The organism is Cellulomonas persica (assembly GCF_007989825.1).
In the GTDB taxonomy this organism is placed as follows: domain Bacteria; phylum Actinomycetota; class Actinomycetes; order Actinomycetales; family Cellulomonadaceae; genus Cellulomonas; species Cellulomonas persica.
In genome coordinates this window covers 115,344-171,958 of sequence record NZ_BJUA01000010.1, presented here as the reverse complement: position 1 = coordinate 171,958, position 56,615 = coordinate 115,344, and the positions used below count along the sequence as shown (strand labels likewise).

Here is a 56,615-nt window from a genome sequence, read left to right as displayed (position 1 = left end):
CACCTCGCCGCCGTCGTCGGCAGCGATGAACCCGAACCCGCGCTCGGTGTCGAACCACTTGACCTTGCCGGTAGGCACGGCGGACCCCTGTCGTGAGTAGTGCTACGTCGGAGCAAGGCTACCGGCCCGCGCACGACCTTTCCGTCCTCGGCGCCGAGCGTCCTGTCTGCTGGAGCTCGTCCCGCCCTCGGCGGCGGGGTCAGCCCTCGGCGATGCGGTCCAGCGCGAGCGCGGCCAGCAGCGAGGCGCTCGTCGCGAGGGCCGAGTCGTCGAACCGCGCGTGCGGCGAGTGGTTGTACGCGGCGGTCGCGGGGTCGGCACCCGGCGTCAGGGCGCTGACGAACACGAACGCACCCGGCACCTCCTGCAGCACGTACGAGAAGTCCTCGCCGCCCGCGAGCGGCGCCGGCATCTCGAACCACGCGTCGCCGCCGAGCAGCTCACGCGTCAGGCGCGCGGTGCGCTCGAGCTCGTGCGGGTCGTTGACCGTGACCGGGTAGCCGCGCTGGTAGTCGACGTCCGCGGTCAGGCCGTGCGCGGCCGCGACGTGCTCGCACACCTCGCGCAGCCGCTCGGGAGCGGCGAGCCACGTGGCCTCGAAGAACGTGCGGACGGTGATCTCGAGCGTCGCGGTCGCGGGGATGACGTTGTTCGCCGTGCCGGCGTGCATCGAGCCGACGGTCACGACGACCGGGTCGAACACGTCGAACCGCCGCGTGACCATGGCCTGCAGCGCGAGGACGATCTCCGCGGCGACGGGCACGGGGTCGAGCGCGCGGTGGGGCGCCGAGCCGTGCCCGCCCGCGCCGCGCACGGTGACGGTCACGGAGTCGGGTGCGGCCATGAGCGTCCCGGGCCGTCCGCCGACCACACCGCCCGGCAGCAGCCCCGACGAGACGTGCACGCCGTACGCGCCGACCACGCGCTGACCCGCGGCGTCGAGCACGCCGTCGCGGATCATCAGCTCGGCGCCGCCGTCGCCCTCCTCACCGGGCTGGAACATGAAGACCACCGACCCGGCGATCTCGTCGCGACGCGCGGCGAGCAGGCGGGCCGCACCGACGAGGCCTGCGACGTGCATGTCGTGCCCGCACGCGTGCATGAGCCCGTCGTGCTCGGAGCTGAACGGCTCGCCGGTCTGCTCGGTCACGGGCAGGGCGTCCATGTCGCCGCGCAGCAGCACCGCAGGTCCGGGGCGCGCGCCGTGGAGCACCGCGACGACCGAGCTCAGCCCGTCGCCGACCGTGACCTCGAGGCCGAGCCCGTCCAAGGCGTCGAGTACGAGCGCCTGCGTCTTGGGCAGGTCGAGCGCGAGCTCGGGCACCTTGTGCAGCTCGTGCCGCAGCGCCGCCAGCTCCGGCAGCATCGCCTGCGCGTCCTCGTACAGCCCGGTCAGCTCGCTCACGTCGTCCTCCTCGCGCGTCCGTCGGGCTGACGTTATCCCTCTTCGCCCGATGCCTCGTGGCCGCAGGTCCCGCAGGTCCCGCAGGCCCCGCAGCTGCCGCAGCCACCACCGTCCCTCGCGGGCTCCGGTGGCCGACCGCCCCGGCGCGCGCGAGCGGGTGCCACGTATCGTGGTGCGGATGTCCACGTTCACCGGGTTCCTGCGGTCGTCGTCCGACGAGCGTCTCGGCGCGCTGCTCGCGCGCCGCCCGGACCTCGCCTCGCCGTCGCCGGGCAACGTCACGTCGCTCGCGGTGCGCGCGACGGGCCGGGCGAGCCTCGAGCGCGCGCTCGCGTCCGTGGACGCCGTGGTGCTGCAGGTCCTCGAGGCCGCGGTCGTGCTCGACGGGGCGACGAGCACGCGGCTGCAGGACGCGGTCGCGGGCGGCCCGCACGACGAGGTCGCGCGCGCGGTCGACGACGCGCTCGCCCTCGCGCTGCTCTACCCCGACACCGACGCGTCGGACGACCACGCCGCCGGGACCGCCGCGTCGGCGGCGGGCGGGGCCCGGCTGCGGGTGGCGCCCGGGCTGGGCGACCTGCTCGACGCGCATCCCGCGGGTCTGGCCGTCGAGGTCGCCGGCCCGCCCGAGCCGGTCACGCTCCCGTCCGACGACGAGCCGCTGGCCGCCCCCGCCCGCGCGGTGCTCGACGCCCTCATGTGGGGGCCGCCCGTGGGCCTGGCCCCCGCGCCGGGCTCGACCGCCGGCGACGCGGTCGCCCTGCTCGTGGCGCGCGGGCTGCTCGTGCGCGGCAGCGGCCGGCACGTCCTGCTGCCCGCCTCGGTCGCGCTCGCGCTGCGGGGCGGCCGCACGCACCGCGAGGTCGCGGCGCCGCCGGACCTCACGGGCTCCCCGCTGCGCGCACCGGCGACGGTCGCCGCGGAGTCGGCGAGCGCGGGCGAGCGGTGTGCGCGGCTCGTCGCTCGGCTCCTGCGCGCGTGGGAGCACGAGCCGCCGGGCGTGCTGCGGGCCGGCGGGCTCGCGGTGCGCGAGCTGCGGCGCACCGCGCAGCTCCTCGAGGTCGACGAGGGGGAGGCGGCGTTCGTCGTCGAGCTCGCGTTCGCGGCGGGGCTGCTGGCACAGGACGACGACGAGCCCGCGACGTTCGTCCCGACGGTCGAGCTCGACTCGTGGCGGGGGCTCGACCTGCCCACGCGGTGGGTCGCGCTCGCGTCCGCGTGGCTGGCGACCACGCGCACGCCGTGGCTCGTGGGGTCGCGTGACGAGCGCGGCTCGTTGATCGCGGCGCTCGACCCCGAGCTGTCCCGGCCGTGGGCGCCGCGGCTGCGCGCCGCGGTGCTGGGGGTGCTCGCACGGGTCCCGGGTCGCGCGCCGAGCGCGCACGAGGTCGTCGGGGCGCTGGGCTGGGCGACGCCGCGCTCGGTGCCGCCGCTGACCGCGGTGGAGTCGGTGCTGACGGAGGCCGCACGCGTCGGCGTGCTGGGCGCGGGTGCGCTCAGCGAGGCGGGCCGAGCGCTGCTCCCCCGCGCGCCCGGGCCTGCCACCGGCGCCGCGACCGGAACCGAGCGGACGATCGCCGCGCACGACCCCGACGCCGCCGCCGAGGCGTTCGCGCAGGGCCTGTCCCCCGAGGTCGGCGACCTGCTGCTGCAGGGCGACCTCACGGGCATCGTGCCCGGCCGCCCGTCGCCCGAGCTCGAGGCGCTGATCGACCGCGCCGCGACGGTCGAGTCCCGCGGCGGCGCGATCACCGTGCGGTTCACGCCCGACTCGGTGCGCCGCGCGCTCGACGAGGGACTGACCGCCGACGACCTGCTCGACACGCTCGCGTCGTTCGGGCGCGGCCCGGTGCCGCAGGGCCTGGAGTACCTGGTGCGGGACGCCGCGCGCCGGCACGGGCGGCTGCGCGCCGGCGCCGCCTCGTCGTACCTGCGCGCCGACGACCCCGCCCTGCTCGCCGGCCTCGCGGAGGACCCGCGCCTGGCCGAGCTCGGCCTGCTCCAGCTCGCTCCGACCGTGCTGGCCGCGCAGGCCTCCACGCACGAGGTGGTCGAGGCGTTGCGCGCGCACGGCCTCGCGCCCGTGGCCGAGACCCCCGACGGGCAGGTGCTGCACCTCGAGCGCACGGTCCGGCGTGCGCGCCGCCGCGGGTCGCGTCGCGCGTTCGCCCCCGTGGCCTCGCGCCAGGTCGACACGGCCGCGCTGGTCCGTCGGCTGCGCGCGTCCGACGAACCGGGCGACGCGCGTCGCCCGGCCTCCCGCAGCGGGACGTCCGACGAGCAGGTCACGTCGGACGCGCAGGTCACGTCCGACGCGCACACGCGCGCGGCCGCGGGCGACGACGCGACCCTCGTCGGGCCGACGAGCAGTGCGGCCGACGCCACCGGCACGGCGACGACCGGCTCGTCGGCGCGTTCGTGGGCCGGTTCCGGAACAGCCGACCCCGTCGACGCGTTGGCACTCCTGCGCGAGGCCGCCGCCGAGCGCGCGAACGTGTGGGTCGAGCTCGTCGGACCCACCGGGCGTCCCGAACGCCGCCTCCTGCGCCCGCTGCGCGTCGAGGGCGGCCGGCTGCGGGCCGCCGACCCCGTCCGCGAGTCGGAGCTGACCGTCGCCGTCCACCGGATCGGCGCGGTGGAGCGCGCCGACGAGCCGGTCGACCAGGCCGCGGACCAGGACCAGGAGGACATGTGACCGGACCGCTCATCGTGCAGAGCGACAAGACGCTGCTGCTCGAGATCGACCACGACCAGGCGGACGCGTGCCGTCGCGCGATCGCCCCGTTCGCCGAGCTCGAGCGCGCGCCGGAGCACGTGCACACGTACCGCCTGACGCCGCTCGGGCTGTGGAACGCGCGCGCCGCGGGGCACGACGCCGAGCAGGTCGTCGACGTGCTGCTCGAGTACAGCCGCTACCCGGTGCCGCACGCGCTGCTGGTGGACGTCGCCGAGACGATGGCGCGCTACGGGCGGCTGCAGCTCGTCCAGGACCCGGTGCACGGGCTCGTCCTGCACGCGCTCGACCCGGCGGTGCTCGCCGAGGTCATGAAGTCCAAGCGCACCGCGGGTCTGCTGGGGACGCGGCTGGACGCGACCGACGTCGTCGTCCACCCGTCCGAGCGCGGCCACCTCAAGCAGGTGCTGCTCAAGCTCGGCTGGCCCGCCGAGGACCTCGCGGGCTACGTCGACGGTGAGGCGCACCCGATCACGCTCGAGGAGGACGGCTGGGCCATGCGGCCCTACCAGCAGCAGGCCGTCGAGGGGTTCTGGCACGGCGGGTCGGGCGTCGTCGTGCTGCCCTGTGGTGCGGGCAAGACGATCGTCGGCGCGGGTGCGATGGCGAAGTCCTCGACGACGACGCTGATCCTCGTCACCAACACCGTCTCGGCCCGGCAGTGGCGTGACGAGCTCGTGCGCCGCACGTCGCTGACCGAGGACGAGATCGGCGAGTACTCCGGTGCCCGCAAGGAGATCCGGCCGGTCACGATCGCGACGTACCAGGTGCTCACCACCAAGCGGAAGGGCGTGTACACGCACCTCGAGCTGCTCGACGCACGCGACTGGGGCCTGGTCCTGTACGACGAGGTGCACCTGCTGCCTGCGCCGATCTTCCGCATGACCGCGGACCTGCAGGCGCGCCGTCGCCTGGGCCTGACCGCGACGCTCGTGCGCGAGGACGGGCGCGAGGACGAGGTCTTCTCGCTGATCGGGCCCAAGCGGTTCGACGCGCCGTGGAAGGACATCGAGGCGCAGGGCTACATCGCGCCCGCCGAGTGCATCGAGGTGCGCCTGACCCTGCCCGACTCCGACCGCATGGCGTACGCGACCGCCGAGCCGGAGGAGAAGTACCGGCTCGCGGCGACCGCGTCGGGCAAGAACCGCGTCGTCGAGCGGCTCGTCGCTCAGCACGAGGGCGAGCCGACGCTCGTGATCGGCCAGTACCTCGACCAGCTCCACGAGCTCGCCGAGCACATCGGCGCGGACCTCATCACGGGCGAGACGACCGTGCGCGAGCGGCAGCGCCTGTTCGACGCGTTCCGCTCGGGGGAGATCACCAAGCTCGTCGTGTCGAAGGTCGCGAACTTCTCGATCGACCTGCCCGAGGCGTCCGTGGCCATCCAGGTCTCGGGCTCGTTCGGGTCACGGCAGGAGGAGGCGCAGCGGCTCGGCCGCATCATGCGCCCCAAGGCGAGCGGGCGGACGGCGCACTTCTACACGGTGGTCGCACGCGACACCGTCGACCAGGACTTCGCCGCCCACCGCCAGCGCTTCCTGGCCGAGCAGGGCTATGCGTACACCATCAAGGACGCCGAGGACCTCGGCGTCGCCTGACCCCGGTGCTCGAGCAGGGGCGGGTCAGGTGGGGCGCAGCGCGTACCAGCGGGCGCCGAAGCGGCGCGTGAGGTGGCGGCCGTCGATCTCCGCGAGCTCGTCGAGGCGGTGCAGGACCGCCCAGCCCGCCCGACGCGCGGACGCGTCGTCGTCGGCCTGGAACCGGACCGTCACGCGCGCGCGGCCGCGGACGACCTCGACGTCGGACGCCTCGACGGTGACGAGCGTGCGCGCGAACGCGACGGTGTCGGGCAGCAGGTCGGGCGCGGACGTGCCGGGCCGCAGCAGCCCGACGTTCGCGCGGACCCGGTAGGACGGCACGCGGCGCTCAGGCCGAGACGCTCGCGCTCTCGCGCACGACGTCGAGGAACGCGCCGGCCAGCACCGCGCCGGTCGCGACGAGCTCGGCCTCCCGCGCGGCGTAGTCGGCCAGGACCGCCTCGACGTCGACCGTGCCGTCCCAGACCGCCCAGTCGCGCAGCGTCGTCGTCGAGGCCTCCGGGTGGAACTGCAGGCCCCACGCCGAGCCCACACGGAACGCCTGGTACGGGTACTGGTTCGACGACGCGAGCCACACGGCACCCGGGGGCAGGTCGACGACCGCGTCGGAGTGCAGGGTCGGCTGCGCGCTGACCTTGCGGTCGCCCGCACCGGGCAGGCCGGCGACGAGCGGTCCGACGAGCGCGTCGGACGCGGCCTCGGGCCGCCACCACAGGTCGACGATCCCCGCTTCGGGCCCCGGGGGCGCGGCGACCTGCACACGCCCGCCGGTCGCGACGGCCAGGAGCTGGGCGCCCAGGCAGACGCCGAGCGTCGGGACGCCGGCGGACGACGCCTGCGCGAGCAGCGAGCGCAGCGCGGGCAGCCAGCCGGCCGCCTCGTCGTCGTAGGCGCTCATGTGCCCACCCAGCACGACGAGCCCGTCGCCGACCTCGCGCAGCTCGGGGACGGCCTCGCCGAGGTCGGCGCGCACGACCGTCAGCTCGACGTCGCTCCACCAGCCGGCGAACCGGTCCAGGGGGACGTCGGCCGAGCTCTGTACCACGGTCACTCGAGTCACGTCCGCCGACGGTACCGGCTGCCGGACGATCGTCCGAAACCCGCTGCTCACGCGGCCGTGACCGCGGCCCTGCGCCGCGTCCGCGGCCCGGTGAGCCGCGGGATCGGGCCCGACCGCCCCCACGCGCGTGAACGTCCAGGCGGTTCCCAGGCATCGCCCAGGGTTGCGCGGCAGGATCGGGACATGAGCACGCACGCGACCGACGCCGAGGCACGTCTGCTCGTCGTGGACGACGAGCCGAACATCCGCGAGCTGCTGGCCACGAGCCTGCGGTTCGCCGGCTTCGAGGTGCACGCGGCGGCGGACGGCGGCTCGGCGCTGCGCATGGCGCGCGACCTCGAGCCGGACCTGCTGGTGCTCGACGTGATGCTCCCCGACATGGACGGGTTCACCGTCACGCGACGCCTGCGCGAGAAGGGCCAGCACATGCCCGTGCTGTTCCTCACCGCGCGCGACGACACGTCGGACAAGGTGCAGGGGCTGACGGTCGGCGGCGACGACTACGTCACCAAGCCGTTCAGCCTCGAGGAGGTCGTCGCGCGGATCCGGGCGATCCTGCGTCGCACGGGCTCGGTCGACGACGACGGCGGCAACGTGCTGCGGTACGCGGACCTCGAGCTCGACGACGACTCGCACGAGGTGCGCCGCGCGGGCCAGGAGATCGACCTGTCCCCCACCGAGTTCAAGCTGCTGCGCTACCTCATGCTCAACGCGGGCCGGGTCCTGTCGAAGACCCAGATCCTCGACCACGTCTGGCAGTACGACTGGGGCGGCGACGCGAACATCGTCGAGTCCTACATCTCGTACCTGCGGCGCAAGGTCGACTCGTTGACCGGCCCGGACGGCGAGAAGCTGCCGCCGCTCATCCACACCAAGCGCGGGGTCGGCTACCTCCTGCGCACGATGTCGTGAGCCCTTCCGACCCGGGTCCGGTCCCGCCGCCGCCGGTCCGACGCCCGTCGGGCCCGCCCGGCAAGCCGGACGAGACCGCGCAGCCGGGCCCGGTCGGCACACGCGCGTCGGACGGCACGGGCCTGTCGGACGGCACCGTCCCGTCGGACGGCACGGGCCCGTCGGACGGCGCCGCCCCGTCGGACGGCACGGTCCCGTCGGGAGGTGCGGGCCTGTCGGGAGGTGTCGCGCGCTGGTGGGGCGGGGTGCCGCTCGTCGGCCGGCTCGTGGGCATCTCGACGGTGCTGCTGCTCGTCGGCCTGGTGCTCGCGGGCGCGACCGCGACCGCGCTCGTGCAGCGCACGCTCGTCGCGCAGGTCGACGACAAGCTCGCGACCGAAGGCGTCCAGCTCGTCACGACGTACCGCTCCCAGGACGACGTCTGGCAGCAGCAGGGCCCGCCGACGGACTACTACGGCGCGGTGGTCCAGCGCGGCGAGGTGCTCACGCTGTTCTCGCCGCGCGCGCAGCTGCTCGCCGAGCGCGGCACCCCCGCCCTGCCGAACCTCACGTACGACGAGGCGCAGGCGCGTGACGGCGAGCCGTTCACCGTCTCGTCCGACCGCGACTCGGCGTGGCGCGTCGTCGCGCTGCCCGCGACGAACCGCTTCACGAGCGAGCAGGTCGCCCTGATGGTCGCCCTGCCGCTGGCGGACGTCGCGGACACCGTCGAGCTCATGACGCTCGTGCTCGTGACGTCGGGCGCGGTGATCCTGCTCGCGGGTGCGTTCGTCAGCCGCTGGGCGGTGCGGCGCTCGCTGCGCCCGCTCACGCACATCGAGCAGACCGCGGCGGCGTTCGCGGCGGGCGACTTCTCGCAGCGCGTGCCGCCCGCACCGGTCTCGACCGAGGTCGGGCGGCTCGGCGCGGCGCTCAACGGCATGCTCGCGCAGATCGAGAAGGCGTTCGCGGCGCGCACGGCCTCCGAGGCTCGCATGCGCCGGTTCGTCGCCGACGCGTCCCACGAGCTGCGCACCCCGCTCGCCGCGATCCGCGGGTACGGCGAGCTGTACCGGATGGGCGCGCTGACGACGAAGGACCAGGTCGACGACACGTTCGGGCGCATCGAGAGCTCGGCGACGCGCATGGGCAGCCTCGTCGAGGACCTGCTGTCGCTCGCGCGGCTCGACGAGCAGCGCCCGATGCGGCGCTCGCCGGTGGATCTCACGGTCGTCGCGGCGGACGCCGTGAGCGACCTGCACGCGCTCGACCCGTCACGCCCCGCGCGGATCGTCCCGCTCGTCCCGGGTACGGTCACGGGTCCGACGATGGTCGACGGCGACGAGGCGCGGCTGCGGCAGGTCGTCGCGAACCTCGTCGGGAACGTCGTGCAGCACACCCCGGCGGGCACACCCGTCGAGATCGCGGTCGGCGTCGCGCGGCAGGAGCCCGAGGCCGACGAGCCCACCACGCCCGGTGCGCCGCCGGCCGGGCGTCGCGTGGGCGTCGTCGAGGTGCGCGACCACGGCTCGGGCATCGACCCCGAGCACGCCGCGCGCGTGTTCGAGCGGTTCTACCGCGTGGACGCCTCGCGTGGGCGGACGTCGGGCGGCGCCGGGCTGGGCATGGCGATCGTCGCCGCGATCGTCACCGCGCACGACGGCCGCGTCGACCTCGCGCAGACCCCGGGCGGCGGGACGACGGTCCGCGTCGAGATCCCCGCCGCGGCCCCGGCCGTCCCACCCGCTGGGTGACGACGAACGCCGGGACGCCGGGCCGGCGGCGCGGGGCTATGCTGACCCGTCCTAGTCGTCGTCATGAGGGTGGTCATGGGCGTCCTCGAAGCGCCTGCCTGGCTGGTGCCCGCATTCGTCCGCAATGTCGTCGGGGCGGGAGCCACGGCGACCCCGCAGGAGATCCGCGCCGTCGCCGAGCGTCTGCTCGAGCGGTGGCTGTCGCCGGGCCGTCATTTCCACAACGTCAAGCACCTCGTCGAGGTGCTCGTGCGCGTCGACGAGCTCGACGCGGAGAGCCACGAGCCGGACCTGGTGCGGCTCGCCGCCTGGTACCACGGCGCGGTGTTCGACTCCGCGGAGCGCAAGGCGTACGCCGCGAAGGGCGGCGAGGACGAGGCCGCGAGCGCGCGCCTCGCGTACGACGAGCTCGTCGGGCTGGGCGTGCCCGAGCACAACGCGATGCGCGTGCACGACCTGGTCACCGCGCTCGTGCGCCACGCGCCGAACCCGAAGGACCCGGACTGCGCAGTCCTGTGCGACGCGGACCTCGCGATGCTCGCGAGCGAACCGCAGCGCTACAAGGCGTACCTGCACGACGTGCGCGCCGAGTACTCGCACGTCCCCGCGGCGGACTACGCCCGGTCGCGGGCACGCATCCTGCGCAAGCTCCTGGCCCGTCCCTCGCTGTTCTCGTCGCCGATGGGCGCGGGCTGGGAGGAGCCGGCACGGCAGAACGTCGAGGCCGAGCTGCAGCGCCTCGAGAAGGAGATCGCGAAGTACGACGCGGAGGCCGCGGCGAGCGCGCTCGTCGCCCCGGACCCCGTGGACACCCCGTCCGACGCCCGGTCCGACGAGGCCGGCGGCGGCGCGCAGAGCAGGCCCGCGAGCTCGTGATCCTCGTCGACCCTCCGCTGTGGCCGCGCCACGAGCGGCTGTGGTCGCACCTCGTGAGCGACTCCTCGCTCGACGAGCTCCACGCGTTCGCGGCCCGTGCGGGCATCCCGCCGCGCGCGTTCGACCTGGACCACTACGACGTGCCCGACGAGCGGTACGACGAGCTCGTCGCGCTGGGCGCCGTCCCGGTGGGCACGCGCGAGCTGGTGCGTCGGCTGCGCGCGAGCGGTCTGCGCGTCCGCGCACGCGACCGTCACTGACGCGGGGCGCCGGCCCGTGCGCCGGCCGCCCGCCCGTCCCGGCGCTCCTGCTCGTCGTGCCCGTCTGCGGGGCCGGGTCTAGCGTGGCCGCATGGCCAGGATCGAGAACTCCCGGCTGACGGTCGTCGGTGCCGGGAGCGTCGGCGTGAGCGTCGCGTACGCCGCGCTCATCCGCGGCTCGGCCCGCACGGTCGCGCTGTACGACATCGACCGCCCGAAGGTCGAGGCCGAGGTGCTCGACCTCGCGCACGGCACGTGGTTCACGGGCGGCAGCGTGGTCGGCGGCGCGGACCCCGACGTCATCGACGGCTCGCACCTCGTCGTCATCACCGCGGGCGCCAAGCAGAAGCCCGGGCAGACCCGGCTCGACCTCGCGGGGACCAACGTGCGCCTGCTCGAGCGACTGCTGCCGATCCTGCTCGAGCACGCACCCGACGCGGTCATCTGCATCGTGACCAACCCGTGCGACGTGCTCACGGTCGCCGCGCAGCAGATCACCGGTCTGCCCTCGTCGCGCGTCTTCTCGTCGGGCACCGTGCTCGACACGTCCCGCCTGCGCCGTCTCGTCGCCGATCGTGCGCTCGTCTCCGCGTCCAGCGTGCACGCCGACATCGTGGGCGAGCACGGGGACACCGGGTTCGCGCTGTGGTCGCAGGCACGCATCGGGACGACGCCCGTGCTCGACTGGGTCTCCCCCGACGGTCACCGGTTCACGCCCGACGAGCTCGACGCGATCACGCAGGACGTGCGCGACGCGGCCTACCGGATCATCGACGGCAAGGGTGCGACGAACCTCGCGATCGGGCTCGCGTGCGCGCGGATCGTCGAGGCGATCCTCGGCGACCAGCACGCCGTCCTCCCGGTCAGCACGGTGCACGACGGCCTGCACCGGCTGCACGGCGTCGCGCTGTCGGTGCCGAGCGTCGTCGGTGCGGGCGGGGTGCAGTACGTGCCGGAGGTGTCGACCACCCCCGTCGAGGAGGACCAGCTGCAGCACTCGGCCCAGACCCTCCTGGCCACCCAGCACGCCCTGGGCTTCTAGCTCACCGGACCGCCCCGGGGGACGGTCGAGGCGCGGCGCAGGCCGAGCGCGACGAGGACCGCGACCGCGACGACGCCCGCGAGGCCCGCCACACCGCCGGGGACACCGGTGACCGCGCCGTAGTCGGCGAGCGGGGTCTCGACGAGCGCGGCACCGAACGAGTCGACGAAGCCGACGCGCTGCGCCGCCCATTCCAGGCCGTCCGGCGTCCCGACCGCCAGCGCGGACAGGCCCCCGGCGGTGACGACGGACGCGACGCCCAGCGCGAGCACACCGCGGCGCACGGCCGTGCGCGCACGCGGGCGGGCGTCGAGGGCGACGAGCCCCGGGGCGAGCCCGGCGACGGCTGCGACCACCACGCCCGTGACCAGCGCCTCGCCGAGTCCGATCGCGGCGTGGACGCCGAGCATCGCGGCGGTCACGGCGCCGATCCCGACGTCGGCCGTGCCGCCCACGGCGTACAGGCCGACGAACGCGAGCGCCGCGGCCGGGACCGACGCGAGCGCCCCGCCCGCCGCGGCGAGAGCGACACGCCCGACGTCCGGCACGCGCGCGGCGAGCCGCGCGACGAGGCGCTGCACTGACCAGCCGACGAGCGTCCCGACGCCCGCCATGAGCAGCGCGTTCACGCCGAGCGCGGTGATGCCGCCGTCGGCGAACAGCACGGCCTGCACGACGAGCACGGCGGTCACCGCGAGCGCCCCGAGCCACGGCCCGACGAGCGCCGCCGCGAGCGCCGCGCCGATGAGATGCCCGCTCGTGCCGGGCGCGACCGGGTAGTTCACCATCTGCGCCGCGAACACGAACCCCGACGCGACGGCGGTCAGCGCGACCTGCTCGCGCGTGGCGTCGGCGCGGACGCGGCGGACGGCGTGGGTGAGCACGGCACCCGCGACCATGGCGGTCGCGATGCTCGTGCCGGGGTCGATCACGTGGTCGGGGACATGCATGGCGTGCTCCTGTCGTCGTCGCCGGTCGTGCCGGTGGGCTGGTCGGGGTCACAGGGGTGGTCGTCGGGTTCGGGAGTCGCGGGGCGGGCGCGCAGCACGGGGCGCCAGGTGTCGACGAGCGCGCCCGCGTCCGCGACGTGGGCGGCGGTGCCGACCGCGCGGGCCAGCGCGCCCGGGCCGTGCAGGTCGAGCACGACGACGCCGCGCGGCTCGTCGGCGGCAGGAGGGCGGGCCCCTGCGAGCAGGACCGAGTCCACGACGCGCGCATCGCCCAGCACGCCGGGGACGGCGTGCCCGCCCGTGAGGTCGAGCTCCTCGACGAGCAGGTCACGACCGGAGACGACCGCCCGGGTCGCGGACCGCAGCAGCCCGCCGCGCTGACCGTCGCGCCCGAGCACGAGCGTCTCGCGCAGCAGCGCCGCACCCTCGTCGTGCACGTGCAGGCTCGTCGTGCGTGTGACGTCCGCGCCGTCCGAGACGACGAACGGCAGCGCGTCCCACAGGAGCGACGCACCACGCCCGACGCGCACGTCCGCGCTCCACGACGAGGCCAGACCGCGCCCGTGGTACGCCACGGTGCCCGACGTCTCGACGAGCTCGACCGCCACGCCGTCGCCCACGCGCACCTCGACGCGCACGTGGTCGCCGCCGAGCAGCAGCGCGCCGGTCGCGACGAGCGCGATGCGCACCCGGTCGCCGGACTGCTCGAGCACGCGCGGCGCCAGGTGCCCGGCGCGCAGCACGCACCGCACCCGGCGACCGGCCCGCGCGACCTCGACGACCGTCCTCACCCCGCCACCACCGCACGCCTGCGCCGGTTCGTCGCTCCGGCAGCGCTTCGTCGTCGCGAAGCGACGACCCGACGCACGGCCGACGAACCGCCTCGCACGGCCGACGAAGCGGCGAGGCGGGCGGCCTCGGCGGGGGGCGCGCTGCGGGCAGCAGGCGCGGGAGCGGTGGGGCGGGTGGGCATGGTCAGGCGTGGCTGTGGAGGATGCCGCCGGCGGGGTGGTCCTCGTCGGCGTGGAAGTGGGGGGCCATGGGGCCGGGGTCCTGCGGCACGTGCGCGCCGGCGCGGTGGGCGGCGAGCATCACGCGCACCCAGTCCTTGAGCGCCTCGACCGACGCCGCGTCGTGCCGGGACAGCGCGAGCACGGGGCGGCCGTCGCGGGCGGTGGTCGCGTCGGCCACCATCTGCGGCACGTCGACGCCCACGTACGGGGCGAGGTCCGTCTTGTTGACGACGAGCAGGTCGGCGCGCCCGATCCCCGGCCCGCCCTTGCGCGCCACGTCGCCTCCCCCGGCGACGTCGAGCACGAAGATCTGCGCGTCGACCAGCGCCGGGGAGAACGTCGCCGTGAGGTTGTCGCCGCCGGACTCGACCAGGACGACGTCGAGCGGCGCGAAGTCCTCCTCGAGGTCCTCGACCGCCAGAAGGTTGGCGGTCACGTCGTCGCGGATCGCGGTGTGCGGGCACGCGCCGGTCTCCACCGCGCGGATGCGCTCGGGGTCGAGCACGCCCGCGGAGCGCAGGAAGCGCGCGTCCTCGTCGGTGTAGATGTCGTTGGTGATGACGCCGAGCGCGAGCTCGCCGGACAGCTCGCGGCACACGAGCGCGATGAGCGAGCTCTTCCCCGTCCCGACCGGTCCCGCGACACCGAGGCGCAGCGACCGCGTCGGCGCGGCGATGTGGCCGCGCGCCTGCGCAACCGCGTCGTCGTGCGCATGCGCGTGGGCGTGCGCGTGGTCGTGGGCGTGGTCGTGCGGCTGCCCCGGAGCGGGGGCGGGCTGGTGGTCGTGCGTGTGGTCAGGCACTGAAGAGCCTCTCTGTGCGGCGGACGTGCTGCTGCGCCCACTCCTCGAGGAGCGGCGCACCGGATGCGGGGATGTCGTCGGGGTCGGTCAGGTGCGCGACGCGCGCGGCCATGGCCTCGACGGTCGGCGCGGCGGCGACGACCCAGCCGGTCGCGTCGGCCGGGTCCACCGGCGCGAGCTTGAGCGTCGCGGAGGCGATGGTCTGCACGTCGTCGTACCCGACGAGCTGGGCGACCTGCCGCGCGTCGAGCCCGACGCACGCCCCGACGACACCCAGGACGAGCGGACGCGGCGGCTGCCCGCGGTCGCTGCGGCCCACCGGGCCGGCCGGGCGCTCGGCGGACGGGCGCGTGCGTTCGGCGACGACGGCTGCGTCGAGCGCGACCACCGCGGGGTGCGCGCCCCACAGCCGGTGCGCGAGCCGCAGGTAGCCGCGGCCGAGCCGCTGCGAGGTCTCGCGCAGCGCGGGCGCCGGGGTGCGCGCGGCCCACGCCTGCCAGACGGCCCGCAGCCCGGCCACGCGCTCGTCGGGATCCCCCAGCACCACGTGCCGCGCGACGACCGCGACGGCCGCCTCGGTCCGGGTGACGGTCGCGAGCCGCCCACCGATGTACCCGGGCACGTCCGCGACGGCCAGCCCCGCGAGCAGCGCTGGCTCGAGCCCCGCGGACTGCGTGTGCCCGCCCGTGGGCAGGCGCGCGTCCGCGAGCAGCGCGAACAGCACGCTCGTCGGCGGGTGCACGGCGGTCACGGCGGGTCCTCTCAGAACATCGTGTAGAGCTGCGCGAGCGGCAGCCGGTCGGCGGGTGCGGGTTCGATGCGTTCGCCGTCGACGTCGATCGCGAACGACTCGGGGTCGATGTCGATGCGGGGTCGCGCGTCGTTGAGGCGCATGTCGGCCTTGCCGATGCCGCGCGTGTCCGCGACGGGCAGGAGCGTGCGCCGCAGCCCGAGCCGCGCGGCGAGCCCGTCCTCGAGCGCGGCCGGGGCGACGAACGTGACCGACAGCTCGGGCGCGATCGCGTCCCCGAACGCGGGGCGCATGAGCACGGGCTGCGGCGACGGGATGGAGGCGTTCGGGTCGCCGAGCGCACCCCAGACGATCGCGCCGCCCTTGAGGACCACCGAAGGCCGGATGCCGAAGAACTTCGGCTCCCACAGCACCAGGTCCGCGAGCTTGCCGGGCTCGACTGACCCCACGTGCGCGTCGATGCCGTGCGCGATCGCGGGGTTGATCGTGTACTTCGCGACGTACCGGCGTGCGCGCAGGTTGTCCGCGGGCTCGTCCGAGCCGAGCGCTCCTCGTCGGGCCTTCATGACGTGCGCGACCTGCCAGGTCCGCGTGACCACCTCGCCGATGCGGCCCATCGCCTGCGCGTCCGACGACGTGATCGACATGGCCCCCAGGTCGTGCAGCACGTCCTCGGCGGCGATCGTCGTCGCCCGGATCCGCGACTCCGCGAACGCGAGGTCCTCCGGCACGTGCGGGTTGAGGTGGTGGCAGACCATGAGCATGTCGAGGTGCTCGGCCACGGTGTTGACGGTGTGCGGGAGCGTCGGGTTGGTCGAGCCCGGGATGACGTTCGCGTGCGACGCGACCGTGAGGATGTCCGGCGCGTGCCCGCCGCCCGCACCCTCGGCGTGGAACGCGTGGATGCCCCGCCCGCCGATCGCCGCGAGCGTCGACTCGACGAACCCCGCCTCGTTGAGCGAGTCCGAGTGCAGCGCGACCTGCAGCCCCCACCGGTCCGCGGCCCGCAGCGCCGCATCGATCGCGGCGGGCGTCGACCCCCAGTCCTCGTGCACCTTGTAGCCCGCTGCACCCGCGAGCGCCTGCTCGTCGAGCCCCTCGTCGGACACGGTGTTGCCCTTGGCGAGCAGCAGCACGTTGACGGGCAGCGGGTCGAGCGCGCGGTGGATCGTGCCCAGGTGCCACGCGCCCGGGGTGACCGTGGTCGCCTTGGAGCCCTCGGACGGGCCCGTGCCACCGCCGACGATCGTCGTCAGGCCGGTCGCGAGCGCCTCGTGCACCTGCGACGGGGACAGCAGGTGCACGTGCGAGTCGATGCCGCCGGCGGTGAGGATCCGACCCTCGCCCGAGATCACGTCGGTCGACGGGCCGATGTGCAGGTCGGGGTGCACGCCGTCGGCGACGTCCGGGTTGCCCGCACGGCCGAGCGCGACGATCCGGCCGTCGCGGATCCCGACGTCCGCCCGCACGACGCCCCACCAGTCCAGGACGGTCGCGTTGGTGACGACCGTGTCGAGCGCGCCTGCCGCGCGCGTCGTGACGCCCTGCGCCATCGACTCGCGGATCGACTTGCCGCCTCCGAACACCGCCTCCTCGCCGCCGAACGTGCGGTCCTCGGTCACCTCGATCCACAGGTCCGTGTCTGCGAGGCGCACCTGGTCGCCGGTCGTCGGGCCGTACAGCGCGACGTACCGCGCACGCGAGATCTCGACCACGCCTCAGTCCCCCGTCCCCGACAAGACCGCGTCCGACGAGGCAGCCGCCGCACCCGCGTCCGACGAGGACGTCGGCTCGCCGACCGCGCCCAGCGCGCCGCCGTCCGCCTTGTCGCGCTGGATGCCCGGTACCCGCCGCGCGCCGCGCAGCGTCACCGCCGCGACCACCGCCGAGGCGCCCGGCTCGAACCTGCGCGACGTCCCCGAGGGCACGTCGAGCCGGAAGCCGTGCGCGGCGTCCCGGTCGAATGCCAGGGCCGTGTTCGCATCGGGCAGGTGCACGTGCGAACCCACCTGCACGGGCCGGTCGCCCGTGTTCGTGACGACGAGCGTGATCCGCTCGTGCGGCGCGCGGTCGGCGTTGAGGACCACGGGCTCGTCCTCACGGCCCGGGGCGAGCCGGATCGCGCCCGGCCCGCTCGTCGTCGTGCCTGCCATGTCGGCTGCCCCCTCAGGCGATCGGCTCGTGGATGGTGACGAGCTTGCGCCCGTCGGGGAAGGTGGCCTCGACCTGCACGTCGGGCAGCATGTCCGCGACCCCGTCCATGACGTCGTCGCGGCCCAGCACGCTGCGTCCCTCGACCATGAGGTCCGCGACCGACCGCCCCTCGCGGGCGCGCTCCAGGACCCACGTGGTCAGCAGCGCGACGGTCTCCGGGTAGTTGAGCCGCACGCCGCGCGCGAGCCGGTCGCGCGCGACGATGCCCGCCACGGCGAGCAGCAGCTTCTCGGTGTCGCCTGGCGTCAGGTGCACGGGCTCTCCTTGGTCGTCCTCGGTACCGGCGGCGGCGGGGTCTGCGGCGTCGCTACCCGCGGCGTCGGTGACAGTGGCGTCATGCGCCCACCGCCACGACGGCGAGCGCCTCACCGGGCGCGACCTGCTGACCCGGTTCGACGAGCACCTCGACGAGGCGCCCGTCGACGGGCACGGGCACGGCGAGCTCGAGCTTCATGGCCTCGAGCGCGACCAGCCGTTCCCCTGCTCGCACGCGTTCGCCGACGCGCGCGTCGATGCGCCACACCGAGCCGACCATCGGCGCCTCGACGAGCACGCAGCCCTCGGGCGCGCGGCGGCGTGGGGCGCTGACCGGCGGTGCCGTCGCGGCCTCGTCGGGCGCGTCGAGCTCACCCGCGAGCGCCCACCGGTCCCGTTCCGCCGCGAACGACGCGGCCCGACGAGCGGTGACGCGCGCGATCTCGTCGGCGTCCGCCTCGAGGCGCTCGCGGTGCTCGCGGGCGGAGAACCAGCCGTCCTCGATGTCGAGCGTGCGCCGCCCGGCGGCGAGCTCGGCGCGCCGGTCCAGCAGCTCGTCGGGCGTGACCGGGTGCCAGACGATCCGGTCGAAGCACCGCAGCAGCCACGGCACGCCCGGCTCGAACGACCCGTGCTGCGCGAACGTCGACCACACCGGCACGGTCCGCCCGACGATCTGGTACCCGCCCGGCGAGTCCATCCCGTACACGCACAGGTACTGCCCGCCCAGCCCGACCGTGCCCTCGGCGGTCCACGTGCGCGCCGGGTTGTACTTCGTCGTCTGCAGCCGGTGCCGGGGGTCCAACGGGACCGCAAGCGGCGCACCCAGGTACACGTCGCCGAGCCCGAGCACCAGGTACTCCGCGGCGGTCATGGTCGCGAGCACGTCGTCGACCGCGTCCAGCCCGTTGACCCGACGCACGAACTCGGCGTTCGACGGCAGCCACGGCGCGTGCGGACGCACGCCCGCGACGTACCGCTCGACGGCGGCGGAGACCACCGGGTCGTCGAACGACAGCGGCAGGTGCACGCGCCGGGACGCCACGACGAGGTCGTCGGTGTGCGGCAGCGTGTGCTCGAGCTCGACGAGCACCCCGACGAGCGTGCGTACCGGGAGCGCCGCCGGGTCGACGTGCACGTGCAGGCTGCGCACGCCGGGCGTCACGTCGACCACGCCGACGAGCCCGTCGCGGACCCGGCCGCGCAGCGCCTCCGCGAGCGCGTGGACCCGCACCCGCAGGCCGAGGTCGAGCACCGGCGGACCGTACTCGACGAGCACGTGGTCGTCGCCGCCGCGCAGGTAGCGCACGCGCGGGCGGCCCAGCGCGTCGTTCGCGTCGCCCGGGACCACCGCGAGCACGCCGTCGTCGCCGTCGGTGCCGGTCACCAGGCCGGGCGGCAGGGAGGCTGCGCCGCGCAGGCGGTCGTCGGTGCGCAGGCGCTCGGCGGTGCGCGTCGGGACGGGGTCGAGGCGGACCGTGTCGCCGGGACGGATCTGGCCGAGCTTCCAGCGGTGCCCGGACACGACCGTGACCGGGCACGCGAAGCCGCCCAGCGACGGCCCGTCGGGGCCGAGCAGGATCGGGGTGTCACCACTGATGTTGAGCGCACCCACCGAGTACGGGGTGTCGTGCACGTTGGAGGGGTGCAGGCCCGCCTCGCCGCCGTCCGGGCGTGCCCAGCGCAGGCGCGGCCCGGACAGCCGCACGCCCGTGCGGTTCGCGTGCGCCTGCACGTGCCACGTCGCGCCGAGCAGCGTCGTCATGTCCTCGCGCGTGAGGAAGTCCGGCGCGGGGTGCGGGCCTTCCTGCACGGCGATCCGCCACGTGCGCGTGAACCGCGGTCGCAGCTCGACGGGCACGGCCGCGGGCATCCCGAGGTCCGGCCGCACCGCGCCGCCGCCGGCCGCAGGCGAGTCGGCCGCACGCGCGTCGGCCGGGACCAGCACGTCGCCCGCCGCGAGCGCACGGCCCGCGTAGCCGCCGAAACCGCCGAGCGTGAACGTGGCGGCCGAGCCCAGGTACGTCGGCACGTCGAGGCCGCCGCGCAGCAGCACGTACGTGCGCAGCCCCGCGTGCTCGGGCGCACCCACGTCGAGCACCGACCCGGCGGGTACGCGCACCGGCTCCCACTGCCGGATCGGCCGGCCGTCGAGCGTCACCACCGCCGGTGCACCGGTCACGCACACCGTCGCGTCGTGACTGAACCGCAGCCGCGGGCCGGTGAACGTGCACTCGAGCCCGGGCGCGCCCTCGTCGTTGCCGACCGCACGGTTGCCGAGCCGGAACGACAGGTCGTCCATCGGCCCGGACGGCGGCACCCCGACCTCCCACAGCCCGCGCCGGCCCGGCCAGTCCTGCACGGTCGTCATGTCGCCGCCGCGCAGCACCTCGACCCACGGCTCGTCGTCGTGGACGTCCGCGAGCAGGTCCGTGTCGAGCGCGCCCGTACGCACGCGCTCGTCGGCCAGCGCGGCGCGCAGCTGCGGCAGGTTCGTCGCGACCCCCTCGATGCGCGTCGCCGCGAGCACGTCGCGCGCCTCGGCGAGCGCGTGCGCGCGGTCGCGTCCGTGCACGACGACCTTCGCGAGCAGGGGGTCGAAGAACGGCGTGACGTGCTGGCCGGGTTCGACCCAGCCGTCGACGCGCACGGGCGGCAGCGTCACGTGCGTGAGCGTGCCCGTGCTGGGCAGCCCACCGCGCCGCGGGTCCTCGGCGTACACGCGCGCCTGGATCGCGTGCCCGCTCGTCGGCAGGTCGTCGGGCACGCCCGCGAGCACGTCCTGCCCGTCGGCCAGCCGCAGCATCCACTCGACCAGGTCGACGCCCGTGACCTCCTCGGTCACGGTGTGCTCGACCTGCAGGCGCGCGTTGACCTCGAGCAGCGCGGCGTCACCACGGTCGAGGTCGACGACGAACTCCACCGTCCCGGCGCTGCGGTACGCCTGCGCGGCGAGCAGATCGCGCGCCCAGCCGACGAGCCGCGCGCGCAGGCCGTCGTCGAGGCCGGGTGCGGGCGCCTCCTCGACCACCTTCTGGTGCCGGCGCTGCACCGAGCAGTCGCGGTCCCCGAGCGTGACGACCCGACCACGCCCGTCGCCGAACGCCTGGACCTCGACGTGCCGCGCGCGGCGCACGAGCCGCTCGACGTAGAGGGCCGGGTTGCCGAACTGCTCGCTGCCCACGCGGCGCACGTCCTGCACCGCCGCGATGAGCTCGATGGGCGTCGTGCACCGTCGCAGCCCCAGCCCGCCGCCGCCCGCGACGGCCTTGACCATGACGGGGTAGCCGATCCGGTCGGCGGCGGCGATGGCCTCGTCGAGGTCCGTCAGCGCGTCCGACGCCGCGAGCAGCGGGACGCCGGCCGCGCGCGCCGCGTGCCGTGCCCGGAGCTTGTCCCCGAAGGTCGCGACCTGCGCCGTCGTCGGTCCGACGAACGTGAGCCCGGCCGCCTCGACGCACGCGACGAACGCCGCGTCCTCGGACAGGAACCCGTAGCCGGGGTGCACCGCTGTCGCGCCGGAGCGCCGCGCGGCGGCGAGGACGAGGCCGGCGTCGAGGTAGGCGCGCGGGTCCGGGCCGAGGTGCGCGACGTCGTCCGCGAGACGCACGTGCGGTGCTGCGACGTCGTCGACGGTGCACAGCGCGACGGTCCGCCAGCCCAGCCGTCGGGCGGTCCGCAGGATGCGCACCGCGACCTCTCCCCGGTTCGCGACGAGCAGCGTGCGCCCCACGGTGCCCCTCCCGTCGCTCCCGTTGCAGGTCCGGGGCGTATACACCCCCGTATCCCGAACGGTACGAAGCGGATGTTTCGGCCCGGACCCACCGAGATGAACGCCGCGTTACACCCCGAGCCCACCCCGACCCGCCCCGACCCGCCCCGGCTCACAGCGAGCCCGCCGCTCCTCGGCGGAATCGTCAGCAAACGGGTCGGTCGTCAGCGACAACTGACGACGCACCGAGTTGCTGACGACCTCGCGCGGCGAGGTGGGCGAGGGCCTGGGTCGTGCGCAGGGAGTGGGGGTCAGCCCGCCAGGGCCATGCGGGTCATGGCGCTCGTCGCGCGTTCCATGACCACTTCCAGCGACTCGCCCACGTGCTGGTGCAGCGCCGTCAGCGCCTCGGGCAGCCGCCGGGCCAGGACCAGCTCGATGATCTCGACGTGCTCGTCGATCGTCGTCGCGATGCGCGACGTCTCGACGAAGTCGTGCATGCGCACCGCGCGGATCTTCTGGTTCACGGTCACGAGCGCCTCGGTGAGCTGCGCGTTGCCCGACGAGGCCGACAGCACCTGGTGGTAGCGCTCGTCGAGCAGCACGAACGACGGGTCCGGGTCGGGCGGCGCGGCGCGCAGCCCGACCCAGAACTCGAGCTCGGAGCGCAGCGCGGCCTCGTCGTGCTGCACGGACGGGTTCTCGATCGCCCGCTGGATGCCGCGCAGCTCGAGCGTGATCCGCAGCTCGTACAGGTTGCGCAGGTCCTCGAGCGACGGCACGACGACGGCATACCCGAAGTCGGTGCGCTCGATCAGCCCGTCGGACAGCAGCCGGGACAGGGCCTCGCGCACGGGCGTGCGGGAGACGTCGAAGGTCTTGCCGAGCTTCGGCTCGGTGAGCCGTTCACGCGGGCTGATCCGCCCGTTGAGGATCTCGTCGCGCAGCCGGTGGTAGACCACCTCGCGCAGCGACCGACCGTCCGTCGGCGCGTTCGTCGCGTCGGCCACGTCAGGACGCGGACCCGTGCTCATGGACATGGAGCCTAGTCCTCGCCCTCGCGCGCCCCTCGGACCACCGACCGGCCTGCGCGCCCCCGTCACAACGCCATCGCCGCACGGACGTCGCCCTCCCGCTCGAGCCCACCGGCACCCTCGCTGGTCACGCGCCCGGACTCGAGCACGTAGTAGCGCGCGGCGGCGGACAGGGCGAACCCGACGTGCTGCTCGACGAGCAGGACCGCGAGCCCCCCGGCCGCCGTCAGCGCGGTGATCGCGTCCTCGATCTCCTGCACGACGTTGGGCTGGATGCCCTCGGTCGGCTCGTCGAGGATCAGCACGCGCGGCCCCGTGATGAGGGCGCGCGCGATCGCGAGCTGCTGCCTCTGCCCGCCAGAGAGCAGGCCCGCACGCCGGCCGAGCAGCTCACGCAGCGCGGGGAACAGGTCGAGCGCCGAGTCCATGCGCGCCTTGCCCGCCGCGCCCGCGCCGTCCGCCACGAGCTGCAGGTTCTCGCGCGCGGTGAGCGTGCCGAACGACTGCTGCCCCTGCGGCACGTAGGCGAGCCCGCGCCGCACGCGCTGGTGCGGCCGCAGCCTCGTCACGTCCTCTCCGGCGAGCAGCACGGTGCCGCTGCGCACGGGCAGCAGCCCGACGGCGGCACGCAGGAGCGTCGTCTTGCCCGCGCCGTTGTGGCCCATGACCGCGGTCACGCAGTCCTGCTCGACCTCGACGTCGACGCCGTGCACCACCGACGTGCGGCCGTACCCCACGTGCACCCCGGTCAGTCGCAGCATCACTCCACCTCCGTCGCGGAGCCGCGCGCACCCGCGCCACGGCCCAGGTACACCTCGACGACCTTCGGGTCGGCCTGCACCTGCGCGACCGTCCCCTCGGACAGCACACGCCCTTGGTGGAGCACCGTGACCGACGAGGCGAACGTCCGCAGGAACTCCATGTCGTGCTCGACGACGACGACCGTGCGCTGCTCGCCGATGCGTTGCAGCAGGAGCCCGGTCTGCTCGCGCTCGGCGTGGCTCATGCCGGCCACGGGTTCGTCGAGCAGCAGCAGGTGCGCGTCCTGGACCAGGAGCATCCCGATCTCGAGCCACTGCTTCTGCCCGTGCGCGAGCACCCCGGCGGGCGAGTCCGCGAGCGCGGTGAGCCCGATGGTCTCGAGCGCCTGCTCGACCTCCTCGGGGACCGACCGGCGGCGCCGCAGGAGCGTCGGCAGCCCGCGCCGCGAGCCCGCCGCGATGTCGAGGTTCTGCAGCACCGACAGCTCGTCGAACACGCTCGCGGTCTGGAACGTGCGCCCGACCCCGGCACGCACGATCTGGTGCGCGGGCTTCCCGACCAGCTCCACGCGGCCGAACTGCACCGAGCCCGAGCAGCGGGCGAGCCCGGTGATGGCGTCGACGATCGTCGTCTTGCCGGCGCCGTTCGGGCCGATGAGGAACCGCAGGTCACCCTGCGTGACGGTGAGGTCCACGCCGTCGACCGCGACGAACCCGTCGAACTCGACGCGCAGTCCGCGCACCTCGAGGTAGTCGTGCCGGAACCGCTCGCCGGGTGCGGCGATCACCGCCTCGAGCGCCTGCGGGTCGAGCTGGACCTGCGCGCCCTCGTCGGGCGCGGGCGTGGCTGGGTGCGTCGTCATGCGGTCCTCCCCGCGGTCGCGGTGGCCTCGTCGTGCTCGTCGTCGGCGGGGGCGGGCTCGTCGGACGTGTCCGGGCCGGCGGGTTCGTCGGACGACGACCGCCGTCCGAGCCGCAGGCGCCCGACCGTCGCCAGCCCGTCCGGCAGGAACGCGACGACGAGGATGAACAGCCCGCCCAGGAAGTAGGTCCAGAACGACGGGAACCGCTCGGACAGGCTCGTCTCCGCCCACGAGACCGCGAGCGACCCGATCACCGGGCCGAGCAGCGTCGCGCGGCCGCCGATCGCGACACCCACGAGGAACGCGATCGACGGGACCACCCCCACGTCGGCGGGCGAGATGATCCCGACGACCGGCGCGAACAGCGCCCCGCCGATCGCCGCGAACAGCGCCGCCACGGTGTACGCGAGGACCTTGACCAGCGCGGGGTCGTAGCCGAGGAACCGCACCCGGTTCTCCTGGTCGCGCACCGCCACCAGCAGCTCGCCGTAGCGCGACCGCATGATCAGCCGCACGGTCAGCACCATCACCAGCAGCGTCCCGGCGGCGATGTAGTACAGCATCTCCTTGTTGACCGGGTCGGCCAGCGAGAACCCGAAGAACGACCGGAACCCGTTGAGCCCGTTGGTCCCCCCGGTGACCTTCTGCTGGCCGATGAGCAGGATCACGAACGCGGCGGCGAGCGCCTGCGACAGGATCGCGAAGTACGCGCCGCGCACGCGACGCTTGAACACCGCGAGCCCCAGCAGGGCAGCCAGGCCCGCGGGCAGGAGCAGGATCGCGAGGATCGTCACGACCGGGCTGCGCATCGGCTCCCACCACGCGGGCACGGTGCCGTCGCCGTACAGCAGCATGAAGTCCGGCACGCCGTCCGGGCCGGCGTCGGCGAGCTTGAGGTGCATGGCCATGAGGTAGCCGCCGAGCCCGAAGAACACGCCCTGGCCGAGCGTGAGCATGCCCCCACGGCCCCACGCGAGGCCGATCCCGACCGCGACCATCGCGAGGCAGATGAACTTCGCCAGCAGGTTGAGGCGGAAGTCCGACAGGACGTTCGGCGCGACGACGAACAGCAGGAGACCGGCCGCACCGATCCCGACGAGCAGGCGCGCCCGCTCGTTCGACCACAGGGCGCTCATGCGAGGCTCCTCGTCCGGACGGCGACCAGACCCTGCGGCCTGACCTGCAGGAACGCGACGATGATGACGAACACGAGCACCTTGGCGATGCTCGCGGTCGACGAGTACTCGATCCCGGCCTGCAGCAGGCCGAGCCCGAACGCGGCGATCACCGCACCCTTGAGCTGGCCGATGCCGCCGACCACGACGACGAGGAACGCGTCGACGATGTAGGCGGTCCCGAGCGTCGGCCCGATCGACCCGAGCAGCGTGAGCGCCACCCCGGCGACGCCCGCGACGCCCGAGCCCAGGAAGAACGTGAGCCGGTCCGTGGCGCGCGTCGAGATGCCCGCGGTCTCCGCGAGGTCGCGGTTGGCGACCGTCGCGCGGATCCGCCGGCCGAGCGGCGTCAGCTTGAGCGCGAGGGCCATCGCGACGACCGCGAGGACCGCGAGCGCGAGGATGAACAAGCGCGTCCTCGGCACCCCGACCCCGAGCACCTGCACCGCGCCCGACAGCCAGGCCGGGGCGCGCACGTCGACGTTCGGGGCGCCGAAGACGTCCCGCGCGAGCTGCTGCAGCACGAGCGCGACCCCGAACGTCACGAGCAACGTGTCGAGCGGCCGGTGGTACATCCGGGAGATCAGGGTGACCTCGAGGAGCAGGCCGAGCAGGCCCCCGACCAGGAACCCGATCACCAGGGAGACGAGCAGCGAGACGCCCGCGTCGGCGACGACCTTCTGCACGACGAACGCCGTGTACGCGCCCGCCATCATGAACTCGCCGTGCGCCATGTTGATGACGCCCATCTGCCCGAACGTGAGCGCGAGGCCGAGCGCTGCCAGGAGCAGCACCGACCCGAGGCTCAGCCCGGCGAAGAGCTGTGAGACCAGGGCATCCATGCACCCGCGTCCTTCCTGCGCCCTCGTCGGACGCGGCCTGCCGCCGGTGGGCGGCGAACGGCTGGGGGGCGGTGGCCCGGCGCACGGAGAGGAGCACCGGACCACCGCCGTCAGGGGTGGGGCTCAGCGGGTCAGGACAGCCCCTCGGCCCACTCGTAGCCCTCGAGGAACGGGTCCGGCTCGATCGGGCCGTCGGACTCCCAGACCGGGTAGATCAGGCCGTCGGCGTCGATCTTGCCGATGAGCGCGGTCTTCGCGATGTGGTGGTTGTCGCCGTTGACGGTGACGGTGCCCTCGGGGGCGTCGAACGAGACGCCGTCGGCCGCGGCCTGCACGTCGGCCACCGCGAACGACTTGGCCTTCTCGACCATGCCCTTCCACAGGTAGAGCGAGGTGTAGGCCGCCTCCATCGGGTCGGACGTCACGCGGTCGTCGCCGTACTCGGCCTTGAACGCCGCGACGAACTTCTCGTTCTCGGGGGACTCGACCGTCTGGTAGTAGTTCCAGGCGGTGAGCTGGCCGACGATGTTGTCGACGCCGATGCCGCCGACCTCCTCCTCGGCGATCGACACCGAGACGACCGGCACGGTCTCGGCCGTCAGGCCCACGTTCTTGTACTCCTTGAAGAACGCGACGTTCGAGTCGCCGTTGAGCGTGTTGAACACGGCCTGCGCGCCCGAGCCCTTGAGCTTGGTGACGATCGTCGAGAAGTCCGTGTGGCCCAGCGGCGCGTACTCCTCGCCGACGATCTCGATCCCGTTCGCACCGGCGTACGCGATGATCTCCTTGTTCGCGGTGCGCGGGAACACGTAGTCGGAGCCGACGAGGAAGACCTTCGTGACGCCCTGCTCCTTGAGGTAGTCCATCCCCGGGATGATCTGCTGGTTCGTCGTGGCGCCCGTGTAGAAGATGTTGGGTGACGCCTCCAGGCCCTCGTACTGGACCGGGTAGAAGAGCAGCGCGTCGTTGTCCTCGAAGACCGGCAGCATCGCCTTGCGCGACGACGAGGTCCAGCCGCCGAACACCGCGGCCACGCAGTCGGACTTGATGAGCTTCTCGGCCTTCTCGGCGAACACCGTGGGCTCGGACTGGCCGTCCTCGCCGACGACCGTCAGCTGCTTGCCCAGCACGCCGCCCGCGGCGTTGATCTCCTTGGCCGCGAGGTCGAGCGAGTCCCGGACCGTCTGCTCGGAGATGGCCATCGTGCCGGACAGCGAGTTGAGGAAGCCGATCTTGACCGAGTCGCCGTCGGTCTCGACGCACGAGCCCTCGGCGCTGGGGCCGGAGGCCTCGTCGTCGGTGCGGGAGCCGCACGCCGACAGGGCGAGGAGGGCGACGAGCGCCCCGCTGGACACCGCGAGCGCGCGGGTGGTGCGAGTCGTTCTGGTCACGAGGGGACCCTTTCGCTGGGGAAGAGCTCACGAGCGGAACCGGACGGGGGCCCAGGCACCGCGGCGCACCGCGCTGTGTCCCGAGGTGTATACATCCCTGTGCCCATGTCGCAGGACGCTAGGGATCGGGTGTTTCGGACAGGGGCGCCCGGGCGTGAACGGGGTGTTTCGTCCTGATCCCGATCCGGTCACGCGATCGGGCGCCGCGCGCGTGGGCGCGCCGGTCCTACGCTGCGGGCATGCACCTGCGCCCGCTCGACCAGTCCGCCAAGCTCAAGGACGTCCTCTACGAGATCCGGGGGGCGACGCTCACCGAGGCGGCGCGCCTCGAGGCGGAGGGGCACGCGGTCCTCAAGCTCAACACCGGCAACCCGGCGGCGTTCGGCTTCGAGGCGCCGCACCAGATCGTGCGCGACATGATCGCCGCGATCCCCACCGCGCACGGGTACAGCGAGTCGCAGGGCATCCAGTCGGCCCGTCGCGCCGTGGTCACGCGCTACGAGACCGACCCGGACTTCCCGGTGTTCGACGTCGAGGACGTCTACCTGGGCAACGGCGTCTCCGAGCTCATCACCATGGTGATGCAGGCGCTGCTCGACGAGGGCGACGAGGTCCTCATCCCCTCCCCGGACTACCCGCTGTGGACCGCGATGACCTCGCTGTCCGACGGCAAGCCCGTGCACTACCGGTGCGACGAGACGCAGGGCTGGCAGCCGGACCTCGAGCACCTCGAGTCGCTCGTCACGCCGCGCACCAAGGCGCTCGTCGTCATCAACCCGAACAACCCGACGGGTGCGGTCTACCCGCGCGAGACGCTCGTCGCCCTCGCCGACATCGCGCGGCGGCACTCGCTGCTGCTGCTGGCCGACGAGATCTACGACCGGATCCTGTTCGACGACGCCGTGCACACGCCGCTCGCGTCCGTCGCGCCCGACCTGCTGTGCCTGACGTTCAACGGGCTGTCGAAGACGTACCGCGTGGCCGGCTACCGCTCGGGCTGGATGGTCGTGACCGGACCGCGTGAGCACGCCGCCGGCTTCCTCGAGGGCATCCAGCTGCTCGCCTCGACGCGTCTGTGCGCGAACGTGCCCGCGCAGCACGCGCTGCAGGCCGCGCTCGGCGGGGTGCAGTCGATCGACGCGCTGATCGCACCCGGCGGCCGGCTGCACGAGCAGCGCGACGTCGCGTGGCGCGGGCTCACCTCGATCCCGGGCGTGACGTGCGTGCGCCCCGACGGTGCGCTGTACCTGTTCCCGCGCCTCGACCCGGAGGTCCACGAGATCCACGACGACGCCCGGCTCGTCTACGACCTGCTCGTGAGCGAGCACATCCTGCTGGTGCAGGGCACGGGCTTCAACTGGCCCACGCCCGACCACCTGCGCATCGTCACGCTCCCCGAGGCGCGCGTCCTCGCCGAGGCCGTCGAGCGCCTCGGCAACTTCCTGTCGTCGTACCGCCAGTAGGAGGCACCGTGAGCACCACCCCCGTCGCGAGCACCAGCCCCGTCGCGTCGCGCTTCGAGGAGCTGCCCGAGCCGGTCCGACTGGACCAGACGACGGTCGCCATCCCGGCCGGCCCGCCGGCGGACCCGTACGGCGGCCGCAGCCCGGAGACCGACGTCCAGCTCAACGGCGCCTGACCCGCCGCCGACGTCCGGTGCGCGAGCTCGGCAGTCACGCGCGAGATCGGCAGTCCGGAGTGCCGATCTCGCGCAGAAATGCCGAGCTCGAGCCTGGGAGTGCCGAGCTCGAGCATGAGTGCGAGCCGAGCGCTCGGGTGGGTCAGCTCGCGACGAAGCGCGCGTGGACCGCGGACTCGACCGTGATGTCCTCCGGCTTGAGGTCCAGCTGACCGCCCGAGGCGTCGGCGACGGCACCGCGCATCATCGCGACGGCCTCGGGTGCCGCGGGACGGCTCTGGTCGCCGAGCATCCCGGGCTCGGCGAGCGCGACCGCCCGCACGTCGGTCAGCCCCAGCGCGGAGGCGTACGCGCCCGCGCGCTCGACCGCGTCCGCCACGGCCCGTGCACGCGCGTCGGCGACGAGCCGCGTACGGGTGACCTCCGTCAGCGTCCAGTCGACCCCGCGCACCGTGACGCCGTCGAGCACCGCGACCTGCTCGACCCACTCGGCGAGCCGCGCGAGGTCGGAGAACTTCGCCTCGAGCCCGACCTGCGCGTGATGCACGAACGGCAGCTGCTTGCCGTGGTCGTTCCACGGCCGGCGGCTCCACACGCTCATGCGCTGCGCGGACCACCACGTGACCGGGCCGGACGACGGGTCGTGCAGCGCCCGCACCTGGTCGACGATCCGGGCGTGCGCGTGCGTCGCGCGCTGCACCACGTCCTCGCGCTGCGGACCCTCGAAGCCGACGACGAGCGAGACGGTCCCACGCTCGGCGGCGTGGTGGTGCTCGAACCGGCCCTCGACGGTGATGGTCGTCCCCGGCACAGGCGTCTCCTGCACAGCGGTCTCCTGCACGGCTGTCTCCTGCACAGCGCCGACGCTAGCGCGTGCGGACCCGCTCCGCGTTCGGTCGCGCTGTGGGGGCCGTCAGGGCGGGTGGTGCCACCCGGACGGCCGTCCGTCGCGCGCGTCGTCGGTCCCCCATCCGGGCCAGGACGACGACGAGCAGGCCGCCGATCGCCCCCGCGGCCGCCGCCAGCAGCACGTCGTCGGTCGTCGCCCGCCGCCCCGTGACGAGCGCGTGCTGCAGGACCTCGACGACGAGCCCCGTCGCACCCGTCGCGAGCGCGGCACGCCCTGGACCCCAGCCGAGCCGCGCGGCCAGCAGCGCACCGCCCGCGCCGAACAGGAGCACGCTGCCCCCGACGTGCCCGGCCGCCGCCTGCCACGACGCGTCGCCCGACGACCCGAGGTCCGCGAACGGCACGAGCCGCGCGTCCGCCGCGCCGGCGTGCGCCAGCGGCCGCAGCGTCACGGCCGCGAGCACGAGCACCCACACCACGACGAGCGCCTCGCCGACCGAGCGCCATACCGCGGACGACGACCGTTCCGTCCCGCGGTACGCCCAGCAGCCGAGGAAGACCCCGCCCCCGACGACGACCCCGACGGCCGTGACCACGGCGACGAGGTCGGAGAAGTTGCGCCACAGCTGTGTCACGGAAGCCCCCTGCTCCGGTGCTCGCAGCACGGCCGCGACCCTGCGACCGACCTCGAGACTAGCGCGCACCCCTGTCCGGCGGCAGGGGCCGGGGACGACGAACGGGCCGGCCACCCGAAGGTGACCGGCCCGTCCTGGGTCGTGCGTCCGGACGCTCGCGCGCCCGGGCCTCAGACCGTGCTCAGCTCGGTGGCCGGCGTCGGCTCAGAAGCCGCCGCCGAAGTCCTCGCCACCGCCGGCGGGGGCCGCGGGGGCCTTCTCCGGCTTGTCGGCCACGACGGCCTCCGTGGTGAGGAACAGAGCAGCGATCGACGACGCGTTCTGCAGCGCCGAGCGCGTGACCTTGACCGGGTCGTTGACGCCCGCGGCCAGCAGGTCCTCGTAGTCGTTCGTCGCGGCGTTCAGGCCGTGACCGGTCGGCAGGTTGCGGACCTTCTCGGCCACGACGCCGCCCTCGAGACCGGCGTTGATCGCGATCTGCTTGAGCGGGGCCTCGATCGCGAGCTTCACGATCGCGGCACCGGTCGCCTCGTCGCCCTCGAGCTTGAGGCCCTCGAACGCCGTCTTGCCGGCCTGGATGAGCGCGACGCCACCACCGGCGACGATGCCCTCCTCGACGGCCGCCTTGGCGTTGCGCACGGCGTCCTCGATGCGGTGCTTGCGCTCCTTGAGCTCGACCTCGGTGGCCGCGCCCGCCTTGATGACGGCGACGCCGCCGGCGAGCTTGGCGAGGCGCTCCTGCAGCTTCTCGCGGTCGTAGTCCGAGTCCGAGTTCTCGATCTCGGCGCGGATCTGCGTGACGCGACCGGCGATCTGGTCGGCCTGGCCGGAGCCCTCGACGATCGTGGTCTCGTCCTTGGTGACGACGATCTTGCGCGCCTGGCCGAGGACCTCGAGGCCCACGGTGTCGAGCTTGAGGCCGACGGTCTCGCTGACGACCTGGCCACCCGTGAGGATCGCCATGTCCTGCAGCATCGCCTTGCGGCGGTCGCCGAAGCCGGGGGCCTTGACGGCGACCGACTTGAACAGGCCACGGATCTTGTTCACGACGAGGGTCGCGAGGGCCTCACCCTCGACGTCCTCGGCCACGATGAACAGCGGCTTGCCGGACTGGATGACCTTCTCGAGCAGCGGGAGCAGGTCCTTGACGTTCGAGATCTTGCCCTCGACGAGCAGGACGTACGCGTCCTCGAGGACGGCCTCCTGCCGCTCCGGGTCGGTGACGAAGTACGCCGACAGGAAGCCCTTGTCGAAGCGCATGCCCTCGGTGAGCTCGAGCTCGAGGCCGAGCGCGTTGGACTCCTCGACGGTGATGACGCCTTCCTTGCCCACCTTGTCGAGGGCCTCGGCGATGAGCTCGCCGATCGCGGTGTCACCGGCGGAGATGGCGGCCGTGGCGGCGATCTCCTCCTTGGTCTCGACCTCCTTGGCCTGCGCGAGCAGGGCGGCCGTGACGGCCTCGACGGCCTTCTCGATGCCGCGCTTGAGGGCGATCGGGTTCGCACCCGCCGCGACGTTGCGCAGACCCTCGCGCACGAGCGCCTGAGCCAGGACGGTCGCCGTGGTCGTGCCGTCACCGGCGACGTCGTCGGTCTTCTTGGCGACCTCCTTGACGAGCTCCGCACCGATCTTCTCGTACGGGTCCTCGAGGTCGATCTCCTTGGCGATGGAGACGCCGTCGTTCGTGATCGTCGGCGCGCCCCACTTCTTGTCGAGCACGACGTTGCGGCCCTTCGGGCCGAGCGTGACCTTCACGGTGTCGGCGAGGACGTTCAGACCCCGCTCGATACCGCGGCGGGCCTCCTCGTTGAAGGCAATGATCTTGGCCATGTGGCGAGCGATCCTTCGCTTGGGTTCGGGTCGGCCGGTCGGCGCCCGCGACGGACGACGACCGGGTGCGCGGTCTTGTCCCGCTCACCCGGTGTCTCACCTGACGGCCGGGGTGGTTCTGTCACTCTCAACCCGAGAGTGCTAAGTCAATGGTTAGCACTCGACCCCCGAGAGTGCAAGCAGCAGCGGCCGCCTTCACGCCCGGCGAACACGCACCCGCGCGGCACGCCCCGACGAGGGGCGACGCGCGTCGCGGGTCCGCTTCGATAGGGTGCCGCGCGTGCCAGGTGATGACGCCCGGACGACGACCCGACGACGCACGCACCGCGTCGTCGGCGGCGTGCTGCTCGCGACCGGGTCGATCCTGGCCGCGATGCTCCCCGTCGGCGTCCAGGTGGGCTCCGCCCGGCCGGCTGCCGCGGTCGACGCCCCCGAGCTCGCCTACGCGGTCGTGCCGCTGTACCAGGAGGGCGTCGCGGTCACGCCCGACGGCGCGGTCGTCGCGGTGCCGACCGGCACCCGGCCCGCGTACCTCGACGGCAGCCGCGTGCTCGACCCCGCGCTGACGAACTTCGACGCGATCCTCGACGGCGGCGATGCGGTGCACGGCACGCGCGAGGCGGCCCGGCTCGCGCAGGTGCAGCGCGACTGGCTCGCCTCCGGCCGCATCCCCGGCGTGGGCGGCCCGTACGAGGACCTCGCGCGCAGCGCGCTGCTCGACCTGCACACGCTCCTGCTCCCGGGCGGTGCGATGGTCGCCGGGTGGGAGGACCGCTGGCGCTACGTGTGGCCGCGGGACGCGGCGTTCGTCGCGGTGGCGTTCGCGCGCACCGGGCACGTGGACAGCGCGCTGCAGGTGCTCGACTTCCTCGCCCGCACGCAGCACGACGACGGCGGCTTCGAGGCGCGCTACCTGCCCGACGGCTCGGGACCACCCGACGACCGCACGCCGCAGACCGACGGCCAGGGCTGGGCGATGTGGGCCGCGGGGCTGGTGCTCGACGAGCTGCCCGCGGGGCCGACGCGCACGGCCGTCGCGATGCGGCTCGCACCGCTCGTGCAGCGTGCGGTCGACGGCACGACCACGCTGCTCACGCAGACCGGGCTGCCCCCCGCGTCACCGGACTACTGGGAGCGCGACGAGGACCAGCTCACGCTCGGCACCGTCGCTCCGCTCGTCGCGGGGCTCGAGCAGGCGACGAAGGTGCTCACCGTGGCCGGCGACACCGAGCGCGCCGACCTCGCGCGCGCGACGGCGCTGGCCACGCGCACGGCGACGATCCGGACGTTCGGCGGCAACGGGTTCACCCGGTACGCCGACGGCCCGCACCGTGACGCCGCCGCGGCGTTCGTCCTGAGGCCGTTCTGGCAGCTCCCCGCCACCGGCGGGCGCGCCGCCTGGCTCGCCTCGGTCGACGAGATGCGCCGCCCCGTCGGGCTCGCACCCGCCGGCGAGTGGCGGCAGGACGGCGTCACGTGGACGCCGCAGACCTCGCTGTACGCCTGGGTCGCGGCGGAGCAGGGCGACGACGACCGCGCCCTGGCCCTGCTGAGCGCGCTCGACTCGCACCGGACCCTGACCGGGTCCGTGCCCGAGAAGGTGCTCGCCGACGGCCGGCCCGCCGCCGTCGCGCCGCTCAGCTGGAGCTCGGCCTGCGCGCTCCTGGCCCTCGACGCGCTCGACTCCTGACGTCAGCGCGAACGACCGTCAGCGCGGACGGCCGTCAGAGCGGACGGACCTGGTCCGCCTGCGGCCCCTTGCTGCCCTGCCCGACCTCGAACTCGACGTGCTGGCCCTCGTCGAGCGTGCGGTACCCGTCGGTCTGGATCGCCGAGAAGTGCACGAACAGGTCGGCACCTCCCGCGTCCGGGGTGATGAACCCGTAGCCCTTCTCCGCGTTGAACCACTTCACGGTGCCCTGCGCCATGCTCGTGCTCCCTCGTGCCGGTGTGGATCGGCGAGTCACTTCGCGCCCCTGCACGAAGTGCGCCGAGCCTAGTGGGAGCGCACCCGCGGAGAACAGGGGTCGCCCCGCACCTGTGGACACCCAGGAGTCAGTCGCGCGCATCGGACCGCAGGTCAGGCCCACAGACCGTCCCGGTCAGGCGTCCGGATCAGACGTCCGGGCCGACCGGGTCAGACGTCCGGGTCAGGAGAGCGCGGAGACCAGGACGACGACGATGCCGTCGCCCGCCTGCGCGGCGTCGAGCTGCACGGTGCCGAGACCGAGCGTCGACGCGACCAGATCGGCCGTCGCACGGTCGTCCTCCGACGCGTAGTACACGGTCGAGCTCGCTGGCTTGGTGCCCGTGAAGTTCTCCGGGCTGACGTCCGTGAACCCGGCACCGGTGAGCTTCTGCCCCGCGGTCGCGGCGAGCCCCTGGATGCCGGCGGCGTTGAAGACCGTCACCGAGGTGGCGAGGTCCGGCTCGGCGGCGGGGGCCTCCTGCGTCGGCTCGTCCTCGTCCGGCTCGGTGGGCTCCTCGCCGGTGTCGTCGGTCTGCTCGTCGTCCGTCCCGGGCGTCGAGGTCGCGGTCGCGGCCGGCGTGCCGTCGTCGTCGCCCGAACCCCCGACGATCGGGAGGTCCCCGCCGCGCGTGACGAACGTGACGATCCCGTACGCGAGCAGCGGCGCCAGGACGAGCACGAGCACGAACGGCATCCACCGGCTCCACGCCGAACGCGGTGCGCGGTGCACGCCGCGGGGTGCGGTGGGGTCGGCGGGAGCGTCGAACTCGTCGTCCGGGTACGGGTAGTCGGCCTTACTCACGGCAGGAAGGCTATCCGCCCCAGCCGTGTGCGCGGGCACCGGCGTGTCGGACACGCCCGCAGCGTGCGCGCGGGAAACGGACGTTCAGGGCGCGGTCGCCCCGGGCGGGCGTCGGGACGACGAGCGGGGCGCCGACGAGTCGCGCGAGGGTCAGGCCTCGACGCCCAGACGACGCGCGGTGCGCGCCCGCTGCCGCGAGGAGCGCATCCGCCGCAGGCGCTTGACCAGCATCGGGTCGTGCGCGAGCGCCGCCGGGTCGTCGATCAGGGCGTTGAGCACCTGGTAGTACCGCGTGGCGGACAGGTCGAAGAGCTCGCGGATCGCCTGCTCCTTGGCGCCCGCGTACTTCCACCACTGACGCTCGAACGCGAGGATCGCCGCGTCACGCTCGCTGAGCCCGGCGGCGTCGCCGACACGCGTCGACCCGAGCGCGGGCTCGAGGTGCGCGGTCGTGGCGGTCGCTGCATCCATGAGCGCCAGGATAGGCCCGGAACCACACCGATGTCATTCACGCCCACCCACATCACCCGCCGGCACCACCCGGCCAAGCCCCGACCTCCCGCGACACCGCGGTCCAGCGCACCGGGTGGGGTTCCGCTCGCTCAGCGAGCACAACCCCACCCACACCCACGCGCTCAGCACGGCGGGCAGTAGGGTCCCGGGCGTGGACGGTGTGCTGGACGGGATCGTCGCCGACGACTGGTCGCGGGCGCTCGCGCCCGTGAGCGACCACGTGCGGGCGGCGGGGCAGTTCCTGCGGGCCGAGGTCGCCGCCGGGCGCGAGTACCTGCCGGCACCCGACGCGATCCTGCGGGCGTTCACCCGCCCGCTCGCCGACGTCCGCGTGCTCGTCGTCGGGCAGGACCCCTACCCCACACCCGGTCACCCGATGGGGCTGTCGTTCTCCGTGCAGCCCGACGTGCGCCCGGTGCCGCGCTCGCTCGACAACATCTTCCGCGAGCTCGTCGCCGACGTGGGCGTCCCGCGCCCGACGACCGGCGACCTCACCCCGTGGGCGGACCAGGGCGTCATGCTGCTCAACAGGGTCCTCACCGTGCGGCCGGGCGCGCCCGCGTCGCACCGCGGCAAGGGCTGGGAGGCCGTGACCGACCGGGCGATCCAGGCGCTCGTCGAGCGCGGCGGCCCGCTCGTCGCGATCCTGTGGGGCCGCGACGCACAGACGCTCAAGCCCGCGCTCGGCACCGTGCCGACCGTCGAGTCCGTGCACCCGAGCCCCCTGTCCGCGTCCCGCGGGTTCTTCGGCTCGCGTCCGTTCTCACGCGTCAACGAGCTCCTGGTCGCCCAGGGCGGCTCCCCGGTCGACTGGCGCCTCCCCTAGACCTGCATCGAGCAGTCGCCAGGCTCGCGTGTCTCGTGCAGCTGGAAGGGGACGCTGCTCGGGCCCCAGCCGGCCCAGTCTCTCGCCTGGAAGGTGAGGACCGGCAGCGCCGAGCAGTCCACGGCGCCGATCTCTCCGGACGCGCCGGCCGTGGACCACCTCCAGTCCGCCGGAAGCTCGCCCAGCGTGGACAGATCGACGGTCACCCGCAGCCGCTCGCCGGCGCCGGGACTCACACCGCGCGGGACGAGGGCGACGATGAGGTTCGCCGCACGGTGTCCGACCTCGCCCCACTGAATGCGGTCGACGCTCACACTGGCGATCTCGCACGTCGCGCCCGAGCTCGTCTCAGCCCCCGCGCGGTCGATCACGACACACCCGAGCGCATGACTGGCCCAGGTACCGAGCGACACGGAGGTCGTGGCGTGGACGTCGTCGGTCCAGGCGGCGGAGGTGCGGGCGGTCGCGTCGGTGGCGAGGCGCGCGCCCGCCGCGACGAGCACCGCGACGACGAGCATCGCGACGGCCGCGCGAGCGCGGGTCAGGTTCCGGGTCATGAGGTCCTCCCTTGCACGACGACGTCGATCGCGCCGAGGCTCTGGCCGCTGCAGGTGGCGGCGTCCGCACCGGCGGGGACGGTGAAGGTCACGGTCGCGGTCGTCACGGCGGCGCCGGACGGGCTGGACGGGCTCCCCGCCAGGGCGGCGGTCGGGAGCGACGAGTAGGTGACGGTGACGCAGCCCTGGAGCAGCGTCGTCGGGTTGGCGGTTCCCCAGGCCAGGGTCAGCGGAACCGTCGAGGCGTTCCACAGGTGGACGGTGCGTTCGACGGGCCGGTCCGGGGTGAGGCCGGTGACGGGCGCGAGCGTCACGGCCGTGCCGGCGGTGTCGGCCGGGGACCAGGTCGCTCCGTCCGACGAGCCACGCAGGTCGATCTCGGCCGCAGACGCGGCGGTCGAGAAGTACGCGTCGTCGGTCCAGGCCGCGCTCGTGGCCGCGGCGCCGAACCCGGTCAGCACGCTCAGGCCGAGCGCCGCGGGCACCGCGGTGCGCCACCGAGGGCGGCGGCGCGCGGCGCGCGGCTCGTCGCAGGTCGGGGCGTCAGGCATCGGGACTCCTCCGGGTGTCGGGGTGGGGCACGGGGTGAGGTGCTGCGTGAGAGGCCGGCCGAGGGGCGGCCTGACGGGCGGGGCGCAGCTCGGTGGGGCGCAGCAGCACCGCGCCGACCAGCGCCGCGGCGAGGGCGCCGAGTCCGAGCGCGACCACCCGCGCGAGGTCGTGCGCGGGCAGCGGCTCCTGCAGGAGCGCGATGTGCCCGTCGAACCGTGCGGGCGCGCCCGCCGCATCCGTCGAGTCGTCGACGTCCACGCGCAGGTCGTAGCGACCCTCGTGCAGCACCCGGCCGACGAGCGCGGACGACACGGGCAGGCACTCCCCGTCCTGCGGGCAGAGCGTGATGCTCCACGCCAGGTCGTCGTGGCCGCTCGTCGTCACGACGACCTCCGTGACGCGCGCCGTGGTGGGGATGCGGACGACGCGGTGCGCCGAGCCCGTGCCGTCCGAGAGGGCGTCGAGCCGCAGCGAGAGCGACTCGTCGCGCTGGAAGGCGGCCGGGGTCGCGCCGGCGGTGAGCACGGCCGCGAGCGCGAGGGCGATCGCGGCTGCGAGGCTCACCGCGGCGGCCCGTGCGCGGCGTGGCCGCAGCAGAGCGGTCGCGGTGGCGCGCGCCCCGGGGAGGGTGCGACCCGCGGTCGCTCCGGGATCGCCGAGCGGCCGGGTCGGGGTGCGGTGCGTCGTCATCGGACCTCCCGGGTCGAGGTCCGCGGAACCTGGCCTGCCGCGACGGGCTCGGCCCGGCGGGCGGGATGCGGGACGGCGGGCAGCGGGCCGTGCTGCCTCCCGGCAGGCTCGTCGTCGCGGGTGCGCGGCGTGGTGCGCGGGAGCAGGCTCAGGCCGAGCATGGACATCAGCGCGATGCCGAGCGGGATCGCGACCGACGGCCGAGTGATCGTCGTCAGGGCGTACCCGCCGCCGCTGATCTGCCAGACCGGCTGCCAGACCGTGTCGCCGACGACGTACACGCCGCCGTCCGCGGAGTCGTTCGCGTCGCCCTTCATCCGGATCTCCCAGCGGCCGTCGGCCACGTGCTCGACGCCGACGACGCGGTGCGTCACCAGGTTCTGGGTCACGTCGGAGTAGATCGAGGCGACGTCCCCGACCTGCAGCTCGGCGGTCGGCCGCGGCCGGTCGACGATCAGGTCGCCGGTCATGATCTGCGGCTCCATCGAGCCGGAGATCACGACGAGCGGCCGGATCCAGCCGGCCTGCGTCGCGCCCCAGACGAGCACGCTCGCGAGTCCGAGCGCGGCGACGAGCCACAGCACGGTGTTGCCGAGGAGCTTGAGTGCGCGCATGGGGACCTCCTGAGAGCGCGGGGCGGTGGGGTCGTGCGGTGGTGGGGGTGAGGGGCGCCCGCCGGCGCGGTGAGCACCGGCGGGCGCCGTGGGGTCAGGTGCGGTTCGCGATCGAGCCCTGGAACCCGATGACGACGTCGCCGGACTGCCCGCCGAAGCTCTCGGGGGCGGTGTCCGGGAGCGCGATCGTCACAGGGACGGACACCGCGTCGCTGCCGGCCGCGAGCGCCGTGGGCGCGGTGCCGAGCACCGCGGTCGCGCCGCCCTCGGCGAACAGCGCGCCGCCCGTCGTGAGGGTCGGCTCCGCGATCACCAGGTCGGACGTGCCGAAGTTCTTGATCCAGACCGGCACGGTGATCGAGTCACCCGCGGTGAGGTTCGCGAAGACGTCGGCCGGGATCGTGACGAAGTCGCCGCCCGTGCCCGGCTCGTCGTCGGCGGTCAAGAACGCGCCGTCACCGGGCTCGCCGCTCGGCACGTACGCGCCACGCAGGTCGATCGCCTCGTCCGGGTCGACGGAGCTCGCGCTGGCCGAGAACCAGGCGTCGTCGGTCCAGCCGGCGGAGGTGGCCGCCGCGCCGATGCCGAGGACGGCCGCGCCTGCGAGCGAGAACTTGATGATCGCTGCGCGCTTGCGCTTGCGCTCGTCGCGGTCGGTCGCGTCCAGGCGGGTGCTGGTGGTCGTCGTGGTCATGGGTGTTCCTCCCTCTGCACGCGGAGTGACGGCAGTCACCTTGTTGCGAATGGTATCACGTGCGAGAAAAGGGTCAGCGCGCGATGCGCCCGATTCGTGGGCCTTGCGTCCCGAACTGGACACGCGTCCGACTTCGCGCGCGATCTCCACAGTTCGCCCCCATCTCCTGACCGTCACATGACGATCTCCTGCCCCTTTCCTGACCATCTCCTTCACCACGCCCGGGCCACCGCCCGGATCGGGGCATCGCGAGACGGCGCCTGCGGTCCGGGTGGGGTTGCGCTCGGTGAGCGAGTGGAGCCCCACCCACAGGGGGCACACGCGGTGCGGGTGGGGTTGCGCTCGATGAGCGAGCGGAAGCCCACCCACAGCGGCCAGGGAACGCCGGGCGGGGAGCGCCGGGCGCCGCGGTCCCGGGGGGCGGGTGGGCCAGGTCGAGTGCGGGGGCGGGTCACGCGGGCGGCGGGCGCGCGGCACAATGGCGGGCGTGCTGGAGCGAACCGTGCGTTGGAGCCGCTATGTCGCCCTCGGCGACTCGTTCACCGAGGGCCTGTGGGACTCCCCCGACGGCGTGGCCGGCCCGGACCAGCCCGACGTCCCGCTGCGCGGCTGGGCGGACGTCCTGGCCGCACGCCTCTCGGCGCGGCGCGTGGCGGCCGGCGAGCCGCCCCTCGAGTACGCGAACCTCGCGATCCGCGGGCGCCTGCTGCGCCCGATCCTCGCCGACCAGGTGCCCGCCGCGATCGGCCTGCGGCCGGATCTCGTGAGCCTCATCGGCGGCGGCAACGACATCCTGCGGCCGTCCGCGGACGTCGACGACCTCGCTCGTCAGCTCGAGTCCGCGGTCGTGCGGCTGCGCGCCGCGGGCATCGACGTGCTCCTGGGCACGGGCGTCGACACCGTCGACAGCGGGCGCCTGATCCGCGTGACGCGCGCCCGCGTCGCGACCTACAACGCGCACATCTGGTCCATCGCCCGCCGCCACGACGCGCACGTCCTCGACCTGTGGGGCATGCGCTCGGTGCGCGACTGGCGGATGTGGGCCGACGACCGCATCCACCTCACCACCGAGGGTCACGCCCGTGTCGCGCAGGCGGCGCTCGTCGGGCTGGGTCTTCCCCCGGACGACGAGGCGTGGGACGACCCGCTCGCGCCCCAGCCGCCCACGCCGCGCCTCGAGCAGCTGCGGGGCGACGCGCGCTGGGCGCGGGACCACGTCTACCCGTGGGCCACGCGTCGGCTGCGCGGCCGCTCGTCGGGCGACACGCGCCGGCCCAAGCGCCCCGTCCCGGAGCCGGTCGTCGAGGCCTGAACCGTCATCGAGGCCTGAACCGCGGCCGCGCGAGGCGGCCGCGACGCGGACTCAGGCGCAGTTCAGGACGACGGTGCCGTACGACGCGCCGTTGCGCGTCCCCGCGATCTGGAACTGCGCGGGGTTGTTGGCGGACACGTTGAGCTGACCGTGCGACGGGTTGCCGGTCATCACCACGACCGGCGTGGGCGTGCAGGTCGACCCAGCCGCGACGAGCTGCGCGTCGCCGCCGCTGCCCTCGGAGATCCGCTGCGGGACGAACGGGAACACCGACGTGTCCGTGAAGGTGATCGTGACGCGCCAGCGCACGGGCGTCGTCGACGTCGTCGTGACCCGGATGCCCCGGTAGAACGTGTTGAGCGGGTTACCCCACTCCGAGCCGCCGGTGATGACGGCCGTGCACGGGGTCGTCAGCGGGTTGCCGCTCTGGTCGAACGTCTGGCAGGACAGCGCCGGGAGCGCCGGCGGCGTGAACGTCCAGGTCGCGGGGACCGGCCAGCCATCCAGGACGACGAACGCCCGGCCGGAGGCCGTCGCCGGCGGCGTGAACGCGGCGCCGGTCGCGGTGAGCTGACCCGCGCTCACGCTCGTCGTCGACGTCGAGACGAACGACTGCACCCACGTGGACCCGATCCCCGTCGCGACGCGCACCGCGCCCGTCGCGCACGTCCCGGTGATGCCCGAGACGCGGACCTGCGTGTACTGCCCCGCGGTCGGCGTGCCCGTGGGCGTGACCGTGACCGGGCCGCTCGTGCAGCGGGCCTTGGTCGTCGTGAACGCGCGCGTGGGGGCGGTGAGGCTCAGGCTCGCGGCGTGCGCCGCGCTCGTCGTGAGCAGCACGACGCCCAGCACGACGACGAGCGCCGCCGCGGCCCGGCGACGCAGACGTGCGCCCCGCGAGGCGCTCGACAGCGCGCGGGGCGACGAGGCGCAGGGCGAGGCGGTCATGCCGTCGGCTCGAGCTCGGGCTCGGGCTCGGCGGCCAGCGGCAGGCCGACCTGGTCGTCGCGGGACCCGACGTCGGCGGACTCGCGGTCGTCGGACTCGCGTTCGTCGGGCTCACGCTCGTCGGACTCACGCTCGTCGGACTCGTCGTCGGACTCGTCCTCGTCGTCGTCCCGCGAGGGCCAGACCAGCAGCGCGAGCGCGAGCGCGATGATCGCGATCCACACCCACGCGTTCGAGAAGGTCCGCACGACGAGACCGACCTTCGGGATGTGCACGCGCGCGACGCCCAGCACCTCGTCGCCCGACGGCTCGAACGGGTCCAGGAACTCGTTGTTGTCACCCTGCATGACCCAGCCGCCCTCGGACTCGCCGACGATGCGGTGGATGATGCGCGCGTTGCCCTCGACCTCGTCGGGCGCGTAGACGATCACGTCGCCCACCTGGGGCTCGCCGCAGCGCGCGACGACGATGTCGCCGGTGACGTACGTCGGCTCCATCGAGTGGCCGGAGACGAGCGTCAGCGTGGTGCAGCCGCCGAGGCTCGTCGGCCAGATGAACCACGCGACGACCGCTGCCGCCACGTAGAACAGGACCGACGGGAGCGCGCGCAGCGCCCGACGCGCGAGAGGCGCGTCGGGCGCTGCGGGCTCCTGCCGGTCGAGCATGTGCGCTGCGTCAGCCGTAGATCGACAGCGCGAACTGGGCGATGGTGTCGGGCGCGACACCGGTCGGCAGCGCGACGGTGAGCGTGCCACCCGCCGCGCCGACCGACGGCGCGGACGCACCCGTCAGCTTGACCCAGTCGCCGGTGGCCAGCTTGTAGGCGGCCTCGTACTTCTTGCCGGCGCACTCGGCGTCGACGCCGGAGAAGGTCACGTTCGCGACCTTCCAGGGCGAGGTGACAGTGCCGTCGAACGACGGCGTCGAGAACGCGGTCGTGATCGGGCTGCCGGTCGGCTGGCAGCTCGCGTCGACCTCGACCGAGCCCGTCTGGAAGTTGCCGGTCCAGCTGAGGTTCAGCTGCGACGCGGACGCCAGGGACAGGCCGGCGACGCCGACGATCGCCAGACCGACGGCCATGACCTTGCGGCGGCTGTTCTTCTTGCTCATGGGGGAACTCCTCGACGAAGATCGCAACCCTCGCTCCGAGGGCCAGCTCGCGGTGGCCCTGGGGGAAGGACCGTCGGCGAACATAGGAGTCATCGGAAACACGCAGGTCAGCGGGCTGGGTGCTGCCACCCAGGGTGTCCGAAATGCCGACGTGATTCACTCGACAGTGGTCATCCCGGAACCAGGACGCTCTGCCGAAATCGGACCGCGCCGGACGCGCGCGCGGCGGTGCGTCCCGCGTCGCGAGCGGGGCGTCAGAGCGGCAGACGAGCCTCGAGCCGCACGCCCTTGGGCCGCAGCGGCTCGAGCGTCACGGTCCCGCGGACCAGGTGCAGCCGGCTCGCGAGCCGCGCCGTCCCGCCGTCCGGGTCGGCGTGCGTCGGGTCGAGCGGCTGGCCGTCGTTCTCCACCGCGACGACGAGCTCACCGTTCACCACGTCGAGCTCGACGACGATCTTCGACGGCGGCCCGAACTTCAGCGCGTTCGTCACGCCCTCCTCGACGACGCGGACCGCCAGCAGCCGCTGCGCGGTCGTCAGCGACCCGAGCACGGGGTCGTCGACCTCGCGCACCTGCGGCGCGACGACGAGCTTGCTCGCGATCGTCATGGGCAGGCGTCCGACGAGCGCCCGGACCGCAGGCACCAGGCCCAGCTCGAGCCGCTCCGGGTAGAGCAGCCGGCTCATCTGCCGCACGTCGAGCTCGCGCACGACGTCGAGCTCGTGCTGCACCCACTCGAGCGCCGCGACGTCGTCGTGCGGGCCGCCGCCGTCCCGCAGCCGCGCGATGACGTCCGTGAGGTGCGCGTCGACGACGACGAGCTTGCCCTGCAGCGTGCCGTGCAGCCCCTCGGCGACCTCGCGGCGCACCCGGACCTCCTCGGCCTCGAGCGCCTCCAGCAGGTGCTCGACCTCGACCGCCTCACGCTCAGCCCGGCGCAGCTCGGCGCGCACGCGCCGACGCGACACCAGCCCCCATGCGCCGATCCCCGCCGAGATGCCGGCGATGACCAGGCCCGCGACGAGCTCGGTCTCGATCGTCAGGCCGTCGGGCTCGTCGTACACCCCGAGCAGCATCTGCGCCTCGACGCGGCACACGGCCGCGATCCCGGACGAGACGAGCACGCCCACGAGCAGGCGGGGCCTCGTCGGCCACCGGTACACGCGCAGCGCCCACAGCACGGCGACGAGCACGACGACCGCGACGAGGTTCGCCAGGATCCGCGACCAGACGCTCACCCCGGACCAGTCGGGGACGTACCGCGAGTAGATGTACGCGGACTGCATCGAGGCACCCAGGCCGTAGCCCAGCGCGACGATCCCCGACAGCCGCAGCAGCACACGGCGGTTCTCGGCGTCGTCACGTGGCCGCACCGCATCGCGCGTCGCCTCGATCATGTCCGCTCCTGCCCGGCCCGTGTCGTGCTGCCTGAGGTCCCGACCAGTTCGGACCACTGTGTCCGACCGCTGTGTCCTGACCGCGTCACGGGTCGTCGCAGACGATACTGAACCCGATGAGCACTCCCATCCAGGACGTGATCCGCGTGGCGGTCGTCGAGGACCAGCCGCTCTTCCGCTCGATGCTCGAGCGGACGCTGGGCCAGACCGAGGGCCTGCAGGTCGTCGTGTCCGTCGGGACCGTCAGCGACGCCCGCCGGGCGCTGCGGCCAGGGGCGGCCCACGTCGCGCTGCTCGACATCGACCTGCCCGACGGCAACGGCATCGCCCTGGGCGTGACGCTGCGCCGCCAGCAGCCCGAGCTCGGCATCCTGCTGCTGTCCGCGCACGACGCGATGGACCTGCTGCTCGACCTGCCGTCGGACGTCGCCGAGGGCTGGGGCTACCTGTCGAAGAACAGCTCGACGAGCGAGGAGCTGCTCGTCTCCGCGGTGCGGTCGGCGGCCGTCCGCGAGACCGTGCTCGACCCCGAGCTGCTCGCGCGCATCACGCCGCGCGCCGGCTCGGACGTCGCCCAGCTCACGCACCGCCAGTACGAGGTGCTGCGCCTGCTGGCCTCGGGCCTGTCGAACGCGGGCATTGGCGAGCGCCTCGGCATCACGGAGAAGTCCGTGCAGAACCACGTCAACGCGCTCTACGCGACGCTCGGCATCGACGCCGACCCGTCCCGGAACCCCCGCGTGAGCGCGGCCCTGAGGCTCCTCGAGGAGACCGGCCCGGGCATCTGAGCACCGGTAGGCTGTCGGCCGACCCGCCTCCTTAGCTCAGCTGGCCAGAGCACCTGTCTTGTAAACAGGGGGTCATCGGTTCGAATCCGATAGGGGGCTCCCCTCCCGCCGGTCGCGGCGGACGACGAACGGGCCCGGTCCGAGCCGCTCCGTGGAGCGACCCGAGCCGGGCCCGTTCGTCGTGCTGGTGCGGGTCCGTCAGCCCTTGGCGGCGACGGCGGCCTCGACGGCCTCCTTCAGCGGACCCTGCTGGTAGAGCAGGCTGTTGTCGCCCTCGGCGCCCGGCCAGTCCTCACCGTCGATCGTGACGGTCGGCGTGCCGACCTTGCCCCGGTCGAGCTGCATCTGGTGCGTCGCGGCGGAGACCCACTCGGCGAAGGTGCGCCACGTGCCCGTGCGCTGCTCCTTCTCCTCGCCGACCTCGTACGTGCCGTCGACGGTGTCGTCGAACGTGTCGGCGACGTCCTGCGGGACGCCGACCTCGACCGCGATGTCCGCGATCTCCTCGTCGGTCGGGCCCGCGGTGCCCTCCTTGGGCTGGTTCTCGAACATCGCCGTGACGAACGCGGCGAACTGCTCGGGCGCCTTGTCGGCGACGATCGCGGCGGCGTTGGCGGCACGCGTCGAGTACGACGTGCCCTTCGACTGCGAGTCGAGGAACGAGATGGGGCGGTACTCGATCGTCACGCCGTCCTCGGCGGCCAGCGCGACGAGGTCCGCGGCGTTCGCGGCGTCGAACATGCCGCAGTAGGGGCACATGAAGTCGAAGTAGATCGTCACGTTGACGTCGTCGGGGTTGCTCTTGCCCACGCCTGCGGCGCTGATCGGGATGCCGCCCTTGTCGTTCGCGGTGGACGGCGCGGTCACGTCCTCCAGCAGCGGCGCGACGACCTGCGACGACGAGCCGCCGTAGACGACCGAGCCGTAACGGGCCTCGCGGTCGGCGTTGCCCTTGATCGTGATGCCGACGACGACCGCGACGGCGATGATGACGAGCAGCAGCAGGCCGGCGCTCAGGAGCTTGGTCCGCTTGGCCTTGCGTTCCTGCTGCTGCCGCATCTGCAGCGCCTTGGCACGCGCCTCGTCGCGGCGCTGCGCCTTGGTCGGCTTCGGGTCGTTCGTGGGCACGGTCTCTCCTCGGTCGTGGACGACAGGGCACAGGGTACGGGGCGTTGCCGTGCACCGGGAGCGCCCGTGGCCGGCGAGCGCGTGAACCAACCGTGTCAGTCGCCGCCGTGCCGGTCGGCGGCGGCCCGGCTCAGGGGATCGTCGGGACGGGTGCGGGCGCCCACACGAGGCCCGCGCCGTTGGAGACGAGCATGGCGACGACGAACGCCCCCACCAGGGACACGACGACGAGCACGAGTGCCCCGAGGCGGCCGGGGGCGACCACCGCGAGCGCCCGGCGGGCCCCGGTGCGCGTCATGCTGGAGGCGGGACCCCACCACGCGACGACCAGCCACAGGAGGACGAGGCCCGCCGCCACCATCGCCGCGGCCGTGCCGTCGACCTCGTCACCGGTGGTCAGGTCGCCGATCGTCCAGGTCCCGTTGTCCACGAGCCACGCGACGGCGCCACCGGCGAGCAGGGTCGCGCACGACGCGACGACGACCGACGGCACGAGCCCGACGACCGCGCGCACCAGGTACCAGGGCGTGGCCGCGACGGTCCGCGCGACGTCGGAGGGCCGCACCCCGCGCACCTCACGCCGGGCGTGCATCGCCTCCACGGCCGTGCCGAACGTGCGCAGGAGCAGCAGCACGACGACGAGCACGATCAGCACGATCACCGGCGCGAGCGCGGCCGCGGCGGCGACCAGCGCCGCGAGCGCCAGCAACGAGCCCCAGCGGCGCACCGCGGGCGGGCGCACGTAGCCGGAGCCCTCCGGGACGACCTCGGAGGCGTCGAGGTCCTCCTCGATCCACTCGACGCCCTCCTCGTCGACCCACTCGCCCTCGTCCCAGTCCTCGTCGAGCTCGTCGTCGGGACCGTCGTCGGCGGCCGGGCGCCGGAAGCCGTCGGGGTCCAGGTGCTGGGTCGACGTCGTGGCGTCGAGGTCGAGGTCGACGTCGGCGGGGTTGTCGAGGTCGTCGTAGGCGCCGGCGTCGAAGTCCGCGGCGGCCGCGGCGCCGACGGGCATGACGCGCGTGGAGCCGTCGTGCGTGCCCTGCGCGGGCAGGACGCGCGTGGCGTCCGGCTTGGCGGCCGCGTTGTCGACGACGGCCGCGGTGAGCGTGGTCGTCTCCCCGGCGCCGTCGCCGAGATCGTCCTCGTCGGGTCCGTCTTCGTCGGCGTCGTCCTCGTCGCGGTCGTCCTCGTCGCGGTCGTCCTCGTCGGGGTCGTCCTCGTCGGGGTCGTCGTCGACCGCGTCGTCGTCGGACTCGTCGTCGGGCTCGTCGTCGCCCGCGGTCCCGGGGGCCTCGTCGTCGCCCTCGTCGTCCTCGTCGTCGACCGGGTAGGCCACGGTCTGCGCGGTCGGCGCCGGGCCGTCGAGCGGGTCGCCGTCGACCGCGGCGACCGACAGGACCGCGACGAGGTCGTCGCCGTCGAGGCGGGCCTCGGGGTCCGGGTCGAGGGCGCGCCGCAGCGCGTCCGCGGTGAGCGGGCCGATGCCGTCGAGGTCCGCCTCACCCGAGCGCGCGCGGGCCAGGACCGCCTGCAGCGGGCGCGTGCCGAACGGCGGGCGTCCGGTCGCCGCGAACGCGAGGACCGCGGCCAGCCCCCACAGGTCGGTCGCAGGCGAGGGCTCGGCACCGTCGAGCAGCTCGGGGGCCAGGTAGCCCGGCGTGCCCACGACGAGGCCCGTCGAGGTGACCTGCGCGGCGTCGTCGCCCGCCGCCTGCGCGATCCCGAAGTCGATGAGGACCGGTCCGTCGTCGGTGATGAGCACGTTCGTCGGCTTGAGGTCGCGGTGCACCACGCCCGCGCCGTGCACCGCCGCGAGCGCGTCGAACAGCCCGGCCGCGAGCGCGTGCAGCTCGGCGGGCGGCAGCGGTCCGACGGCCCTGACGTGGTCCTCGAGGTTCGGCCCGGCGACGAGCTCGGTCACGATGAACGCCTCGGTCGAGTCCGCCTCGGCGTCCAGCACCGACGCGACCGCCTTGTGCCGCAGGCGCTGCAGCGCGACGACCTCGCGCCGCAGCCGGTCGCGTCCCTGCGCGTCCGCGCCGATCTGCGGGTGCAGGAGCTTGAGCGCGACCGCGGTGCCGCCGTCGTCCACCGCGCGGTAGACCGTGCCCATGCCCCCGGAACCCAGGGGCGCGACGATCGTGTACCCACCGATCTGCGACCCCGGTGCCAGGCCGATCCGTTCCATGCCAGGTCACGCTAGGGGGCCGCGACCGGGCGCGCGAACAGGCGCGCGGGCCGTCCCGGAGCGGCGCCCTCCCGGACCACCACGCCGGTCAGCGGCCCCGCTCGACGGGCTGGCGACGGCGTGTGCCGGGCCGCCGCCAGGTGACACCGAGATGCCCAAACCGGACACTCGGGCAGCGGGGCGCCGGGGCTGCGACTAAGGTCAAGAATCAGTCAATCCCGGGAGATGTAGTGCCTGCCGTGCCGCAAGACGGCTACGACCTCGTCGTCGTCGCCAACCGCCTGCCCGTCGACGTGACCGTGAACTCCGAGGGGGAGACCGCCTGGACCCGCTCCCCCGGCGGCCTGGTGACCGCGCTCGCGCCGGTCATGGCCCAGACCGACGGTGCGTGGGTCGGCTGGGGCGGCTCGCCGGACCTGGAGCTCGACCCGTTCGAGGTCGACGGCACGATGCTCGTGCCGGTCACGCTGTCCGACGTCGACGTCCAGCGTTACTACGAGGGCTTCTCGAACGACACGCTGTGGCCGCTGTACCACGACGTCATCGCGCCGCCCACGTTCCACCGGCACTGGTGGGAGACCTACCGGCGGGTCAACAAGCGGTTCGCCGAGGCCGCCGCGGCGCAGGCCGCGCCCGGCGCGACCGTGTGGGTGCACGACTACCAGCTGCAGCTCGTCCCGCAGCTGCTGCGCGAGCTGCGACCGGACCTGCGGATCGGGTACTTCCACCACATCCCGTTCCCGCCGCTGGAGATCTTCGCGCAGCTGCCGTGGCGTCGGGCCGTCGTCGAGGGGCTGCTCGGCGCGGACCTCATCGGCTTCCAGCGCGGGGGTGACGCCGCGAACTTCGTCCGTGTGGTCCGCCGGCTCACCGACCTGACCACGCGCGGGCAGGTCGTCACGCTCAACGACGCGCACGGCCGCGTCCTGCGGCACGTGCGCGCCGCGGCCTTCCCCATCTCGATCGACTCGGGCGCGTTCGACGCGCTCGCCCGCACCGACGAGGTGCAGCTGCGTGCCAAGGAGATCCGCCGCGAGCTCGGCGACCCCAAGACCCTCCTGCTGGGCGTCGACCGGCTCGACTACACCAAGGGCATCCGGCACCGCATCAAGGCGTACGGCGAGCTCCTCGCCGACGGCCGCCTGTCCCCCAGCGACACCACGCTCGTGCAGGTCGCCTCCCCCAGCCGGGAGAACGTCGGCGCGTACGCGCAGCTGCGCGACGAGGTCGAGCTGCTGGTCGGGCGGATCAACGGCGACTACGGCCAGGTGGGCCACGCGCCCGTGCAGTACCTGCACCAGTCGTTCCCGATGGAGGAGATGGCCGCGCTGTACCTCGCGGCCGACGTGATGCTCGTGACCGCGCTGCGCGACGGCATGAACCTCGTCGCCAAGGAGTACGTCGCGGCCCGGTCCGACGACCGGGGTGCGCTGGTGCTGAGCGAGTTCACGGGCGCGGCCGACGAGCTCAGCGGCGCGATCCTGGTGAACCCGCACGACATCGACGGCATGAAGGACGCCATCACCTACGCCGCGCACCTCGACCCCCGCGAGGCCCGCAAGCGGATGCGCCGCCTGCGTCGCCGCGTGCTCGGGCACGACGTCAACGCGTGGTCGCAGGAGTTCCTCGCGGTGCTGACCGCCGTGCCGCTGCGGAGCAGCCATGTCTGAGACACGCTCGTCCGAGGCACCGACGTCCACGGCCATGTCCGGCGCCGGCGCGGTCCGGGACGCGTTCGAGCGTCTCGCCCACGACACGAGCGCGCGCCCGCTGCTCGTCGGGCTCGACTTCGACGGCACCCTCGCACCCCTCCAGGACGACCCGGCGCTCTCGCGGATCCTGCCCGCGGGCGTCGAGCCGCTGCGCACGCTCGTCGCGACCCCGGGGGTGGCCCTCGCGCTCGTGTCCGGCCGCGCGCTGCACGAGCTGCACGAGCTCGCCGAGGTCCCCGTGGGCACCTACCTGATCGGGTCGCACGGCGCCGAGCGGGCACGCGTGACGCGGCACGGTCTCGACCGCGACGTCGTGCAGCTCAGCGACGAGCAGGCGGACCGGCTCGCGGAGCTCGGTGCCCGGGCGTCGCAGGTCGCGCGCGGCCGCGACGGCGTGTGGGTCGAGACCAAGCCGACCGCGGTGGTCGTGCACACGCGCCTCGCCGAGCGGGACGACGCGCGTGGCGCCGAGAGCGAGGCCCTCGCGCTCGGCGACGAGCTCGGCTCGGGCGTGCTGCACGGCAAGGACGTGGTCGAGATCTCCGTGCTGCACGCGAGCAAGGGCGAGGCGCTGCGCGCGCTGCGCGACGAGCTCGGGGCGCGCGTCGTCGTGTACGCGGGCGACGACGTGACCGACGAGCACGCGTTCGCGGTGCTCACCGAGCACGACGTCGCCGTGAAGGTCGGTGACGGCGAGACGTCCGCGCGGCTGCGTGCGGCCGACCCCGACGAGCTCGTCGCCGCCCTCGCGGCCCTGGCCGAGGCCCTGACCGCCTGACCGGAGCACCGGACGCCGCCGGCCGCGCGTGCGACGATCCACCCGTGTCGCGCATCGAGGTCGAGCTGGTCGAGCACGAGCCCGAACCCGGCTCGGGCGAGACCGGGAGCACGCCGCCCGGCGACGAGGCTCCCCGACGCAGGCGTGCGCTGTGGTGGCTCGCGCTGGGCGTGGTGCTGCTCGTCGCGGCAGCGGCGGGGGGCCAGCACGTGCTGGACGAGCGGCGCATCGCGCACCTGACGCGGTTCGACCACGTGCCGGGCGTCCTGGTGCCCCTGAGCGAGCCGGTCGCGCTCGCGCAGGTGCCTGACGTCGACCCGTGGCTGCTGTCCCCGGCCGGGCCGGTCGCTGTGGGCACGACCACCGACGAGTCGTCCGCGACGATCACTGCCCACGACCGCGCGACGGCGCAGCGCGCGTGGTCGACGACCGTCGCCCTCTCGGCGGCCACCGCCACCGTCACGCGTCTCGACGACGTCCCGGCGCAGGTGTCGTGCCGCGCGCTCGGCGAGCCGGGGACCGCGCGCTGGGGCGAGCTCGTGGCGTGCGCGATCGGTCCGGGCGTCACCCGCGTCCCCCGGACCGAACCCGAGCAGCTCGTCGTGCTGCGGACGTCGGACGGCTCGGTCGTCGACGAGCGAGGGCTCGTCGCCGAGGCGTGGACGACCGCGGGCGACCTCGTCGTGACCGCCGCCGCCGAACGCGACGACGAGGGCGCGGAGACGTGGTCGCTCGAGGCGACCACCCCGACGGGCGAGCCCGCCTGGACGTGGGAGGCGGACGAGCCCGTCGAGCGGGACGGCATGACGTACTCCGCGTCCGTGCACGCGAGCCCCATCGGCACGGGACCCGTCGGTGTCGTGCTGTCGGTGCAGGACCACTGGTGGGTCCTGGACGACGAGGGCTCGCTCGTGCGTGAGGGAGGCGCACCTGCCACCACCGCGTCACCGGCCCGCGGAGGTGCGGTGGTCGAGAACCCGGTGGTGTTCGTGGACGAGTCCGGCGACGTCCCCGCTGCGGACGACCTGACGCTCGTCGGGACCGAGGGCTCCGCGGACCTCGCGGGCACCCGGACACTCCCGTTGCAGGTCGACGACGGCAGCGCGCCGCAGGTCGTGTGGTTCACGTCGGGCCGGGACGACGGCGCGGGCGAGGAACACACGCTCGTCGCCCGCTCGACGGCGACCGCGCAGGTCGTCTGGACCCGCGAGCTCGTCGTGCGCTCGTCGCTCCTGCTCGGGGGTCGGCTGTACGTCTGCACCGACGACGACCTGCTGGCGCTGGACGCGGGCGACGGGAGCACGCTGTGGCACGCGGACCTCACGGGCCGCTGGCCGACGTGCCGGCTCGCGACCGACGGGCGGACCGTGATCACGGTCGACGAGACGCTCGACCTGCACGCGCACGACCTCGAGGACGGCACGCAGCGCTGGATGGCGACCTTCGGGGACACGTCCGAGCGCCAGCCCTGGGTCCTCGACGCGGGCCTCGTCGCCGACGTCCCGTCGGCCGGACCCGCCTCGTTCCTCGTGCCGTCGTCGGGCCTGACCGTCTCCGGGTACTGACGACGGGCGGGGCCCGCCTGCCGACGAGACGCGTAGCACCTCGGTCGGGTCAGCGCATGGGACCTCCCGGTGAGTCACCTCACCAGCGTGTGGCAGGATGACCCCAGACCGGCGCGGGTCCTCCCGCACCGGTCTGTGTCAGTGAAGACACTGAACACCCTCCACAACGGATCGTCCGGCACGTACCTGCCGGTGAAGGGATTGGTAGCGCCATGGCTACTGTCACGTTCGACCACGCGACCCGGGTCTACCCGGGCACCGAGCGTCCCGCGGTGGACGCCCTCAACCTCCACATCGAGGACGGCGAGTTCCTCGTCCTCGTCGGCCCCTCGGGCTGTGGCAAGTCGACGTCGCTGCGCATGCTCGCGGGCCTCGAGGACGTCAACGCCGGCCGCATCCTCATCGGCGACCGCGACGTCACGGACGTCCAGCCGAAGGACCGCGACATCGCCATGGTGTTCCAGAACTACGCGCTGTACCCGCACATGACGGTCGCCGACAACATGGGCTTCGCGCTCAAGATCGCCGGCACGCCGAAGGCGGAGATCCGCCAGCGCGTCGAGGAGGCCGCCAAGATCCTCGACCTCACCGAGTACCTCGACCGCAAGCCGAAGGCCCTCTCGGGTGGTCAGCGTCAGCGTGTCGCCATGGGCCGCGCGATCGTGCGTCAGCCGCAGGTGTTCCTCATGGACGAGCCGCTGTCGAACCTCGACGCCAAGCTCCGCGTGCAGACGCGTACGCAGATCGCGTCGCTGCAGCGCCGCCTCGGCGTCACCACGGTCTACGTCACGCACGACCAGACCGAGGCCCTCACCATGGGTGACCGCATCGCGGTCCTCAAGGACGGCCTCCTGCAGCAGGTCGGCACGCCGCGCGAGATGTACGACACCCCGGCCAACGTCTTCGTCGCCGGCTTCATCGGCTCGCCGGCCATGAACATCGGCACGTTCCCGGTGCTCGACGGCTACGCGAACCTCGGCCGCTCGCGCGTGCCGCTGAGCCGCGAGGTCCTGGGCCAGCTCACCGAGGACGACAAGAACCACATCACGCTCGGCTTCCGCCCCGAGTCGGTCGACGTCGTGCCCGCCGGCACGCCGGACGCCGTCCCGGTCATCGTGAACATCGTCGAGGAGCTCGGCTCGGACGCGTTCGTCTACGGCTCGCTCACCAACGAGTTCGGCGGCGCCGCGCAGGTGCACTCGGGCGCCGGCGACGCGCAGGTCATCGTGCGCGTCGACCCGCGTCAGGTGCCCGGCAAGGGCGAGACCGTCGCGATCAAGATCCGTCCCGGCGAGCAGCACCTGTTCCACGCCGGTTCGGGCGAGCGCCTCGCCTGATCGACCTGCTCCACGCCGGAGGGGCGGTGGTGGCCTGCGGGCCGCTGCCGCCCCTTCGTCGTCCACCGGACGAGCCGCGCCCTTCACGGGTCCTGCGCGCCACGTCCGCCACATCGACGAACCGACCGTCCGACCACGCTGGCAGGATTGACCCATGAGCCCCCACCGGCAGCGCCTGCAGATCACGGCAGCCACGCCCGACCCGGCGCTGCTGGACCTGCCCTGGCACATCCCGCTCGAGGAGTGGCCGGCCGAGACGCTCGCCGCGCTCCCCCGCGGCATCTCCCGGCACATCGTGCGGTTCGCGCGACTGTCCGGCCGGGTCATCGCGATCAAGGAGATCGGCGAGACGGTCGCGTACCGCGAGTACGAGCTGCTGCGTCAGCTGCGCCGCCTCGACGTGCCGTCGGTCGAGCCGGTCGGCGTGATCACCGGGCGCCGCTCCCCCGAGGGCGAGCCGCTCGAGGCCGTGCTCATCACGCAGCACCTGCAGTTCTCCCTCCCGTACCGCTCGCTGTTCAGCCAGTCGCTGCGCCCCGACACCGCCACCCGCCTCATCGACGCGCTCGCGGTGCTGCTCGTGCGTCTGCACCTCGCGGGCTTCTACTGGGGTGACGTCTCGCTCTCGAACACGCTGTTCCGACGGGACGCGGAGACGTTCGCCGCGTACCTCGTGGACGCCGAGACGGGCGACCTGCACGAGCGCCTGACCGACGGCCAGCGCGAGTACGACCTCGAGGTCGCGCGGGTCAACATCATCGGTGAGCTCATGGACCTGCAGGCCGGCGAGTTCCTCGAGGAGGACGTCGACGCGGTCGCGATCGGCAACGCCCTCGCGGAGCGGTACCGCGAGCTGTGGCGCGCGCTGACCGAGGTCGAGTCGTTCGGCTACGGCGAGCGCTGGCGCGTGCAGGCGCGCATCGACCGGCTCAACGACCTGGGCTTCGACGTCGGTGAGCTCGACATCACGAGCGACCTCGACGGCACGTCCGTGCGCATCCAGCCGAAGGTCGTGGAGTCCGGCCACCACTCGCGTCGGCTCATGCGCCTGACCGGCCTGGACGTCGGCGAGAACCAGGCGCGTCGCCTCCTCAACGACCTCGACGAGTACCGAGCCGCGACCGACCGCCAGGCCGAGGACGAGTCGTTCGTCGCGCACGACTGGCTCACCGAGGTGTTCGAGCCCGCGGTCCGCAGCATCCCGCGCGAGCTGCGCGGCAAGCTCGAGCCCGCGCAGATCTTCCACGAGCTGCTCGACCACCGCTGGTACCTCTCGCAGCAGCAGCACCGCGACGTGCCGCTGAACGAGGTAGCGAAGAGCTACGTCAAGCACATCCTGCCGAGCAGGCCCGACGAGCAGTCGATCCTCGGCATCCAGCCGGGCGACCTGCGCGACCAGACCGACACGTTCCCGGCGATCGACGACGACCAGCTCATCGGCTGACCGGCGGGCTTCGTCGCACGATCACCCGGGCGCTCGCGCGCGCCCGTCGCGGCACGGGCCTGCGTGACGGGAGCCCCACGGTCCGGCCCGGGCTAGGTGAGCGCGGCGCGGGCCGCGGCGACGAGGTAGGGGTCGGTCGTCGTCCAGCTCGCGTCCGAGCCTGCGCCCGGCCCGCCGTCGCCCGAGACCGTGCGCGACGCGGACAGGTGCACCGCGTCGACCCCCGTCGCCACGATCGTCCCGATCTCCGCGACCTGCACGCCACCGCCGGCCATGACCTGCACGCGTCCGGCCGCGAGCTCGACGGTCGTGCGGATCCGCGGCAGCCCCCTGCCGACGCGCGTCGCGCCGCCCGAGGTCAGCACGCGCGTGACCCCGTGCGCCGCGAGCACGTCGAGCGCCGCCGCGAGCATCGGCCCGTCGACGGCGGCGCCGCGCCTGCGGGATGCCGGAGGACGCGCGTCGTCGGCCGGCACCGGCGTCACGTCCTGCCGCGCGACCGGCGTGAGCGCGTCGAACGCGCGGTGGAACGTCAGCTCGACGCCCTGCGCCTCGTCCGCGAGGCGCCCCAGGACGCGCTCGTCGACCCGGCCGTCGTCGGTGAGCGCGCCGACGACCACGCCCGCGGCCCCGCTCCGCACCACGGCGCGGACCTCGCGGACCAGGACGTCGACCTCGTCGGGCGCGTACACGAAGCCACCGGGGCGCGGCCGGACGAGCACGTGCACGCCGACGTCGGGCACGGCCTCGAGCACCCGCTCGAGCAACCCGATCCCGGGCGTGACGCCGCCCGTCGCGGCCAGCGCGGTGCACAGCTCGAGCCGCTGCGCACCGGCGCGGACCGCCGCGACCGCGCCGCTCACGTCCTGCACGGCGATCTCGAGCACCGGCCGACCGGACCCCGCACGTCCGCGAGGCGGTTCCGGGGCCCGCGCTCCTGCCACCGGGTCAGGCACGGTGCCGGGCGACCTCGTACAGCGCGATGCCCGCGGCGACGCCCGCGTTGAGCGACTCGACGTCGGACGAGATCGGGATCGACGCGATCGCGTCGCACTGCTCGCGCACGAGACGCGAGATCCCCTTGCCCTCCGAGCCGACCACGACGACGAGCGGGTCGCCCGCGTACGGCAGGTCGGCCACGGCGACGTCACCGCCCCCGTCGAGACCGACGACGAACACGCCGGCCTTCTTCCACTCCTGCAGCGTGCGCGCGAGGTTGGTGACGCGCGCGACGGGCACGCGCGCCGCGGCACCGGCCGACACCTTCCAGGCGGCGGCGGTGACGCCCGCAGCGCGACGCTCGGGCACGATCACGCCGTGCGCGCCGAACGCACCCGCCGAACGCAGCACGGCAC

The 56,615-nt window shown here is 74.1% G+C and carries 55 protein-coding genes and 1 tRNA gene (2 of these 56 cut by a window edge); 19 read left to right on the top strand and 37 right to left on the bottom strand.

What is annotated here, in order from left to right; translation table 11 throughout:
- Positions 1 to 78, bottom strand: the 5' portion of a protein-coding gene (locus CPE01_RS11630) for a cold-shock protein (protein ID WP_146806868.1). 306 nt of this gene lie to the left of the window's left edge; the window shows 78 of its 384 coding nt (coding positions 1-78); the start codon lies at positions 76 to 78; the stop codon falls past the left edge of the window.
- 121 nt (positions 79 to 199) lie between these two features.
- Entirely contained in the window at positions 200 to 1,366 is a 1,167-nt protein-coding gene (locus tag CPE01_RS11625; protein ID WP_146806898.1) for a M20 metallopeptidase family protein, read from the bottom strand.
- Positions 1,367 to 1,583: 217 nt separating this feature from the next.
- Between CPE01_RS11625 and CPE01_RS11620 the strand changes: the two genes are divergently transcribed.
- Both CPE01_RS11620 and CPE01_RS11615 read left to right on the top strand, forming a co-directional pair.
- Positions 1,584 to 4,100 (top strand): helicase-associated domain-containing protein, encoded by a 2,517-nt coding sequence (locus CPE01_RS11620; RefSeq protein ID WP_146806866.1) that lies wholly within the window; start codon positions 1,584 to 1,586, stop codon positions 4,098 to 4,100.
- Complete coding sequence (locus CPE01_RS11615; RefSeq protein ID WP_146806865.1) at positions 4,097 to 5,737, top strand: DNA repair helicase XPB; 1,641 nt, start codon at positions 4,097 to 4,099, stop codon at positions 5,735 to 5,737. Before CPE01_RS11620 ends, CPE01_RS11615 begins: the two co-directional genes overlap by 4 nt.
- Before the next feature lie 24 nt (positions 5,738 to 5,761).
- Here CPE01_RS11615 and CPE01_RS11610 read toward each other — a convergent pair whose 3' ends face one another.
- The gene (locus CPE01_RS11610) at positions 5,762 to 6,058 is read right to left on the bottom strand and encodes a hypothetical protein (protein WP_146806863.1); all 297 of its coding nucleotides are present in this window, start codon (positions 6,056 to 6,058) and stop codon (positions 5,762 to 5,764) included.
- Positions 6,059 to 6,065: 7 nt separating this feature from the next.
- The gene (locus tag CPE01_RS11605) at positions 6,066 to 6,797 is read right to left on the bottom strand and encodes a type 1 glutamine amidotransferase (RefSeq protein ID WP_246783891.1); all 732 of its coding nucleotides are present in this window, start codon (positions 6,795 to 6,797) and stop codon (positions 6,066 to 6,068) included.
- Between the two features lie 183 nt (positions 6,798 to 6,980).
- Here CPE01_RS11605 and CPE01_RS11600 point away from each other — a divergent pair, with 183 nt between their 5' ends.
- From CPE01_RS11600 to CPE01_RS11580, 5 genes are all read left to right on the top strand, one after another.
- Positions 6,981 to 7,709 (top strand): response regulator transcription factor, encoded by a 729-nt coding sequence (locus CPE01_RS11600; protein ID WP_146806860.1) that lies wholly within the window; start codon positions 6,981 to 6,983, stop codon positions 7,707 to 7,709.
- Positions 7,706 to 9,442: a sensor histidine kinase gene (locus tag CPE01_RS11595; RefSeq protein WP_246783890.1), complete on the top strand. Its 1,737-nt coding sequence runs from the start codon at positions 7,706 to 7,708 to the stop codon at positions 9,440 to 9,442. The genes CPE01_RS11600 and CPE01_RS11595 overlap by 4 nt, the downstream gene beginning before the upstream one ends.
- A gap of 75 nt (positions 9,443 to 9,517) precedes the next feature.
- On the top strand, positions 9,518 to 10,318 hold the full coding sequence (locus CPE01_RS11590; RefSeq protein ID WP_246783889.1) for an HD domain-containing protein: 801 nt from the start codon (positions 9,518 to 9,520) through the stop codon (positions 10,316 to 10,318).
- Positions 10,315 to 10,578 carry a DUF4031 domain-containing protein gene (locus CPE01_RS11585; RefSeq protein ID WP_146806858.1) on the top strand — a complete coding sequence of 88 codons (264 nt, stop codon included), beginning with the start codon at positions 10,315 to 10,317 and terminating at the stop codon, positions 10,576 to 10,578. Before CPE01_RS11590 ends, CPE01_RS11585 begins: the two co-directional genes overlap by 4 nt.
- A 91-nt stretch (positions 10,579 to 10,669) precedes the next feature.
- Positions 10,670 to 11,620: an L-lactate dehydrogenase gene (locus tag CPE01_RS11580; RefSeq protein ID WP_146806856.1), complete on the top strand. Its 951-nt coding sequence runs from the start codon at positions 10,670 to 10,672 to the stop codon at positions 11,618 to 11,620.
- Here CPE01_RS11580 and CPE01_RS11575 read toward each other — a convergent pair.
- The 14 genes from CPE01_RS11575 to urtA all read right to left on the bottom strand — a co-directional run bounded on the left by CPE01_RS11575 (position 11,617) and on the right by urtA (position 27,383).
- Positions 11,617 to 12,570: an energy-coupling factor ABC transporter permease gene (locus CPE01_RS11575; protein WP_146806854.1), complete on the bottom strand. Its 954-nt coding sequence runs from the start codon at positions 12,568 to 12,570 to the stop codon at positions 11,617 to 11,619. The two genes, CPE01_RS11580 and CPE01_RS11575, sit on opposite strands and share 4 nt — an antisense overlap.
- The gene (locus tag CPE01_RS11570; RefSeq protein WP_146806853.1) at positions 12,549 to 13,361 is read right to left on the bottom strand and encodes an urease accessory protein UreD; all 813 of its coding nucleotides are present in this window, start codon (positions 13,359 to 13,361) and stop codon (positions 12,549 to 12,551) included. The genes CPE01_RS11575 and CPE01_RS11570 overlap by 22 nt, the downstream gene beginning before the upstream one ends.
- A gap of 184 nt (positions 13,362 to 13,545) precedes the next feature.
- Entirely contained in the window at positions 13,546 to 14,259 is a 714-nt protein-coding gene (gene ureG, locus CPE01_RS11565; protein ID WP_146806895.1) for an urease accessory protein UreG, read from the bottom strand.
- A gap of 118 nt (positions 14,260 to 14,377) precedes the next feature.
- Positions 14,378 to 15,136, bottom strand: coding sequence for an urease accessory protein UreF (locus CPE01_RS11560; RefSeq protein ID WP_246783888.1), 759 nt, complete (start codon positions 15,134 to 15,136; stop codon positions 14,378 to 14,380).
- 11 nt (positions 15,137 to 15,147) lie between these two features.
- The gene (locus CPE01_RS11555) at positions 15,148 to 16,851 is read right to left on the bottom strand and encodes an urease subunit alpha (protein ID WP_146806851.1); all 1,704 of its coding nucleotides are present in this window, start codon (positions 16,849 to 16,851) and stop codon (positions 15,148 to 15,150) included.
- Between the two features lie 3 nt (positions 16,852 to 16,854).
- A complete protein-coding gene (gene ureB, locus CPE01_RS11550) occupies positions 16,855 to 17,289 on the bottom strand; it encodes an urease subunit beta (protein WP_146806849.1) in 435 nt (144 codons plus the stop codon).
- Between the two features lie 13 nt (positions 17,290 to 17,302).
- Positions 17,303 to 17,605, bottom strand: a complete 303-nt coding sequence (locus tag CPE01_RS11545) for an urease subunit gamma (RefSeq protein WP_146806847.1) — start codon at positions 17,603 to 17,605, stop codon at positions 17,303 to 17,305.
- 79 nt (positions 17,606 to 17,684) lie between these two features.
- Positions 17,685 to 21,338 (bottom strand): urea carboxylase, encoded by a 3,654-nt coding sequence (gene uca / locus CPE01_RS11540; protein WP_146806845.1) that lies wholly within the window; start codon positions 21,336 to 21,338, stop codon positions 17,685 to 17,687.
- Between the two features lie 290 nt (positions 21,339 to 21,628).
- Positions 21,629 to 22,351: a GntR family transcriptional regulator gene (locus CPE01_RS11535; protein ID WP_246783887.1), complete on the bottom strand. Its 723-nt coding sequence runs from the start codon at positions 22,349 to 22,351 to the stop codon at positions 21,629 to 21,631.
- Positions 22,352 to 22,416: 65 nt separating this feature from the next.
- The gene (gene urtE, locus CPE01_RS11530; protein ID WP_146806841.1) at positions 22,417 to 23,112 is read right to left on the bottom strand and encodes an urea ABC transporter ATP-binding subunit UrtE; all 696 of its coding nucleotides are present in this window, start codon (positions 23,110 to 23,112) and stop codon (positions 22,417 to 22,419) included.
- The gene (gene urtD, locus CPE01_RS11525; protein WP_146806840.1) at positions 23,112 to 23,975 is read right to left on the bottom strand and encodes an urea ABC transporter ATP-binding protein UrtD; all 864 of its coding nucleotides are present in this window, start codon (positions 23,973 to 23,975) and stop codon (positions 23,112 to 23,114) included. Before urtD ends, urtE begins: the two co-directional genes overlap by 1 nt.
- Complete coding sequence (gene urtC / locus CPE01_RS11520) at positions 23,972 to 25,111, bottom strand: urea ABC transporter permease subunit UrtC (protein WP_146806838.1); 1,140 nt, start codon at positions 25,109 to 25,111, stop codon at positions 23,972 to 23,974. Before urtC ends, urtD begins: the two co-directional genes overlap by 4 nt.
- Positions 25,108 to 25,992 (bottom strand): urea ABC transporter permease subunit UrtB, encoded by an 885-nt coding sequence (gene urtB, locus CPE01_RS11515; RefSeq protein ID WP_146806836.1) that lies wholly within the window; start codon positions 25,990 to 25,992, stop codon positions 25,108 to 25,110. Before urtB ends, urtC begins: the two co-directional genes overlap by 4 nt.
- 131 nt (positions 25,993 to 26,123) lie before the next feature.
- Positions 26,124 to 27,383, bottom strand: a complete 1,260-nt coding sequence (gene urtA, locus CPE01_RS11510) for an urea ABC transporter substrate-binding protein (RefSeq protein ID WP_146806834.1) — start codon at positions 27,381 to 27,383, stop codon at positions 26,124 to 26,126.
- A 239-nt stretch (positions 27,384 to 27,622) separates the two neighbouring features.
- Between urtA and CPE01_RS11505 the strand changes: the two genes are divergently transcribed.
- On the top strand, positions 27,623 to 28,846 hold the full coding sequence (locus tag CPE01_RS11505) for a pyridoxal phosphate-dependent aminotransferase (protein ID WP_146806832.1): 1,224 nt from the start codon (positions 27,623 to 27,625) through the stop codon (positions 28,844 to 28,846).
- An 8-nt stretch (positions 28,847 to 28,854) separates the two neighbouring features.
- Entirely contained in the window at positions 28,855 to 29,022 is a 168-nt protein-coding gene (locus tag CPE01_RS11500; protein ID WP_146806831.1) for a heme biosynthesis protein HemY, read from the top strand.
- 142 nt (positions 29,023 to 29,164) lie between these two features.
- Here the strand turns inward: CPE01_RS11500 and CPE01_RS11495 are convergent, their stop codons facing one another.
- The 3 genes from CPE01_RS11495 to groL form a co-directional block, all read right to left on the bottom strand.
- Positions 29,165 to 29,878 (bottom strand): SIMPL domain-containing protein, encoded by a 714-nt coding sequence (locus tag CPE01_RS11495; protein ID WP_246783886.1) that lies wholly within the window; start codon positions 29,876 to 29,878, stop codon positions 29,165 to 29,167.
- 10 nt (positions 29,879 to 29,888) lie between these two features.
- On the bottom strand, positions 29,889 to 30,506 hold the full coding sequence (locus CPE01_RS11490; RefSeq protein WP_146806828.1) for a VanZ family protein: 618 nt from the start codon (positions 30,504 to 30,506) through the stop codon (positions 29,889 to 29,891).
- Between the two features lie 204 nt (positions 30,507 to 30,710).
- The gene (groL, locus tag CPE01_RS11485) at positions 30,711 to 32,336 is read right to left on the bottom strand and encodes a chaperonin GroEL (RefSeq protein WP_146806827.1); all 1,626 of its coding nucleotides are present in this window, start codon (positions 32,334 to 32,336) and stop codon (positions 30,711 to 30,713) included.
- Positions 32,337 to 32,616: 280 nt separating this feature from the next.
- Here groL and CPE01_RS11480 point away from each other — a divergent pair, with 280 nt between their 5' ends.
- A complete protein-coding gene (locus CPE01_RS11480; protein ID WP_246783885.1) occupies positions 32,617 to 34,026 on the top strand; it encodes a glycoside hydrolase family 15 in 1,410 nt (469 codons plus the stop codon).
- Between the two features lie 34 nt (positions 34,027 to 34,060).
- Here CPE01_RS11480 and CPE01_RS11475 read toward each other — a convergent pair whose 3' ends face one another.
- The 3 genes from CPE01_RS11475 to napA form a co-directional block, all read right to left on the bottom strand.
- Positions 34,061 to 34,264, bottom strand: a complete 204-nt coding sequence (locus CPE01_RS11475) for a cold-shock protein (protein ID WP_146806823.1) — start codon at positions 34,262 to 34,264, stop codon at positions 34,061 to 34,063.
- A gap of 222 nt (positions 34,265 to 34,486) precedes the next feature.
- On the bottom strand, positions 34,487 to 35,107 hold the full coding sequence (locus CPE01_RS11470) for a LytR C-terminal domain-containing protein (protein WP_146806821.1): 621 nt from the start codon (positions 35,105 to 35,107) through the stop codon (positions 34,487 to 34,489).
- A gap of 150 nt (positions 35,108 to 35,257) precedes the next feature.
- Complete coding sequence (gene napA, locus CPE01_RS11465; protein ID WP_146806818.1) at positions 35,258 to 35,578, bottom strand: nucleoid-associated protein NapA; 321 nt, start codon at positions 35,576 to 35,578, stop codon at positions 35,258 to 35,260.
- A gap of 193 nt (positions 35,579 to 35,771) precedes the next feature.
- Here napA and CPE01_RS11460 point away from each other — a divergent pair, with 193 nt between their 5' ends.
- Positions 35,772 to 36,446: a uracil-DNA glycosylase gene (locus tag CPE01_RS11460; protein ID WP_146806817.1), complete on the top strand. Its 675-nt coding sequence runs from the start codon at positions 35,772 to 35,774 to the stop codon at positions 36,444 to 36,446.
- Here the strand turns inward: CPE01_RS11460 and CPE01_RS11455 are convergent.
- The 5 genes from CPE01_RS11455 to CPE01_RS11435 all read right to left on the bottom strand — a co-directional run bounded on the left by CPE01_RS11455 (position 36,443) and on the right by CPE01_RS11435 (position 39,553).
- Positions 36,443 to 37,003 (bottom strand): hypothetical protein, encoded by a 561-nt coding sequence (locus CPE01_RS11455; RefSeq protein WP_146806815.1) that lies wholly within the window; start codon positions 37,001 to 37,003, stop codon positions 36,443 to 36,445. The genes CPE01_RS11460 and CPE01_RS11455 overlap by 4 nt on opposite strands.
- On the bottom strand, positions 37,000 to 37,554 hold the full coding sequence (locus tag CPE01_RS11450; protein ID WP_146806813.1) for a hypothetical protein: 555 nt from the start codon (positions 37,552 to 37,554) through the stop codon (positions 37,000 to 37,002). The genes CPE01_RS11455 and CPE01_RS11450 overlap by 4 nt, the downstream gene beginning before the upstream one ends.
- On the bottom strand, positions 37,547 to 38,245 hold the full coding sequence (locus CPE01_RS11445) for a hypothetical protein (protein ID WP_146806811.1): 699 nt from the start codon (positions 38,243 to 38,245) through the stop codon (positions 37,547 to 37,549). Before CPE01_RS11445 ends, CPE01_RS11450 begins: the two co-directional genes overlap by 8 nt.
- Positions 38,242 to 38,859, bottom strand: a complete 618-nt coding sequence (locus CPE01_RS11440) for a signal peptidase I (protein ID WP_146806809.1) — start codon at positions 38,857 to 38,859, stop codon at positions 38,242 to 38,244. Before CPE01_RS11440 ends, CPE01_RS11445 begins: the two co-directional genes overlap by 4 nt.
- Before the next feature lie 94 nt (positions 38,860 to 38,953).
- The gene (locus CPE01_RS11435; RefSeq protein WP_146806807.1) at positions 38,954 to 39,553 is read right to left on the bottom strand and encodes a hypothetical protein; all 600 of its coding nucleotides are present in this window, start codon (positions 39,551 to 39,553) and stop codon (positions 38,954 to 38,956) included.
- 487 nt (positions 39,554 to 40,040) lie between these two features.
- Here CPE01_RS11435 and CPE01_RS11430 point away from each other — a divergent pair, with 487 nt between their 5' ends.
- Positions 40,041 to 40,865, top strand: coding sequence for an SGNH/GDSL hydrolase family protein (locus CPE01_RS11430; protein ID WP_246783884.1), 825 nt, complete (start codon positions 40,041 to 40,043; stop codon positions 40,863 to 40,865).
- 51 nt (positions 40,866 to 40,916) lie between these two features.
- Here the strand turns inward: CPE01_RS11430 and CPE01_RS11425 are convergent, their stop codons facing one another.
- From CPE01_RS11425 to CPE01_RS11410, 4 genes are all read right to left on the bottom strand, one after another.
- Positions 40,917 to 41,813, bottom strand: a complete 897-nt coding sequence (locus tag CPE01_RS11425; RefSeq protein WP_146806804.1) for a hypothetical protein — start codon at positions 41,811 to 41,813, stop codon at positions 40,917 to 40,919.
- A complete protein-coding gene (locus tag CPE01_RS11420; protein WP_146806802.1) occupies positions 41,810 to 42,478 on the bottom strand; it encodes a signal peptidase I in 669 nt (222 codons plus the stop codon). Before CPE01_RS11420 ends, CPE01_RS11425 begins: the two co-directional genes overlap by 4 nt.
- A gap of 10 nt (positions 42,479 to 42,488) precedes the next feature.
- Positions 42,489 to 42,923 (bottom strand): hypothetical protein, encoded by a 435-nt coding sequence (locus CPE01_RS11415; protein ID WP_146806800.1) that lies wholly within the window; start codon positions 42,921 to 42,923, stop codon positions 42,489 to 42,491.
- A gap of 254 nt (positions 42,924 to 43,177) precedes the next feature.
- Positions 43,178 to 44,320 carry a sensor histidine kinase gene (locus CPE01_RS11410; RefSeq protein WP_146806799.1) on the bottom strand — a complete coding sequence of 381 codons (1,143 nt, stop codon included), beginning with the start codon at positions 44,318 to 44,320 and terminating at the stop codon, positions 43,178 to 43,180.
- A gap of 116 nt (positions 44,321 to 44,436) precedes the next feature.
- Between CPE01_RS11410 and CPE01_RS11405 the strand changes: the two genes are divergently transcribed.
- Together CPE01_RS11405 and CPE01_RS11400 are read left to right on the top strand one after the other, a co-directional pair.
- The gene (locus tag CPE01_RS11405; protein WP_146806797.1) at positions 44,437 to 45,108 is read left to right on the top strand and encodes a response regulator transcription factor; all 672 of its coding nucleotides are present in this window, start codon (positions 44,437 to 44,439) and stop codon (positions 45,106 to 45,108) included.
- 25 nt (positions 45,109 to 45,133) lie between these two features.
- Positions 45,134 to 45,207: transfer RNA gene (locus CPE01_RS11400), tRNA-Thr, on the top strand.
- A gap of 99 nt (positions 45,208 to 45,306) precedes the next feature.
- Here the strand turns inward: CPE01_RS11400 and CPE01_RS11395 are convergent.
- Positions 45,307 to 46,236, bottom strand: coding sequence for a DsbA family protein (locus tag CPE01_RS11395; protein ID WP_146806795.1), 930 nt, complete (start codon positions 46,234 to 46,236; stop codon positions 45,307 to 45,309).
- A 130-nt stretch (positions 46,237 to 46,366) separates the two neighbouring features.
- Entirely contained in the window at positions 46,367 to 48,424 is a 2,058-nt protein-coding gene (locus CPE01_RS16475) for a serine/threonine-protein kinase (RefSeq protein WP_186811513.1), read from the bottom strand.
- Between the two features lie 230 nt (positions 48,425 to 48,654).
- Here CPE01_RS16475 and CPE01_RS11385 point away from each other — a divergent pair, with 230 nt between their 5' ends.
- From CPE01_RS11385 to CPE01_RS11365, 5 genes are all read left to right on the top strand, one after another.
- Positions 48,655 to 50,094 (top strand): alpha,alpha-trehalose-phosphate synthase (UDP-forming), encoded by a 1,440-nt coding sequence (locus tag CPE01_RS11385; RefSeq protein ID WP_246783883.1) that lies wholly within the window; start codon positions 48,655 to 48,657, stop codon positions 50,092 to 50,094.
- Entirely contained in the window at positions 50,087 to 50,914 is an 828-nt protein-coding gene (otsB, locus tag CPE01_RS11380; RefSeq protein ID WP_146806793.1) for a trehalose-phosphatase, read from the top strand. Before CPE01_RS11385 ends, otsB begins: the two co-directional genes overlap by 8 nt.
- 44 nt (positions 50,915 to 50,958) lie before the next feature.
- Positions 50,959 to 52,479, top strand: a complete 1,521-nt coding sequence (locus CPE01_RS11375; RefSeq protein ID WP_146806791.1) for an outer membrane protein assembly factor BamB family protein — start codon at positions 50,959 to 50,961, stop codon at positions 52,477 to 52,479.
- 212 nt (positions 52,480 to 52,691) lie between these two features.
- Positions 52,692 to 53,816: an ABC transporter ATP-binding protein gene (locus tag CPE01_RS11370; RefSeq protein ID WP_146806789.1), complete on the top strand. Its 1,125-nt coding sequence runs from the start codon at positions 52,692 to 52,694 to the stop codon at positions 53,814 to 53,816.
- 154 nt (positions 53,817 to 53,970) lie between these two features.
- Positions 53,971 to 55,260: a DUF4032 domain-containing protein gene (locus CPE01_RS11365; RefSeq protein ID WP_146806787.1), complete on the top strand. Its 1,290-nt coding sequence runs from the start codon at positions 53,971 to 53,973 to the stop codon at positions 55,258 to 55,260.
- 92 nt (positions 55,261 to 55,352) lie between these two features.
- Here CPE01_RS11365 and CPE01_RS11360 read toward each other — a convergent pair whose 3' ends face one another.
- Positions 55,353 to 56,147: a copper homeostasis protein CutC gene (locus CPE01_RS11360; protein ID WP_146806785.1), complete on the bottom strand. Its 795-nt coding sequence runs from the start codon at positions 56,145 to 56,147 to the stop codon at positions 55,353 to 55,355.
- A 61-nt stretch (positions 56,148 to 56,208) separates the two neighbouring features.
- Positions 56,209 to 56,615: the 3' portion of a 23S rRNA (guanosine(2251)-2'-O)-methyltransferase RlmB gene (rlmB, locus tag CPE01_RS11355; RefSeq protein WP_146806783.1), read on the bottom strand. It continues 583 nt past the right edge of the window; the window shows 407 of its 990 coding nt (coding positions 584-990); its start codon lies off the right edge, out of view; its stop codon occupies positions 56,209 to 56,211.

Coding starts and splice junctions, on each gene's coding strand:
- CPE01_RS11625 (WP_146806898.1), bottom strand. CDS start 1,366: ATGCTGCCGGAGCTGGCGGCGCTGCGGCACGAGCTGCACAAGGTGCCC.
- CPE01_RS11620 (WP_146806866.1), top strand. CDS start 1,584: ATGTCCACGTTCACCGGGTTCCTGCGGTCGTCGTCCGACGAGCGTCTC.
- CPE01_RS11600 (WP_146806860.1), top strand. CDS start 6,981: ATGAGCACGCACGCGACCGACGCCGAGGCACGTCTGCTCGTCGTGGAC.
- CPE01_RS11590 (WP_246783889.1), top strand. CDS start 9,518: ATGGGCGTCCTCGAAGCGCCTGCCTGGCTGGTGCCCGCATTCGTCCGC.
- CPE01_RS11580 (WP_146806856.1), top strand. CDS start 10,670: ATGGCCAGGATCGAGAACTCCCGGCTGACGGTCGTCGGTGCCGGGAGC.
- CPE01_RS11575 (WP_146806854.1), bottom strand. CDS start 12,570: ATGCATGTCCCCGACCACGTGATCGACCCCGGCACGAGCATCGCGACC.
- ureB (WP_146806849.1), bottom strand. CDS start 17,289: ATGGCAGGCACGACGACGAGCGGGCCGGGCGCGATCCGGCTCGCCCCG.
- CPE01_RS11535 (WP_246783887.1), bottom strand. CDS start 22,351: ATGAGCACGGGTCCGCGTCCTGACGTGGCCGACGCGACGAACGCGCCG.
- urtE (WP_146806841.1), bottom strand. CDS start 23,112: ATGCTGCGACTGACCGGGGTGCACGTGGGGTACGGCCGCACGTCGGTG.
- urtD (WP_146806840.1), bottom strand. CDS start 23,975: ATGACGACGCACCCAGCCACGCCCGCGCCCGACGAGGGCGCGCAGGTC.
- urtC (WP_146806838.1), bottom strand. CDS start 25,111: ATGAGCGCCCTGTGGTCGAACGAGCGGGCGCGCCTGCTCGTCGGGATC.
- urtB (WP_146806836.1), bottom strand. CDS start 25,992: ATGGATGCCCTGGTCTCACAGCTCTTCGCCGGGCTGAGCCTCGGGTCG.
- CPE01_RS11505 (WP_146806832.1), top strand. CDS start 27,623: ATGCACCTGCGCCCGCTCGACCAGTCCGCCAAGCTCAAGGACGTCCTC.
- groL (WP_146806827.1), bottom strand. CDS start 32,336: ATGGCCAAGATCATTGCCTTCAACGAGGAGGCCCGCCGCGGTATCGAG.
- CPE01_RS11475 (WP_146806823.1), bottom strand. CDS start 34,264: ATGGCGCAGGGCACCGTGAAGTGGTTCAACGCGGAGAAGGGCTACGGG.
- napA (WP_146806818.1), bottom strand. CDS start 35,578: ATGGATGCAGCGACCGCCACGACCGCGCACCTCGAGCCCGCGCTCGGG.
- CPE01_RS11455 (WP_146806815.1), bottom strand. CDS start 37,003: ATGACCCGGAACCTGACCCGCGCTCGCGCGGCCGTCGCGATGCTCGTC.
- CPE01_RS11450 (WP_146806813.1), bottom strand. CDS start 37,554: ATGCCTGACGCCCCGACCTGCGACGAGCCGCGCGCCGCGCGCCGCCGC.
- CPE01_RS11445 (WP_146806811.1), bottom strand. CDS start 38,245: ATGACGACGCACCGCACCCCGACCCGGCCGCTCGGCGATCCCGGAGCG.
- CPE01_RS11440 (WP_146806809.1), bottom strand. CDS start 38,859: ATGCGCGCACTCAAGCTCCTCGGCAACACCGTGCTGTGGCTCGTCGCC.
- CPE01_RS11435 (WP_146806807.1), bottom strand. CDS start 39,553: ATGACCACGACGACCACCAGCACCCGCCTGGACGCGACCGACCGCGAC.
- CPE01_RS11425 (WP_146806804.1), bottom strand. CDS start 41,813: ATGACCGCCTCGCCCTGCGCCTCGTCGCCCCGCGCGCTGTCGAGCGCC.
- CPE01_RS11420 (WP_146806802.1), bottom strand. CDS start 42,478: ATGCTCGACCGGCAGGAGCCCGCAGCGCCCGACGCGCCTCTCGCGCGT.
- CPE01_RS11415 (WP_146806800.1), bottom strand. CDS start 42,923: ATGAGCAAGAAGAACAGCCGCCGCAAGGTCATGGCCGTCGGTCTGGCG.
- CPE01_RS11410 (WP_146806799.1), bottom strand. CDS start 44,320: ATGATCGAGGCGACGCGCGATGCGGTGCGGCCACGTGACGACGCCGAG.
- CPE01_RS11405 (WP_146806797.1), top strand. CDS start 44,437: ATGAGCACTCCCATCCAGGACGTGATCCGCGTGGCGGTCGTCGAGGAC.
- CPE01_RS16475 (WP_186811513.1), bottom strand. CDS start 48,424: ATGGAACGGATCGGCCTGGCACCGGGGTCGCAGATCGGTGGGTACACG.
- otsB (WP_146806793.1), top strand. CDS start 50,087: ATGTCTGAGACACGCTCGTCCGAGGCACCGACGTCCACGGCCATGTCC.
- CPE01_RS11370 (WP_146806789.1), top strand. CDS start 52,692: ATGGCTACTGTCACGTTCGACCACGCGACCCGGGTCTACCCGGGCACC.
- CPE01_RS11365 (WP_146806787.1), top strand. CDS start 53,971: ATGAGCCCCCACCGGCAGCGCCTGCAGATCACGGCAGCCACGCCCGAC.